The sequence below is a fragment of the Pseudomonas sp. 8(2025) genome, assembly GCF_052665325.1.
In genome coordinates this window covers 228058-285728 of record NZ_JBQOIE010000004.1, presented here as the reverse complement: position 1 = coordinate 285728, position 57671 = coordinate 228058, and the positions used below count along the sequence as shown (strand labels likewise).

Here is a 57671-nt window from a genome sequence, read left to right as displayed (position 1 = left end):
GCCGGTCATTCGGTGGATCGCTCCCTGTGGGACGATGGTGTTACCGCGCTCTTCACCGACTATCAGTTGAACTTCAACCGCAATATCAGCCAGGGCTACCACAACGACTACCGCTTCCTGGGGTTGCGCAACGGTTTCAACCTGGGTGCCTGGCGCTTGCGCAACGAGTCTTCAGTGTCGGGATACACCGGTGTGCGCGACACCTTCAGCAGCAACCGCAGCTACATCGAGCGGGATGTTGCCTCTCTGAACGGCCGGTTTGCAGCGGGAGAGTTGTACACCCAGGGCGAGGTCTTCGACAGCGTGCGTTTTCGCGGGGTGCAGCTCAGTTCCGAGCTGAGCATGTTGTCGGATGAGGAAATCGGTTACGCACCGGTGGTGCGTGGCATTGCCGAGACCAACGCCACGGTGGAGGTGATCCAGAACAACTACGTCATCTACTCCACCAGCGTCTCGCCGGGCGCCTTCGAGATCCAGGACATCTATCCCAGTGGCTCTAACGGTGACCTGGTGGTGAAGATCATCGAGGCTGACGGTCGCGAACGGCAGTATTCACAGGCCTATTCCTATCTGCCGGTCATGATCCGCAACGGCAGTGCTCGCTACAGTGTTGCCGCTGGCCAATATAAGAACCATGACCAGGCTGCGCCAGGATTCGGCCAAGGCACCCTGGTATATGGCATGAGCGACAACTTCACCGGTTACGGCGGCCTGCTGGCGGCCACGGGGTACAAGGCCCTGAACCTGGGGCTGGGCATCAACTCGCCCTGGGGCGGGGTGTCGTTCGACGTGACCCAATCCAGTTCCGAGAGCCTGCGGGGCCAGGTGAGCCGGGGGCAGAGTGCCCGCGCTCTGTACTCCAAGACCCTGGGCACCACCGATACCAGCTTCACCATGATTGGCTATCGCTACTCCACCGAGAACTACCGGACCTTCAGCCAGCATGTGGAGGAGTCCGGCGACGTCGGTGGGAGCCATTATGGACGGCAGAAAAGCCGCTTTGACCTGAACGTCAACCAACCCCTGGGGCAATCGGGTTCGCTGTTCGCCAGCATGGGGGAAACCAGCTATTGGAATCGTCAGGGCAGTACCCGGCGCTGGCAGTTCGGCTACAACGGTACCTATCTGGACGTCAGCTACAACCTGGCCCTGTCGCGTACAGAAGGCCAGGGCATGGAGCAGGGCGCCGATAACCAGCTCAGCGCATCGCTGAGCGTGCCATTCGGTGGCTCGGGCCGGCACCAGCGGGCCTATAGCAGTGTGACGTCGTCGTCCCAGGGGGATTCGTCGGTCCAGACTGGAGTCTCGGGCAATTTGGATCAGCGAAATGCCTGGAACTACTCGGTCCAGGGCAGCCAGAGCCGGCAGGGTGGACGTTCCGCCAACCTCGACCTGAGCTGGGATGGGCCCGCAGCGAAGGTCAGCGGCAATTACGGCCAAGGCTCCGCCAGCAAGCACATGAGCCTCGGCGCTGCGGGTTCGCTGGTGGCCCACGCAAATGGCATCACCTTGGGCCCCTCGGTGGGGGAAACCTTTGCCCTGGTCGAGGTATCCGGGGTCAAGGGGGTAGGGGTCGATAGCAGCGCTCTCACACGTACCGATGACAAGGGTTATGCCATCGTTCCCTATGTACAACCCTATCGCTACAACTGGATCAGCCTCGACAGCGACACCCTGGGCAGTGATGTAGAAATACAAGAAAGTTCGCGCATGGTGGTGCCCACCCGGGGTGCGGTAGTCAAGAGTCGCTTCGAGTCCACGTCCGGGCGCCGCCTGCAGTTCGACCTGCGCACAGTAGATGGCCAGCAAATACCATTTGGCGCTCAGGCCTATGACTCCCAGGGAAACTTGCTGGGTGTCGTCGACAACTTGTCCAGGCTGTTGCTGTTTGGTATCGGGGATAAAGGTGAGCTGGATGTTCGCTGGGGTACAAAGCACTGCAAGGTGAATTATGAGTTGCCCGCGGCGAACAAAGAAATGATTTACGAAAAGTTTGAGTTTTCCTGCAGTACTCCGAAGGCCTTGATGGCGAGCACTGAAGTAATTAGTTCAAGTAGCCAATGATGGCTTCGAGGTAAGTGGATGAAGCTGGTTTGTGTTTTTTTTGCAAAAATATGGCTGTGCATAGTTCTGGGGGGTGTCCCGTACGCCATTGCCGGATGTTCTCAGGTGCTCGGCCAGACGCTCCAACCGGCGATACCGGAAGTCTCGCAAGGAGCGACAGGAATGCTCTCCAGTTATTGGGCATCAGCAACGGTCTTGGTGTCCTGTAGCGGTCTGGTGGCATATGGGAAGTACTTTAACAACATCTATGCAACCGCGGGCGATTCGGGGAAGACCCTCTATTTCGAGGGCGCCAACTACAAGCTTTACAAGACTAGTTCCGCTGATGTGATGTTCATCGCCAAGGCTGCTGGTCCGGATAATATAGCTCGCCCTTTGGGCGACCTGAACCGCACGCCCGTATCTGTTAGCAGCACAGGAACTGCCGGCTTCGGGATGATCATTTATGTGCGGTATTACTCCCCGTCGCAGAAGCTGTTTCCGGGCTTGTACAGCATCACCGGGCAAGATCTGTTTGCCGGGCTGCTCAGTTACAACAATGGTGATCCTTCGGTTAATTTCGGTTATTGGGGAACCAAGGCGCTGGACTTTTCATTTCTGGTCATGGCGAGAACTTGCCAGCTTTATAATAATGCTCCAGTGAAACTGAAAAAAATCAGTTTGTCGGCGCTGCCAGTTCGAGGCTCAACGGTAGACGCGGGAACAGTCCGCCTGGATATAGGCTGCGAGAGCAGCATGAGCAGCAATAGAATCAGCGTCAATATGATTGATATGGCCACCCCCTGGAATAACTCGTCGAACCTGACATTTACTACTCACGCCACCCAACCTTCGGGAGTCGCCTTGCAACTGATGAATGCCGGGAAGCTCCTTAATCTAGGCGTCTCGTCCAGTAATGTTATTGGCTATACGCCGGCCGGCACCACAGACATCAGTAAAGTGCTTGACGTTCGTTATATCCGCACCGAAGACAAGGTAATCCCAGGAGCAGGCAATGCGGCAGTTTCAGTTACCGTCACTAGTGACTAGCCTGTTTTGCATAATCTTTTTCAAGCCATGCATTCACTATTATTCTCAAGTCGCCTACGGCATCATCCACCGAGTCAAGAAATCAGGAACAACCAAATCATGGGCAACATAGTCATAGTCGACGATCATCCACTGATGCGCATGGCCGTGCGTGTCATGCTCGAAAGTGAAGGGCATACCATCATGGCGGAAATCGACAACGGCGTGGATGCCCTGGAAATCATCCGCAAGTTGCTGCCTGACCTGATCGTGCTTGACCTGAGCATCCCCAAGATGGACGGTCTTTCGGTGATTGCGCACCTGACCTCCATCGGTATCTCCACCAAGGTGCTGATCCTCACCTCGGGCGACGCCCGCAACTTTGCCATGCGCTCGCTGCAAGCGGGAGCCGCAGGTTTCGTGTGCAAGGACGACAGCCTCGATGAACTGGCCGGGGCGGTGAAGGCGGTACTGGCCGGATACAGCTATTTTCCGGCGAACACGATTCACATGCTGCGGGACAACTCCCAGGCTGCGTCTCAGGAAAGCCTCAAGCTGGCACAGCTGTCCGATCGCGAGATTACCGTGCTCAAGCTGCTGGCCCGTGGCATGGGTAACCAGGATATAGCCCAGCAGTTGATGATCAGCCACAAGACGGTCAGTACGTACAAGGTGCGCCTGCAGAGGAAACTCAGCGTGGAAAACCTGATCGCCATGGTTGAACTGGCCAAGCGCAACGGCCTGGTGTGACCCCCGGCAGGGCCGGCGCAGGAGAACCTGCGCCGGCCTTTTTTTGCCTGGGCTTCAGTGCGGCAGGGCGAAAGCCTTTTCGATCCGCAGCAGCTCGGCTTCCAGCTCCGCGGTTCTGCCGGGCAAGGTGTCCGGATTGTGTTCCGTGCAAGCCTGCTCCAGGTCCTTGCACAGTTGTGTCAGCCGGGTATTGCGCATGATGGCTGCACTGCCGCGGATACGATGCGACAGGCGCACCAGGGCGTTGACATTCATCTCTTCGCACAACCACCGCAGCTCCTCGAGGTCCCGGCGATTGCTCTTGAGCAGTTCAAGGCGGAACTGTTCCTGAAGTGTCGGGTTGCTGCTCAGTTTGTTGAGGGATTGGCTGGCATCGCCATGGGCCTGGAGGATGGCGGCGGGCGGCGGAGATTCCTGGTAGGCCAGTGTCTGGGCCTGGTCCTGGGGCAGCAAGGTCGACAAGCGCTCCTCCAGGGTCGCGAGGCTCACCGGCTTGATCAGGCAGTCGCGCATGCCGGCATTGATGCAGCGCTCTATTTCCTCCTGCTGGGCATCGGCGGTCAGCCCGATAATCAGGGTGCGCGGGCGTTGCTGCTCATGCTCCTCGCGGCGAATGGCCAGGGCCAGTTCAACGCCATTCATCTGTGGCATGTGATAGTCGGTGATCAGCAGGTCGAACGCCTTCTGCTGCCATAGCTGCAAGGCCTGCACGCCGTTTTCGGCTTCCACCGCCTGGCAGCCGAGGAACTCCAACTGGGCCCGCAGCATCTGCCGGTTGGGGGTGTTGTCGTCAGCCACCAGAACCCGGGTGGCCCGCTGTGCTGCGAACCGCAGCTTGTTGATTGTCGGCGCGGGGGCCTCGGGCACCGGCTCCAGCACTTTCAGGCGCAGGGTGACGGTCACTGTGGTTCCCTTGCCTGGGGCGCTGAGCATCTCCAGGGCGCCGCCCATCATTTCGCACAGCGAGCGCGATACCACCAGACCCAGGCCGCTGCCGCCCTGGCCACCGAGGGAGGGCTGGGCCACTTGGGCAAAAGGCCGGAAGAGCAATTGGCGGTCCTCCACCGAGATGCCTCGGCCGGTGTCCTGTACTTGCAACTTGATGTCGAGCATCTGCTCGCCATCGAGTGCGCTTTCAAGGCGGATGCTCACCCGGCCCTGATCGGTGAACTTGATCGCATTGCTCACCAGGTTCGTCAGCACTTGCTTGAAACGCATGGGGTCGATCAGCACATCGAGATTGCTGCCCGCGTCCATTTCCAACAGCAGTTCCAGGTTCTTCTGTTGCGCCAGGCCTTCGAAGACCCGGGCTACGGGCTCCAGCAGTTCCTTGAGGCGGGTACGCCGGGGAAAGAAGCTCAGGCGCCCGGATTCGATACGCACGATGTCCAGGGTATTGCCCAGCAGTTCTAGCAGGTTCTTCGCCGCACTGTGGGCGACATCGATGTGGTAGCGGTCGAGCACCCCTTGATCGGCCCGTTTCAGGACCAGCTCCAGTGTGCCGATCACCGCGCTCATGGGAGTGCGTATTTCATGGCTGATGGTGGCCAGGAACTGGGTTTTCGCCTGGTTCGCTTCATCGGCCTGGCCCTTGGCCTGTTGCAGGTCGTGGACCAGGCGCTGGTGTTCGGAAATGTCCTGCCAGCCGCAGATCACTCCCTTGATAGTGCCCGAGGAGTCACGAAATGGCTGGATCCAGTGCTCGATGCACAGGCTGTTGCCGGCAATGACGATCTGATACTGGCGCTCGATGGTGATGCCGCTGTCCATGGCTTGCAGGTAGCTGTTGTGCAGGGCCAGGGCCACCTCGAAGTGCTCGATGGGCATCTCTAGGGCGGTCTTGCCCAGTACCTGGTCCTGACGCAGGTTCATCACCTGCATATAGCTGCGGCTGCAGGACAGCAGGCGGCCCTTGCGGTCGCGCACGTAGATGGGAATGGGCATGGAGTCGTCCAGGGTGCGCTGGAACTGCAACTGGTCGCTCAGGGCTTTCTCTGCCAGCAGGCGCCGGCGGATCTGCCGGCGCAGCTGGAAGATGCGGATCATGAACACTGTCATCACCAGTAGAGCGCAGCCGAGAATTTCCAGTATTACCCGCCCGTAGTCGCGCCAGCTCTGGCCACTCATCGCGGCATTGGCCCGCCAGCGAATGGTGATGGCGTTCAATTCATCGGGCGGGATGCTCAGGATCGCCTTGTCGAGGATCGACTGCAGCTGGGTGTCACCACGACGCATGGCGAAGCTGGCGGTGGCGGCATCGCCGTCGAGGATGGCGGCGATGCGCAGTTTCTTTTCGTACAGGCGCGCGGTGTAGTAGCGCGCCATGGACAGCGCCATGACGGCGGCGTCTGCCTGCCCGCTGGCCACCATGCTCATTGCCTCCAGGTTGTTGGAAGGGCGTAGCAGATGAATCTGCGGGTAATCGACGCCCAGGCTGGCGCTCAGCACATGTCCCCGGGCGATGGCCAGGCGTTTTCCGGACAGCGCAGCGAGGCTGGCGATGTCCTGCCGGCCCTGGGCAGTGACCAGGACAAAGGAGCTGGTGGCAAAGGGGTGAGTGAAACGGAAGGCTTCCTCGCGCTCGATGCTCGGTGTCAGCACCGCGAGGTCGGTTTCGCCGTTGCGCAAGGCTTTCTGGATGCCCTGGAAGCTGGAGGTGCGCTGCACCTCGAAGCGCAGGCCGGTGCGCTGGGTGATGATCTCGAACAGGTCGGAGATCACCCCGTTGAAGCGCCCGTCGGCATCGAAGAATGCGGAGGGGGCCATGTCGTCGTTGATCATCAGCCGGGCTACCGGGTGCCGAGCCAACCAGCGCCGCTCCTGATCGTCGAGGACCACCCGGTCTTCGGGCATGACGATGCCTCCACCGGTCCAGCGCTTGACGATAAAGCTCATGCGCAAGGCGCCCAGCGAGGTCAGGGTGCGGTTGAGGATGTGCATCAGGCGCTGGTCGTCGGCGCGCAGGAGAAAGCCGTAGCCCCCGGATTCCAGGTCGATGAAACGGCTGAATTTCAGGTAGTTGAAGAAGCTGTGGTTGATCAGATAGTGGGCGCTCAGGGAGTCGCCGATGTAGCCGTCAACGCCCTGGAAGGCCACCGCGGCCATGGCCTGGGCGGCGCTGCTGTAGCTGAGAATCTGCGCCTCGGGGAAGTGGCTGCGAAACAGCTCCGCGGGCAGGTAGTCCTGGACCACGGCGATGGTCATCCCCCGCAGGTCCTCGGGCAGGTTTCGCTCATCGCCCTGGCGTCGATAGAGCGAAGGCGCGTTCTGCGCATAGGGCAAGCTCAGGGCGGTGGCTGGAGTCTGGCGCTGGTAGTCGCTGGCGCGGCTGAGCAGGTCGACCTTGCCGGCCCGCAGGGCTCTCAGAGCGTCTTGGGCGTCATCGAAACCCAGTACCTGGATCTCGATGTTCAACTGCTGTTTCAGCAGGGCCACCACATCGGCGCTGACCCCTTCGTAGTCACCGTTGCTGTAGATGATATCCATGGGCAGGGAGGAAGGCCCGGCGACCCCCAACACCAGCCGTCGCTTCTCCCGCAACCAGGCCCAGTCCTCGGCGTCCAGCTGGAGTTTCTGCGGCTCGCTGGCCAGTTGGCTGGTGAGGTGCAGGTGGTCCGGCACGGGCGCTGCGTGGCTGCGGGTGGCGAGCAGCAGGGTCAGGCAAAACACGCAGGACGTGATCAGTGACTTGGTCATGAACATAGGACGACTACCAGGGATAAAGCGGTCGGTTAGGGGGGCGAGATGAAGGGGCGCGGGCTCCATGGATCGCAAGGCATGGGCAAGCAACTCAGGCAGAGGCTATGGAACGTCGCGAGCGGGCGTTGTGCAGGCAGTAGTTGATCAGGTGCTGCTCCGGCATCGGCCGGCCGATGGCGAAACCTTGGACGACGGGGCAACCCAGGGCCTTGAGCTGCTTCATCTGCCTTGGTGTCTCCACTCCCTCGACCACCAGTGACAGGCCCAGGGTGGCGGCCAGTCGCACAGTACTTTCCACCACGCTGCGGCAGGTGGGATGGGAGTCCAGCTTGCGCACGAACGAGGCGTCCAGCTTGATCTGGTTGAACGGCAGGTCGCACAGCCGCTGCAGCGAAGAGAAGCCGCTACCATAGTCGTCCATCGACAAGCCGCAGCCCAGCACCCGCAGTTGCAGCAGGTTCTTCAGGCTGACGGCGGGCAAGTGGATGGAGCCTGTCTCGGTCAGTTCGAACATGATGCCTTCGGCCGGGCAGCGGTACTCGCGCAACAGATCGCTGACACCCTTGCTGAACCCTGGGTTGCTCAATTGCTGGGGCTCCAGGTTGAACGCCAGCTCCATGGTCACACTCAGTTCGGCGAGGATCTGCTGCAATTGCAGCCCCTGCTCGAAGAGCTGGGCAAACAGCATGTGCACCAGGCCGGCCTGGCACATCACGGGCAGAAAATGCTCCGGTGCCAGTATCCCCGCCTCGGGGTGGTCCCAGCGCGCCAGGACTTCGGCTCCGGCCAGCCTGCCATCGAGCAGTGACAGCTTGGGCTGGTAATAGGCGACGAACTCGTGGCGCTTGAGGCCCTGGAGCACTTCATCGGCACTGGGGGCGGCCAGTGGTACAGGGCTGAAAGATCCGGCGTCGGATCTGGGCGTCCCGTGTTGCGCTCGCCGCGCCGCGGGCATAGGCGCGCGGTCAAGCAAGGCGGTGCGGTTGAGGAAGGAGTTTTTCATGGCGCTCGACGATCCAATACGGTCTACCCACATTGGCGTAGCTCGATCAGACTGTCAGTCGGCGTTTTCGATGACAAATGTAGGACCGCTCCTACAATGGCAACAAGTTCAGGTAGTGTGCGTGACCCTCGCGGGTGCGCGGTGATGTTGATGAAGGACCTTTGGGGAGCATGAGATGCAACAAACAGCAGGTTTCGCCGGTTCACCCTCCCATGGTCTATAGACAATCCAGGGTCAAGCGCCTGGAGCGTGTGTCGCTGCGATTGAACCTCGCCCTGGTGATTTCCTTCCTGCTACTGGTGTTTTTCGTGAGTGCCGGTTACTGGGCGACCTACAAGGTGATGCGAGGTGAACTGGTCAAGGTCAATTACCACTTCCTGCGCCTGGTGGCCCGGGCCAACGACCATGAGACCTTTTTGCTGCGTGCCATCAAGAGCAGCGGTTCCAGCACCTACCGGCCCGAGACCGACTACCAGGGCTATATCTTCACGGAAATGCCCAAGGGTGATGTGCGCATCTACGAGGGCCTGGCGTCGCAGTACCTGACCAAGGTGTCCGTGGTCCTGCCCGAACACACCGACCGCCTGGGCCCCAGGGTCATCAACCGGCAACTGGGGCTGGCCCGGGGCCTTGCCAATGTCTACAGCGACTTCTGGATCGGTTCGTCCTTTACCGCGCCACAGATGTTCCTGTTCGACCTGGACCGTCACTTCGACATCGCCATTCCCTGGATCGAAACCCAGCCGCAGCAGGTTGGCGCTACGCAGCCCGACCTGTTGCCGGTGCTGAGCCGGGTCAAGGCGGCGATCCGCCGCGACCCACCGAAAAACAGCGATCTGATCGTGCGCTGGAGCCCCGCCGAGCCGTTCATGATGAACGGGCGCCAGGCCCTGCTGGCCTATGTCCTCGATCAGACGGCGGACGAGTACCGGGTGGCGGGGCGTGCGCCACGTGAGGTGGTGGCAGCCACCCTGCTGGAACTGAGTGAGCTCAACGATTTCGGCGAGAGGATCGACAGGCAGTTCTATGAGCGGCCGGACTTCGAGTCCATCGACCTGCTGGCCCCCGACGGGCGCTTGCTGGTGGGCGCTGCCGACAGTGATATCCGGGACTATCAGAACGGCTTGCACCTGAGCGCATCGGGGCTGCTGATCAAGCGCAGCGCCGGTACCCAGGGCACCTGGCAGGCGCTGTACCGGATCAGCTACAAGAGCCTGCTGGAGAACGGATTCTGGCCGCTGCTGAGCCTGTTGGGGCTGCTGCTGACGTGCGTCTTCGGTGGCTGGGGAGTGATCGAGTGGTATCGGCGGCGGGTGGTGGAACCGGCCGGCAGCGATTTTCGGCAATTGCTGGTTACCCATGATTTCAACCACTCCATCCTGCAGACCGTACCGCTGGCGTTGTGTGTGGTCAGGGGGCCGACGCTGCAGCCGGTAACGCATAACAGTTTGTATGGAGCCTGGCTGGGAGAAGCCACGGACCTGCGTTTGCTGATGCAGCACTGGGAAATGTTCGACCAGGGCCGGCCGATTTCGGGAGAAGGCTGCCTGGAAGTCGGCCCGCGTTCCTTGTACGTGCGTTTTGCGCCCACCGACTACCAGGGTGAGGATGTGCTGCTGTGCACCTTTACCGACATCACGTCGCACCGCGAAGCCGCGGCCTCGCTGATCATGGCCCGGGACGCGGCGGATGCCGCCAACGAGCAGAAGAGCAACTTCGTCGCCACCGTCAGCCATGAGATCCGAACACCCTTGTATGGTGCCCTGGGGACCCTGGAGCTGTTGGCGATGACTGACCTGAGCGAGCGTCAGCGCGCCTACCTGCGCACCATCGACAGTTCATCGACGGTGCTGCTGCAACTGATCAGCGATGTGCTGGATGTGTCCAAGATCGAGGCCGGGCAAATGGTGCCTGAATCGGTCAGGTTCAACCCCCGGGAGCTGCTGGAAGAAACCCTGCGGGGCTTTTCGGCCATGGCCGCGAGCAAGGGCCTGGTGCTGTACGCCTGCATCGGCCAGCCGTTGCCGGTGGAGGTCCTGGGGGACAGCCTGCGCATCCGGCAGATCGTCGGTAACCTGATCAGCAACGCCATCAAGTTCACCGCTCACGGGCGGGTGGTGGTGCGCCTGAGCCAGGTGCAGTGCGCAACGGGCCGGGCTCGCTTGCAATGGCAGGTGGCCGATAGCGGGCCGGGCATACCCCAGGAGGTGCAGGCGCGCCTGTTCGAACGTTTCTACCAGCGGGACAACCGGCAGCCGAACATACGCGGTACCGGACTGGGCCTGCCGATCTGCGCCAGCCTCAGCCAGATGCTGGGGGGGCACCTGAGTTTCAGCAGCGAAGAGGGCCAGGGCAGCACATTCAGCTTCGCCCTCGACCTTGAACTGGCGGAGTCCGAGGAGGCCGCCCCGGTGGACCTGCGCCTGCAGGGCAAGCGCGTACACCTGCGTACCCCGTTCGCCGATCTGAGCGCCAGCCTCGGCGCCTGGTTGCAGCAGCACGGGGCGCGGGTGTCGACCCAGCCCGAGGCTCTGGGCGACATGCCCGATGTCATGCTGGAGGTGATGCCTGAAGCCCTGGCCGGCCTGGATTGGGCCGGAACCAAGGTCTTTGCCCAGCACGATTTCAATCTTCAGCCTCAGGTCATAGGTAAGGACATCCTGGTCAATCAGCACAGCCTGCCGGCCATCCTCCAGGCCTTGAACATGGCGCTGACGGGGGAGGTGTGCGAGCCCGACACCACGCCCGGTGTAGCGAGCAGACAACCGCTGGGCCTGAGCGTGCTGCTGGCCGAGGACAGTCCGGTGAACCAGTTGCTGATGAAGGAACAGCTGGAAACCATCGGCTGCCTGGTGGATGTGGCCAGCAATGGCATCGAAGGCTTGCACCTGCTTGACCAGCAGGCCTACGACCTGATCCTCACCGACGTCAACATGCCGCTCATGGACGGCTATGCCTTCGCCCAGAGCGTGCGCGAACGCAACCTGGACACGCCGATCATCGGTGTCACTGCCAACGCCTTGCGCGAGGAGGGGGAGCACTGCATCCGCGTCGGGATGAACAACTGGCTGACCAAGCCGATTGATATCCAGGGGCTTTACTTGTGTCTCAAGGCGGCCATCGAGATCCCGTTGCAGCACGTGGTTGCCGACGCGGTCCAGGCAACGGGCCTACCCCAGGACGATCCGTTGCGCGTGCCCGAGCGCATGCTGGAGCTGTTCCAGCTCACCATCGGCCAGGACCTGGAGGCGCTCAAGGCCGCGCTGGCAGGGGGCGACAAGGTGCAGCTGATGGATCAGTTGCACCGCATTCGCGGTGCCCTGGCAGTGGGCAAGGCCAAGAGCCTGATCCTGGTTTGCGCCAGCCTTGAAGCCTCGGTGGGCGGCCATGGTGCCAGGCTGGATGAGGGCCAGTTGCAGCGATTCATCGAACGGGTCGAGCGGCTGATCAGCCAGCTCTGAGCGGCTAACCCGCCGGGGGTAATGCAACGGGGTAATCGTCAGCGGTTGTGCGGATTCTTACACTTCGACCCCTTGATTGTTCGATAGTGGAGACCGCAACCATGCGTATACGCGACCTTGGCATCACCCTCGGCACCGGTACCCCCGGCATCTACAACGCTATTACCGATGTGCCGGGGGTGCGTGTCGGCCATCACACCCTCAACCTGGAAACCGCCGATGCGTCGATCCATACCGGCGTCACAGTGATCGAGCCGCGGGCCGGTTCGGCCCACCTGGAGCCGTGCTTCGCCGGGGTCCATGTGCTCAATGGCAACGGCGATGCCACGGGCCTGGAGTGGATCCGCGAGGCCGGCTTGCTGGCCACACCCATTGCCTACACCAACACCCATAGCGTTGGCGTGGTGCGTGACGCCCTGGTGGCGGCCGAGCGAGAAATGGCCAGGCAACATACTTACTGGTGCATGCCGGTGGTGCTGGAAACCTACGACGGCGTGCTCAGCGATATCTGGGGCCAGCACGTGACGGCCGAACACCTCCACGCGGCCCTGAGCCAGGCCAGTTCCGGGCCGGTGGCGGAGGGCAACGTCGGAGGAGGCACCGGCATGATCTGCCACGAATTCAAGGGCGGTATCGGCACTTCTTCGCGGGTCCTGAGCCAGGAGCAGGGTGGCTGGACCGTGGGCGTCCTGGTACAGGCCAACTATGGAGTGCGCGAAGCGTTGCGGGTGGCCGGCTACCCGGTGGGCACGGTACTGGGGGACGTGGCGTCACCGTTCAAGGGCCCGACTCCGGTCGGTGAGGCCGGCATGGGTTCGATCGTGATCACCATCGCCACCGATGCGCCCCTGCTGCCACACCAGTGCACGCGCCTGGCGCAGAGGGCCAGCATCGGCCTGGCGCGGGTCGGGGGAGGCACCGAGGATTCCAGCGGAGACATCTTCCTGGCGTTTTCGGTGGGCAATCGCAACCTGCCGGTGGCCAATCACGGCCACCCCGGTGCCCCGACCAGCGCCTTGCAGATGGTCAACAACGATTACATTTCAGCGCTGTTCGTGGCGGCAGCCGATGCGGTGGAAGAGGCCATTCTCAACGCCATGCTGGCCGCTCGCGATCTGTCGGGCTGTGGCAGCCAGGCCCGTGCGCTCACGCCCGAACGCTTGCTGGCTGCCCTGGAACAGGTCGGCTGGCGACCACGGGGCCAGTGACAGGAGCAGGCACACGGGGTTGAGACTGTGCACCGGATGCTCGATTTATCTGCACAGTCTTGACGATTATTCCTTGAGTCGCTGTCTCCCACTCTTATTCCGGGGCCGCAACATCCACTCTTAGACTTCGCCGCAATTGCCCTGACATGCCTCCAACCCTTATCGGACGGGGCTGCATTGTCATCCTGCGGAGAGACCTCAGTTGTCGAGATGGAAAGGCCCCTGGCCCTTGCGCGGCCTGATCGCCCTGGTGCTGCTTGCCCCTCTGGAACAGGGCCTGGGCGCGCCGGCTCTGGGCTCGCTGGGCAATGGCTCGCGGCATCAGGACCAGCAACTGGAAGCCTTGCAGGCCCAGGCCTTGGAACCGGTGGACATGCTTGCCGAACAGGTCCCGGTGGCCGGCAGCTCGCTGCGCCTGCCGGCCGAGTCGCCCTGTGTGCTGATCCGCTCGGTGCAGTGGCAGGGCGCCGAGGCCTTTACCTGGATGACCGCTACCTCGCCGATCATTGGCCAGTGCGTCGGCGGCAACGGCCTGGGCTTGCTGCGCCATTGGCTGGCGGAGCAACTGATACTGCGTGGCTACCTTACGACTCAAGTCGCCATTCCGGCCCAGGACCTGGCCGGCGGACGCCTGCTGATCCAAGTGATCGCCGGGCGGATCGGCACTATTGAACAGCAACCCCAGGGTATCGGTTGGGCCCGGCCGTTGTTTCCCGCCGGCCAGGGCCAACTGTTGAATGTGCGCGACCTGGACCAGGCCCTGGAAAACCTGCGGCGCCTGCCGGGGCAGGCCCTGAGTGCCTTTGACCTGATTCCGGGGACGGCCCTGGGCAGCACCGATATCGTCATCCGGCAACCCGAGGAGGTACGCCGGGTGATGGGCATGCTGACCCTGGACAACGCCGGCATCGACGCCACCGGGCGCAATCAGTTGGGGGCCATCCTGGCGATCGATTCGCCCCTGGCCCTGTATGACCAATTGCTGCTGACCGCCAGTTCGGACAGCGCATTCGCCGACCACAGCCTGGGTTCCTGGTCGAGGAGCCTGGCCTGGAACCTGCCTCTGGGCTACACCGCGCTGTCCTTGGGCGCCAGTGAGTGGGGCAGCCGCCAGCAACTGTTCAAAGACGCCGACCAGCGCCTGGGGTTCATCTCCAGGACCCGACGTCTGGATGCCGGCCTCAGCCTGGTGACTTACCGCTCGGCCCACAGCCGGGGCACCTTGCAGGGGCGGTTGGTGCGTCGCCAGGACCGGGCCTGGGTCGGCAACACCGAGTTGGGCCAGCTTTACCGGGACATCACCGGCTATGAACTGAGCATGGCCCACCGGGAAAAATGCAACGCCAGCACCCTGGATTTCGAACTCGGCCTGCGCGGCAGCCTGCCCGGGATGAGCGCAGCGCCGGGGGCGGTCTACGAGGAGCAGTACTGGAACGGTCGTTACCGGATCTTCACCGGCAAGGCCGCAGTGGCCGGCGCCCTTGGCGTGGGCGCCAGCGTGCTGGGCTACCAGAGCGGTTTGTTCGTGCAGTACGCGCCGGTGCCGGTGCCGCCCACCGAGTATCTGCAGATCGGTGGCCGCTACACGGTGCGCGGCTTCGATGGCAACAGCACCCTGGCCAGCCCGGGTGGCTGGACCTGGCGCAACGAGCTGGCCGTGGCGGCAGGCTGGGGCAGCCAGTTCTACACGGCCCTGGATGCCGGCCAGGTAGTGCCCAGCGCCAGCCTGCGGTCAGGGGAGCGCACCCTGATCGGTAGCGCCGTCGGCCTGCGCGGCAGCTTCAGCGCCCTGAGCTACGACATTGCCCTGGGCCTGCCGTTGAAAAAGCCCGACGACCTCAACAGCCGTACTCCCACCCTGGATTTCTCGTTGCGTAGCCGCTTCTAGGCCATAGCGTTTCGCCAAGCGGCCTGTCTTCCAGCCCTGAACCAGGAGGTGCCACCACCGCCGAACCTGTTACCCGCGTGCCCGCCGATTCAAGCGCACGCCTTATGCCAACAACACCACCGAGATCAATATGAAAACCAAGAATAAATCTACCCCGCACCTGCCACAGCCCGCTTTCGGGGCACAGCGCCTGGCGCTGGCCATCCTGCTGGCACTGCCGCTCCTGGAGCAGAGCGCCCTGGCCCAGCCCGGGCTGGTGGTGGACCCGTCCGCGGTGCTGCGACCGGTGCTCTCGACCAGCAACGGCACGCCGCTGGTGAACATCGTCGCTGCCAATGGTGCGGGCCTGTCCCACAACAAGTTCACCGAGTTCAACGTCGGCCAGGCCGGGCTGATCCTCAACAACAGCACCACGGGTGTGCAGACCAGCCTGGGCGGCGCCATAGCCGGCAACAGCCTGCTCAATGGCCAGTCGGCAAGCGTTATTCTCAACGAGGTAACCGGGAAAATGGCCTCCCAGCTCAACGGCGTGATTGAAGTCGCCGGTGCCAATGCGCGGGTGATCGTGGCCAACCCCAACGGCATTTCCACCCAGGGCGCGGGGTTCATCAATGCCAATCGAGTGACCCTGGTGGCCGGCAACGCTGTGCTGGACGGGCAGGGTGGAGTTGCGCGCCTGCATACCGAGAATGGCCAGATCCGTATCGACGGCGCGGGCCTGGATGGTTCCGGGGCCAATGAAGTGGACCTGGTAGCCCGTACCATTCAGTTGAATGCGGCGCTGCAGGCGCAGAAGCTCAACCTGTCCGCACTCAAGGGCGATGTGAGTGCCAGCAACACCTTGTCCCTGGCCAGCTCCGGCAGCGCTGGACAGTCCGCGGTGGGGGTGATCATCAACGGTAAGGAGCAGGGCTTTACCGGCAACCAGATCATCATCAATGGACAGGTGCAATCGGGTTCCGACTTTGCCGACAAACCCTTCAACAGCAGCCAGTTCGGCAAGGGCAACACCCAGGTGGTTTCCGGCCCGCCAGTGCCGGCGGCTGGCGTTTCAGTGCCAGAGGTGGTGGCTGAGACGGTTGTTCCCGAGGTCGCCATCGATGTGGCACGCCTGGGCAGCATGCACGCGGACTCGATCCGCATGCTGGGCCGATCCGCCGGTGTCGGGGTCAATGTGGCGGGGCAGGTCAAGGCCCTGACCGGCAACCTCACTGTCACCGCTGATGGCAAGGTGCAGGTGGCCGCTGGTGGGGCCCTGGAAGCCGGGCAGGCACTGTCGATCACCGGCGGCCTGGACAACCAGGGCCAGGTTTCGGGTGCCCGGGTCTCGATCAACGGCGATACGCTTCAGGGTCGACAGGGGTCGCTCGTGGCGCACGGCAGCCTGTCGCTGCAAGGCGCCCTGGAAAACCATGGCACCCTGCGCAGCGGGCAGGCGATGACTCTCAACGCCAGCAAGGTATTCAACGACAATCTGATTCACAGCGGCGCTTCGCTGACTGCCTACGGCGCCCTGGAGAATCACGGCACCATGCGCAGCGAGCAGTCCATGACCCTCAACAACAGCACGCTGTTCAACGACAAGGTGATTCACAGTGGCGCCTCCCTGACGCTCCTGGGCAGCCGCCTGGACAACACTGCCAGCGGCACCATCACCAGTCGCGGCAGGCTCACCAACTGGGTCGGCAGCCAGCGCAATCAAGGGGTACTGGGGGGCGGTCATGCCGAGCCTCCACGCCAGTCCGGCGCAGCGGCGACTCCCGTCTCCAGCGTGGCGCTCAAGCCAGCTCCTGCCGTGCTTTCGGCCTATGGCCATGGCTCCTACGGCTACGCACAGGTCCAGTGGACAGCTCCGAGCTACGTCTGGACCGGGCTCTCGGAAATGGCCTACCAGGCGCCGGGGCGAGGTAACTACCTGCGCTTCTAATGCCTGAAACTGCGGGGGGCGGGGCGCTGGCCGCTGCGCCCCCACGGCCTGGCATCAGGCGTCCTGGGCCTGGAGGAACAGGGCAAACAGCTCGGACTGGGACTTGATCCCCAGCTTGCTGTACATGTGCTTGCGGTGAACCTTGACCGTCTCGGCGGAAATCCCCAGCTTGCGCGCAATCTCCTTGTTCGAGCAGCCACTGAGCAACCACTGGCCCACATCCAACTCCCGCGCCGAAAGGGGCGAACTCAACTGGGCAGTGGCCTGTTCCAGGCGACTCTGCCAGTTGGGCGCGCTGGGCGTCGTGGCTTGGGGCTCGGACTCGAAATGCAGGCGCTGGCGCATCAGCGCCGCGATCCAGGGTTGCACCAGGCTCAGCAGGGCAGTCTGCTCAGGGCTGAAGCGCGACTGGCTGCCGAGCGACAGGCTGAGGGTACGCTCGCCGTCCAGCAGGATGTTGATGTGCACCTCGTCGGTCAGCACGTTCAGGCAGAAATAGCGCTGGTAGTAATCGGTCTGCTCGAAGCATTCCGGGGCCACGTCCTGCAGGCGAAACAGGCCACTGCGCGGATGTTCCCTGGCGTGGATGTAGAACGGATCCAGCAGGTACAGCCCCTTGAGATAGTCCTGGAACAGGGAGTCGGCTTCGCCGTCCGTTGCCGGGGATTCGGCCAGTAACCGGGGCCGGCCGCCGCTGAAGACCAGCACCACCCAATTGTCCACCGGCACATAGTGCTGCAGCAGGCGCACCAGGGCGCTCCAGAAATTGTCCCGGTCCAGGGTCTCGATAACGCGGCCCACGGCGTCGTGCCAGGCCACGTCCTGCAAGGTCAGGCGCGTTTCACTACCCATTGAGGGGTACCCCATCGAAGTGATTTTTTGCCGCGTCGCGGCGCTCCATACTCGGCCCGTCCCCGGCACCGCGGTCGCAAGCCCCGGGCGTCGCCAACGAGTGCAAGGATTAGAAATGAACATTGAACTGGTACAACTGGCCGGCCGTGACGGCGACACCGCTTATAACCTGGACCGGGTGCTCGAAGCCATTGCAACCTGCGCTGGCGACACCGATCTGCTGGTGTTCCCCGAAACTTGCCTGACCGGCTTCCTCAGCGCCGTGCAGTTGGCCGAGTGCGCTGAAACCCTGGACGGGCCCAGTGTCCAGGCGGTGCTGCAGCAGGTCCGTGAGCGTCAGGTCGCGGTGGTCATCGGCCTGGCCGAGCGGGCCGGGGAGCATTACTACAACAGCTCACTGCTGCTGACCCCCGAGGGCATCGCCTTGCATTACCGCAAGACCCACCTATGGCCCTCGGAGCGCGGTGCGTTCTGCCCCGGCGACCGGTTCACCACGGTGCTGTGGAAGGGGCTGCGGGTCGGCATCCTGATCTGCTACGACATCGAGTTGCCGGAAACGGCCCGGGCCCTGGCACAACTGGGGGCCGAACTGATCATCGTCACCAACGGCAACATGGACCCCTATGGCCCGGTGCACCGCACCGCGATCATGGCTCGAGCCCAGGAAAATCAGCTGTTCGCGGTCATGGTCAATCGAGTGGGCGAGGGCGATGACGGCCTGGTCTTCGCCGGGGGCAGCGCTGCCATCGACCCGTTCGGGCAGGTGCTGTGGGAAGCCGGGCGCGAGGCGTGCCAGCAGCGCGTGAGCCTCGACCTGCACCAGCTCAAGGCCTCGCGCCGCGACTACCACTACCTCAGCGACCGCCGTCTGCCCCTACCCGGTGAACAGGTGGAGCACCCGGACGGGCGCCGCGAGCTGCTGATTCCCTGATTCCTGCCCATTGCTCTGATTCCTGCCACAACAATCCCAAAAACAGCAGGCGCGGCCACCTTCCCCATGGAGCAGGGGCCGACGCTATGGAGCTTGACGATGAAAACCCTTCACTGCGTTCCCCTGGCCCTGGCCTTGAATTTCTGCCTGGCCTTTACCGCCAGCGCCGAACCCAAGGTGCACATCTACAACTGGTACGACTTCATTGCCCCCGAGACCACCAAGGACTTCCAGGCACAGACCTCCGTCGCCGTGACCTATGACGTGTTCGACAACGGTGACGTGATGCAGAGCAAGCTCATGGCCGGCCGCAGCGGCTACGACGTGGTAGTGGCCACCGGCGACCTGCTGCCGAACCTGATCAAGGCAGGGGTGCTCAAGGAACTGGACCGCAGCCAGTTGCCCAACTGGTCCAACCTGGACCCGCAGATCCTGGCCAAGGTGCAGGGCAACGACCCGGGCAATCGCTATGCCGTACCCTACCTGTGGGGCACCACGGGCATTGGCTACGACGCAGACAAGGTCCGGGCGATCCTCGGGCCGGACGCCCCGGTGGATTCCTGGGACCTGATCTTCAAGGAGCAGAACCTCGCCCGGCTCAGCCAGTGCGGTGTGGCCATGCTCGATGCCCCAGGCGAGATCGTCCCCATTGCCCTGCATTACCTGGGGTTGCCCTACAACAGCCAGAACCCCGAGGACTACCGCAAGGCCGAGGCCCTGCTGCTGAAGCTGCGCCCCTATGTGCGCTACTTCGATTCCTCGAAGTTCATCACCGACCTGGCCAATGGCAATATCTGCGTGGTAGTGGGCTGGGCCGGCGGTGTGCTTGACGCCAAGAGCGCATCGGAGGCCGCCGGCAACGGCCGCCAGATCGAGTACCGGATTCCCCGCGAGGGTGCCCCGATCTGGGTGGAGAGCCTGGTGTTGCTCAACGACGCACCCAACCCGCAGCAGGGCTTGCAGTTCATCGACTACATGCTGCGCCCCCAGGTGATCGCCGCGACCACCCGCTACCTGAAGTACCCCAATGGCAACCTGGCGGCCAAGGCGCTGGTGGAGCAGCAGATCCGTGACAACCCCAGCGTCTACCCGAGCGCTGCGGTGCTCGACACTCTGTTCCCTCTGGAACCGCTGCCGTTGAAACTGGAGCGGGTGCGTACCCGGGTCTGGAGCAAGGTCAAGAGCGGTAGCTAGTCCCGAGTGGCAACAGCGGCGGCGCTGGTTGTCTCTGGCGCTCGCCAGCCGCCCCCCAGCGCCTTGTACAGCGCCACCACATTCACATAGGACGCGGTATCCGCCTGGGCCAGGGCATCCTCGGCCTGCAGCCGGCTGGCCTGGGCCTGCAGCGCCAGCAGGTAGGGCGCCGCACCTGCTGTGTAGCGCACCTGGGCCAGGGTGGCGGCCCGGCTACTTTGCCGGGCGGCTTCCAGCAGATCCCCCAGGCGTTGCTGGGACTGGCTGTAGGTGGTCAGGGCGCTCTCGGCTTCCGCCACCGCCAGCAGCACCACCTGCTCGTAACGAGCCTGGGCACCTTGGCTGCGCGCCTCGGCCTGGCGTTGCCGGGCCTTGACACTAGCCAGGTGCAGGGCCGGCCAGCTGATGCCGGGGGTGAAGCTGAAGGCCCGGCTGCTGCCGGCGCCCAGGTCCGCGCCGCGGATGGCCACGAAGCCGAGGAAGCCCCCCAGGTCCACCCGGGGATACAACTCGGCGGTCACCGCACCGATGTCGGCGCTGGAGGCGGCAAAGTCGCGCTCGGCACTGGCGATGTCCGGGCGCTGACGCAGCAGATCGGCGAGGTTGCCGATCGGCAGGCGGGTCGCAAGCGGTACCAGGGCATCCTGACGATCCAGGGCTTTCAGCTCGCCGGGCTGGGCGGCCACCAGCACCGCCAGGCGATAGCGGGCCAGTTGGCTGCGGGTGTACAGGGGCGCCAGGGAGGCCTGCTGGCGTGCCCGCTCGGCCCGTGCACTGGCCAACTCGTCTTCGGCGCCACGCCCGGCTGCGACCATGGCGGCCACCACCTGCTCCATGTGCGTCTGGTTATCCAGGGCTGCCCGGGCCACCTCCAGCTGGCGTTGCGCACCGCGCATCTCGAAGTAATTGCGCGCTACTTCGGCCGCTACCACTATCCGCGCCTGGGCCAGATCGGCCACGGCGGCTTGATCACGGGCGGCCGCAGCTTGGGACAGGCGCTGCAAGCGGCCGAACAGGTCTATCTCCCATTGGGCGTCAAACCCCGCCCGGTAGCTCTTGGCCAGGTTGCGTTCGCCGGCGGGCCCTGGATTGTCCTGGGCCAGGCTGCGGGAGTAACCACCGCCGGCGGTCACGGTCGGCAAGCGGTCGAGCTGGCGCTGGTCCAGCTCGGCGCGCGCTTCCAGCAACCGGGCCTGGGCCTGGTGAATGTCCCGGTTGCGACTCAGGGCCTGGTCCATCAACTGGTCCAGTTGCGGGTCCTGGAATTGCCGCCACCAGTCGCGCTGCAATTGCTCGCTGGAGTACAGCGCCGGGTCCGGTTGCTGGGACAGATGCAGCGGCGTCGCAACCTGTGGCTGATAATCGGGGCCCAGGGTGCAGCCACCCAGCCCCAGTGACAGCAGCAGCCAGTACAGTGGCTGCCGCGGGTTGATTGCAAAGTGACGCATGAGTTGCTCCTTAGACCCGAGGGGCCATGGCGGGGGCTGCGGCATCCAGGGATGCCAGTTCGCGCGCCCGGGGAGTGTTAGCCGCGCTGCGATGGTCCACGGCAATGATCGAGTACATGGTGGGCAGCACCAGCAGGGTGAACAGCGTGCCCACCAGCATGCCCACCACAATCACCAGCCCCAGGTCATGGCGGCTGTGGGCGCCAGCACCGCTGGCGAACAGCAGGGGGACCAGCCCGGCGACCATGGCCGCGGTGGTCATCAGGATCGGCCGCAGGCGCATCTTCGCCGACTTCACTATCGCCTCATGGCGGTCCAGGCCTTCCTTGACCTGCAGCTCATTGGCGAACTCCACCATGAGGATCCCATGCTTGCTGATCAGGCCCACCAAGGTGACCAGCCCGATCTGGGTGTAGATGTTGATGGTGGACAGCCCCAGCGCCAGGGGAATCAGGGCGCCGAAGATCGACAGCGGAACACTGATCAGGATGATCAGCGGGTCCCGCAGGCTTTCGTATTGGGCTGCCAATACCAGGTAGATGACGATGATCGCGAACACGAAGGCCATGATCAGCGCCCCCCCTTCCTGCTGATACTGGCGGGCGTCCGAGAGCCAGTCATAGGTGAAGCCCGGCGGCAGGTTGCGTGCCTGCTGTTCGAGGAAGCCCACGGCATCGCCCATGGCCACTCCCGGTGCGGGAATCGCCTGGAAGACCGCCGAGTTGAGCTGGTCGAACTGAGTCAACTGGTTGGGTTCCACCCCGGTGGACAGGGTTACCAGATTGCCCAGCGGAACCTGGCCGCCGCTGGCGCTGGTGACGTAGAAACGCGCCAGGGCCTCGGGAGACAGGCGCTCATTGCGCAGGCTCTGGGGGATTACATCGTAGGAGCGGCCCTGCATGCCGAAGCGGTTGACGTAGTTTTCGCCCACCAGCACCGCCAGGGTGTCGCCGATGTCCTTCATGGTGACCCCGAGGCTGTTGGCCTTGGCCCGGTCGATGCGGATCCTGATCACCGAGTTGTTGTAGTCCAGGTCGCTGTCCACCACCATGAATAGGCCGCTTTTGCGCGCGGCGTCCTTCAGCTCCTGCATGGCCTCGTAGACCAGCCGGTAGTCGCCGGCACTCTTGATTACCATCTGCACCGGCAGGCCGCCGGTGGAGCCGGGCAGCGAGGGCAACTGGAAGGCGAAGACATTGCTGCCCTCGATGTCATTGGCGCGATTCTGCATGTCCACCTGGATCTGGTCGGCGTTGCGCTGGCGTTGCTCCCAGTCGACGAAGTTGACCCCGCCAATACTGTTGGAGACACCGTTGATGCCGTTGATCAGCCACAGGTTGCTCTGCTCGGGCAGGGTCACCATCACCTGGTTCCACTTCTCGCCGAATTTCTCTACATAGTCGATGTTGGCGTTCTGCGGCGACTTGATGGCCGTCAGCACCGTGGACTGGTCTTCCACCGGTGCCAGTTCGCGCCGGGCCTGGTTGTACAGCAACGGCACGCTGACCAGGACCAGCAGGGCAATGACGCAGATCACCCGGCGATATTCCAGGGACATGCTCAGCACCCGGCCATAGGCCGCCCCCAGGCGTGCGAAGCCGCGTTCGGCCTGGCGCGCCATCCAGCCTTCGTTCATCTGGCTATCGAGCAGGAACGAGCTCATGACCGGGGACAGCGTCAAGGCGATGATCCCGGAGACCACCACGGAACCGGCGAGGGTGAAGGCGAACTCCTTGAACAGCGACCCGGTAAGGCCGCCCATCAGGCCGATGGGGGCATAGACCGCGGCCAGGGTCAGGGTCATGGCGATCACCGGCGCGGCGACCTCCCGGGCGCCGATCAGGGCGGCGAGGGCCGGGGACTTGCCTTCTTCGATATGCCGGTGGACGTTCTCCACCACGATGATCGCGTCATCGACCACCAGGCCGATGGCCAGAACCATGGCCAGCAGGGTCAGCAAGTTGATACTGAAGCCAAATAGCGCCATGAAGGCCGCGGCGCCGAGCATCGACAGCGGGATGGTGATGACCGGGATGAGCACCGCCCGCACCGAACCCAGGCTGAGGAAGATGACCAGCACCACGATCACTATCGCTTCGATCAGGGTACCGGAGACTTCATCGATGGAGGCGCTGATGAAGCGGGCCAGCTCGAAGGGCACCGCTACCTTCACGTCCGGTGGCAGATTGGCGCGGATCCCCGGCAGCAGCTCGTTGAGCTTGTCGACTATCACCAAAGGGTTGGCATTGGGGGCGGCATTCAAACCGAAGTACACCGCATTGACCCCATCCATGAGGGCACTGGTATCCGTCGCGGCCGCGCCCAGTTCCACCGTGGCAACGTCTTCCAGGCGCACCAGGCCGGCAGGGGTGCTCTTGACCACCAACTGGCGAAACTCGGCGACGTTCACCAGGTCGGTATCGACCTGGATGTCGGACACCACATACAGCCCCTTGGCCTGGCCCGGCGCGGCCTGCACGTTGTTGTCGCGCAGGGCCCGGGCCACCTCGCCGGCGGACACACCGTGGGCGGCCAGGCGGCTGGCGTCGAGCCAGATGCGCATGGCCATTTTCTGCCCGCCGTTTAAGTCGATGCTGCCCACACCCTCGATGGACGACAGCTGTGGCTGCACCACCCGGGTCACGTAGTCGGACAGCGCCGCGGTGGACAGGGTCGGGCTGGAAAAGCCGACATAGGCCACGGCCGTGGCTTCCCCGGAGGACTTCACGATCACCGGGTCGTAGGCCTCGGCGGGCAGCCGGTACTTGACCTCGTTGACCTTGGCCATCACCTGGGTCATGGCCTTGTTCGAGTCGGCATTGAGCTTCATGCGCACTGCGATCACGCTGCGGCCTTGGGTCGAGGTGGAGGTCATGTAGTCGACGTCCTCCACCGTGGCCACCGACTGGGCGATGGCCTGGGTGACAAAGCCCTGCATCAATTGCGGCGAGGCGCCGGGATACTGGGTGGTGATGGTCAGGGTCGAGCTTTCGGTCAGCGGGTACTGGCGGATCGGCAGCTTGTCGATGGCCAGCCACCCCATCAGCAGAATCAGGGTGCTGACCACCAGCGCCAGTACCGGGCGCCGGACGAATAAATCAGTGAAGGTCATGATGGGATCCTTGGTGTTTCACTGGGCCCGGGCGGCGGTAGCCGGGGCATCGAGGGCCAGGCTGTCCTGGTTGGCTATCTGCACGGGGGCGCCGTTCTGCAGGCGCAACTGGCCCGAGGTCACTACCCGGTCTCCCGGCTGGACGCCTTCTTGCAGGACGACGCGGCCATCCAGGCGCTCGCCGGTCTTGACGTACGCCTGGCGCACGCTGAGGGCGCTGTCATCAGTGCCTTGCACCACGTAGACAAAGTCGCCGTAGGCGCTGTAGCTGACGGCTGTTTCCGGGACACTCATGCGCGGCGGGCCCGGCGGCAGTGCCACCTGGCCATGGACATACATGCCCGGGGTCAGCAGGTGGTCGGGGTTGGCCACTACGGCCTGCACCAGTACGGTCCGGGTGCCAGGATCGATGCGCGGCTCCAGGGTGCCGACCCGGCCCTTGAACGAGCGCTGGGGATAGGCGTCCACCGCCACGGCCATGTCCTGCCCTGTGGCCAGTGCGGCCAGGGAGCGCTCGGGCAGGGTGATGTTGGCGTACAGGGTGCGTGCGTCGGTCAGGGACACCACAGGTTCACCGGCTTGCAGGTATTGGCCGAGGTTGACCTTGCGCACGCCGAGTACGCCGTCGAACGGCGCCTTTATGCGCTTTTGCTCGATCAGGGCCTTGACCCGGCGGATGTCCCCCAGCACCTGCTGATAGGCCCAGTGAGCCTGGTCCAACTGCTCCTGGGTGGCGGCCTGTTGCGGCAGCAGCGTGCGGGTACGCTGCAATTGTGCCTGGGCATTGCTGGCCTGGGCCTGGAGCCGCGCCAGTTCGCCCAGTTGCGGCTCGGCGTTCAATTGCACCAGCACCTGGCCGGCGTGCACCCGGTCTCCGGGGGCGAAGGCGATGGCGCTGATCAGGCCGCTGGTCTCGGCGCTGACCATGACTTGCCGGGTGGCTTCCAGCTCGCCGATACCGCTCAGTACGTTGGGCACATTGCCGAGCATTACCTGGGCAACGGCCACTTTGGTGGCCGGGCGCGAGCTATTGCCGGCGTCCGAACCTGAGGGAGCGGGGGCATACAGCACCTTGCAGGCGACCGCGAGCATTGCCAGCGCTACGGCAGCGCCAGCGGAGAATTTGAGTTTTCTATTCATGATCCTGACTACTGATAAGTGAATGACAGGGGGCGACGGACGATGGGCTCGTGCGTCGGTGTTAAAGCCTTGCTGGGGAAAACCTGATTCGGTACGCCATCAGCAACAGACCGGTCCCCAGAAGCAGAAACAGCATCAGGGCACCGTGCACGGCCGGGGCCATGCCCGTTGCGTCCACCAGCAGCCCCAGGGGCACGGGGACGGCGTTGAACAGGTAGACCGTCATGTAGAAGTAGGCGATGAGCTTGCCGTGGCCCTTGCCCTTGGCCAGCTGATTGATCAGCCGCGCGCTGCCGACGAATATCGCGCCATAGGCATAGCCGCCGATGATCAGGGCCGGCACCGCCAGCAGCAGCGACGCCTGGAAAAAGGCCAGTAGCAACACCGCGAAGGCCAGGCATTGGCTCAGCAGGCCGCTCAGAAGGGCACGCCGGGCGTCCAGGCGCTGGCAGAACAACTGGCTGGCCCCGGCGATCAGCAGGTAAGCCGAAATGCTGTAGCCGAATACCCCGCGATCACCCAGGCCCAGTAGCTGCTCGGCGGCCCCGGGGCCGATGACGAACACGCAGGCGGCAAACGACCAACTGAAGAACACCGACCAGGCGCAAAGATGGAAGGGCATGCCAATGCCCTTGAGGCTTTGCAGCAATCCCGGGGCCTTGGCCTGCATAGCATCCGGTGTGGCGTTGGCGACCTGTACCGATGTGGGCCAGCCGCCCAGTACGCCGCAGGTGGCGACGAGGGTCAGGCCCATGATCAGCCAGAAGGGCAGTGCCATGGGGTAGAGGTCCAGTTGCAGGGCGGCACCGCTGAGCAACGGGCCCAGGGCCAGGCCCATGACCATCGCCAGGGTGGCCAGCAGCGCCGCCAGCTTGCCGTGGTCGGCGGGGCCGAAGCGCACCAGCGCGACGTTGACTCCGGCGGTCATGGCTCCCGAGCCGATACCGGCAATCAGGCGCCCGGCACCCAGTTGCCAGGGCGCCTCGCCCCGGGAAAACAACCAGGCACCGCAGAACACCAGGGCTGCCGCGGGCACCAGCAACTTGCGCAGATCTTGCAGGCGGCCGGCAAGCCCGCCCAGGGTCAGCAGCGACAGCAGTACACCGACGCCATAGACGCCGAAGATCAGCGTCAACTGCACCGAGCTCAATTGCAGTTGCTGCTTGTAGAAGGGGTAGAGCGGCGTCGGCACGCTGCTGTTGATCAGGGACACCATCAATGACAGCGCCAGAAACAGCAGGAGCAGCCGCGATGGAGCTTTATTGCAGGCGTGCGGATTCGCGGACATGACTTATCCAGGCCAATGACTGTGGGGGCATGGCAGTTGAGGTTGTTGGAAGGGGCGAAGAGAGCACCGGCGCCCTACAGCGCAGTGACAGGCACGTTGTCGCGCAGGCAGTCACTCAAGGGGGTTGCAGGGGCTCTCGGGCTTTGTGAATCGAGTGGCGCCGGCAGTACCGGCGTCGCTCAAATCCTGAAGCAAATGATAGCGATTGAGCCGATCACTACCATGCTTGAAACCCCAGAGTTCATCTTGCTGCGTCCAATGGGGGGGACGGCGCAGGGGCCAGGCAGGAGGGCAGACGTGCAGCGCGGTGAGCCGCCCGCTCAGCCCGGCGGCAGCAAGCGCAGCGGATCCACCGGCACGCCGTTGGCGCGGATCTCGAAGTAAAGCTGGGCGCGGTCGGTGTCCTGGGAACCGGCTTCGGCGATCTTCTGGCCCTTGATCACCATCTGCCCTTCCTTGACCAGCAGCCGGCTGTTGTAGGCGTAGGTGCTGGTGTAGGAGGGGCCGTGCTGGAGAATCATCAGGTTGCCGTAACCGCGCATGTAGCCGGCGAACGCCACCTTGCCGCCCAGGGTGGCGTGGATCGGCTGGCCCTGGGTGGTGGCGATGCGGATGCCCTGGTTGAGCTTGCCGGTGGGGGAGAAGCGCCCGATCAGCACTCCGCGCAACGGCCAGCTCCAGCCCTTGAGAGTGACCTTGGGCATGGGGGCAGGGGCCGGGGGCGCTGTTCGGCCCTTGCTGGCGGTGGTTCGCGACTTGCTGCTGACCACCCGGGTGGTCCTGGCCGCGCCGCCTACCCGCAGCACCTGGCCGACCTCCACGGTATAAGGCGCCTTGAGGCCGTTGAGCCGCGCCACCTCCTTCCAGTTGGTGCCGTTGCGGCTGGCAATGGAATACAGCGTGTCGCCGCGCTTGACCCGGTACTCGCCGGCCTTGAGGGGGCCGGAGTTGGAAGGGCTGGAGCTGCAGGCTGACAGGGTCAGGAGCAATGCGATGAAAAGCAATCTTGCGAACACGCGACATCCACTATGTCTTGACGGGGCCAAGGGGCCCGAAACTTCGGCGTTAGCCAGGCCGATAAAGCCGGCAACTATACCTGTTTGCCGATGAAGAGGCGCGTTATAGACCGCTGCCACAGCGGTTAAATTCAATCCGGATGTCACAGGACGCTGATCTTTCCTGCGCCATGAACGCCCACGGCAATCTTTGTGAACCCTCGTCGCCTGCACCGCACTAAGGCAGTACAGACCGGGAGGAATCTTATGCAAGTGCAATACCTGTTGATCGTACTGGCCGTGATCGTGCTGCTGGCCGAGATCTGGGCCATCAGAAGCCTGCTGCGCAGCGGTGCGCGGGCAGAAAACAAGGGGCTGTGGATCGTGGTGATCATCTTCGTGCCGCTGCTGGGGCTGTTGCTCTGGCTGATGGTCGGCCCCAAGGCCCTGAACCGGGACGCGCCGGCCGAGCGCGGCAAAAGCTGAAAACGGGGGGCAAACCCGCTGAAGGGTTGATCACGACATGCCAAGAATTCTTACATCCCATGTGGACGAAGCCGAGCTCACCGAGCACAACGCCAAGATGTTCGGCTCGCCCAAGGAACGGCTGGACTTCTATCGCCGGGAGATCCAATACGAAACCAGCATCCTGGCCAACCGCACCGATGCCTACCTGACGGCCCAGGCATTCCTGGTAATCGCCTTCGCTTCGTGCATGGCCAACCTCAATCCGGAATGGGGCAAGCTGTTTACCCTGTCCGTGCCGCCTTTCCTGGCGTTGCTGGGGATCCTCAGCTCTCTCAATGCCTGGCCTGGCATCAGGGCCGCCTACGAGATCATCGATCACTGGCATTTCAAGCAGAGTCACCTGCTGCACAGCGAACCGGTGATGGGCCTGGCCTATGACGAATCGCCGCTGTTCTGCGAAAGCGAGTCGAGCCACAAGGGCTATCGCAAGTCGTTGCTGTTTTCCATGCGTTCGCCCTGGTTGTTCGCGGCGTTCTGGCTGCTGCTGGGGATTTGGGCGGTGTATATCCAGGTGACCAATCCGGGCTCCTGAGGGCGCAGGCTCGCTGCCTGCGCTGCGGGACGCAACGCTACCGGCCTATGGGCGCCAGCTGGCCGGTGTGCCGCGCACGCGAACGCGGCACCTGGGTGCCACGCTCGCCGGTCACTCAGTGCGGAGCGCGGGGAATGGTCTTGAGCAGGTCTTCGGGGCTGATATGGCCGACCACGGCCTCGGCGGCGCTGCCCGGTAGCGGCAGGTCGAGGATATGACCCTTGATCTTGCCCACCACATGCATTTCGCACGGCTTGCAGTCGAATTTCAGGGTCAGCACTTCATCGCCGTGTACCAGTTGCATCGGTGCCACCTTGGTGCGCACGCCGGTCACGCCCTTGGCCTGCTTGGGGCACAGGTTGAAGGAGAAGCGCAGGCAGTGCTTGGTGATCATCACCGGCACGTCGCCGTGCTCTTCATGGGCCTCGAAGGCCGCGTCGATCAGTTGCACCCCGTGACGGTGGTAGAAATCCCGGGCCTTCTGGTTGTAGACGTTGGCCAGGAATGACAGGTGCGATTCCGGGTAGACCGGCGGCGGGCTGCTTTCGGCCTTGCGCGAGCCCCGTGGGTGGGCAGCGATGCGTGCGGCGTCCAGGGCTTCGATGACCTCCCGGCGCAGGGCCTTGAGCTGGGAGTTGGGGATGAAGTAAGCCTGGGGCGCGTCCAGCTTGATGCTGGTGGCGTGGTAATGGGTGGTGCCCAGCTGGCCCAGCAGATCCTGCAGTTGCCCCAGGGCCTGTTCCGGCTTGTTGGCCACGCCGAACGGGCCATCCAGGGCGACGCTGGCGCTGATGCCTTCCTCGCTGGTGGCGGTCAGTTCCAGCCGTGCTTCGCTCAGGCGTGCCAGCCAGGACAGGCCGATGCGCCGCTCGGCGGAAGTGCGGGTCAAGGCTTGCTGCCAGTTGTGGTCGAGGTTGCGGCTCAGCGGGTGGTTGGGCCGCAGACGGCTCAGGGCTTCGGGCATCTCGTTGGGTTCGACCCGATAGCGGTAGCGTTTCTCGCCATCTTCTTCGAACTCGCCACGGGCCTCGGCGATGTTGGCGCGGAAACCCACCACCTCACGCTTGACCAGCAGGTTCAGGCCATCGCCATTGGACAACGGCTCGAAGGTCACCACCTGCAGGTCGCGCTTGCCGACCTTTTCCACGGTGCCTACCGGCAGCCCGGTGAAAGTCGGCGAGTCGAAGGCGCCGATGTCGATCTTGCGCTCGCTGACAAAGTAGTCGGTGCTGCCGCGGTGGAACGTCTTGTCCGGGTCGGGCACGAAGAAATGCGCGGTACGGCCGCTGGAGGCGCGGGCCAGGTCGGGGCGATCTTCCAGAACCGCGTCCAGGCGCTGGCGGTAGTAGGCCGTGATGTTCTTCACATAGGCCATGTCCTTGTAGCGCCCCTCGATCTTGAACGAGCGCACGCCGGCTTCGACCAGGGCGCGGATGTTGGCGCTCTGGTTGTTGTCCTTCATCGACAGCAGGTGCTTTTCATAGGCGATCACGCCGCCGTGCTCGTCCTTGAGGGTGTAGGGCAGGCGGCAGGCCTGGGAGCAGTCGCCACGGTTGGCGCTGCGGCCGGTCTGGGCGTGGGAAATGTTGCATTGGCCGGAGAAGGCCACGCACAAAGCGCCGTGAATGAAGAACTCGATGGCGGCATCGGTTTCGGCGGCGATGGCACTGATTTCCTTGAGGTTCAGCTCGCGGGCCAGGACCAGCTGGGAGAAACCGGCCTGGTCGAGGAACTTCGCCCGCTCCAGGGTGCGGATGTCGGTCTGGGTGCTGGCGTGCAGCTCGATGGGCGGAATATCCAGCTCCATCACTCCCAGGTCCTGGACGATCAGCGCATCGACCCCCGCGTCATACAGCTGGTGGATCAGCTTGCGCGCCGGTTCCAGCTCGTTGTCGTGGAGGATGGTGTTGAGGGTGGTGAACACCCGGGCGTGATAGCGGCGGGCGAACTCCACCAACTGGGCGATCTCGCCCACCTCGTTGCTGGCGTTGTGGCGGGCGCCGAAGCTCGGGCCGCCGATGTACACCGCATCGGCGCCATGCAGGATGGCTTCGCGGGCGATGCTCACATCGCGGGCAGGGCTGAGCAGTTCCAGGTGATGTTTGGGCAAGGACATGTTTTTTTAGTCAGGCTTATCAGGGTCAAGGCGCGCATTGTAGCGGCGAAACGCTTGCCCGGCACCCGTGTGCTGCCAGGTGGCGGCCACGCCTTGCGCGTAGCCGCCGATTGAAGCGCTGCCTCAGGCCTTTGCGGCCATTGCCGTGACTTCCACGCGCATGCCTTCCACCGCCAGGGCGGCCACGCCAACCGCGGCACGTACCGGCCAGGGCTTGGCGAAGAAACGCTGGTAGACCGCATTGAATGCCGCACGATCGGCCATGTCGGTGAGGTAGATGGTCAGGTGCATGACCCGGTCCATGGAACTGCCGGCGCGCTCCAGGGCCACTTTCAGCGCCTGCAGCGTGCATTCGCTCTGCAGGGTGATGTCCCCCAGTTCCAGGCTGCCGTCGGCGCGGGTAGGGATCTGGGTGGAGACCAGGATGCCGTTGAAACCGACCACGTCGGAGGAAATGGAATCGGCGTCCGGGTCGGGGGTGAAGCTCAGGTCTTGGTTGGCCATGGGGGTCTCTTGTTCGAGGGGAAAAAGGTTCGCAAGGATGAGTGGGTGTCGACTGAAGTTCAAGTTGTGAGGGGCTTTTTGCGGTCCTCATTCCATGCATCGTCCAGGTCTCGCTTCCAGGCGGCAATTCGTCGTGGGTCACACAAGGCCTTGGCCAAGGCCTGGTGCACTTCATAGTTGGGCTCGGTTTGACTGAGCCCATTGGTCCAGTCCTTCACCTGTTGATAGAGACTTTGGGTCGTCGTTGGGGCATCGTTTTTTCGCTGCCGGGTCAGGATGGACTTGTACAGCTTGCGGTTCTCGCCCTTGAGCTCTCGGGTCCAGCGATCTTCCAGGTGCAGGAGCCTGTTCAAGTTGTGGACCCGTTGCGCATCGGCTGCGCGGGTGCTCTTGAGCATGACGCTGAGCTTGGTGTCGTTGAACTCCAGCTTGAGCGTGCCGGCGGGGTTACGCCTGTAGGGGTGGAACCACTCCTCAAAGGAGCCGCCGCTGTGCACGGGATGTGCAGCCTTGTTCTGTGGACCATTGCACTCGCCGCAGATGGGGACCAGATTCTCCGCACACACCGCCAGCAAGGGGTAGGCACTCTTGGGTATCCAATGGTCGACTTCGACATTGCGCAGCTCACCTCCACACATCACACAGACATGCCGGGCGTCCTGGTCCTTGTCACCCTTGTGAAGCGCAAGAAAGCTGTCGCAAAAGTGCTGGTATTTCAGGAGCGAGCTGCGCTCACCGGTAGGCGTACCGTCGGCAAGGTAGGGCAGTCCGTCTTTAAGCCCCTTGTTGTAGAACGCCTCCATCAGGTCCTGGAGGTTTTTTTGGTGGGCTTTGGCATACGGGTCGCCAGCGAAGGGGTAACCCACTGGCATCGCAGGAGCGATGGGCGCGGCCTCGAAGTATCGGCCAATCCGGCTGGTTGCATTGATCCAGTCACGCAGGCGGTCCTTCTGCGTGTCATTGAGTTCGGCCAGGTGGGCGGCCCGCTCCAGAAGCTTGTGGCGATTGAGCTTCTTGTTCAGAAAGCCCCACAGCCAACGGCTTTCTTCCAGGCTCAGGGGCAGCGTCTGCAAGTCGGCAGCCGTCAATTGCGCTGCCCGGGTCGAAGGCTGGCACAACCACAGGGCAAACACATGCATCATGTTCTGGCATGCCCTCAAGGCGGCGGAGCAGCCGACTGGCTCTATGGGCTTAAGCATCGGCATCACCCCGGCCTTTGTTGGCGGCCTGGAGCTTGTCGATCAAGCCATGCAGATCGGCTTTCAAGTCATCCGACTTCACATGTTCGATCAAGGCATTGAGGGTTCGAGCGTCCTCGGTCTGCTCCCAGTGATTTAGCCGGGCGCGCAGTTCGGAGCGATAAAAACCGGTGCCAAGCCGATTGACCACTGCCCTGAGTTGCTTTATTTGCTCGGCGGTGGGTACCTGCACTTGCTCCACATGGTCGAGAAAGGTTTCGATACGCCGCTGCGCACGGCTACCGATACTGTCTTGCGTGTGAAACAGATTCATCATCAGCGCCCCGGGATCCGTGGCGAAGGTGCGGGTGCTGACCTGATTGGCCGAAGAGCTGCCATCCTCTCCTTTCTTGATAAAGATGATTTCCTCATCGAACACATCCGACAGCACGATGGCCGAATGGCTGGCAATCAGTACGCTGCTGGCATCCTCGCCCATGGCTTGCTCGATATTGCTGACAATCTCGCGCTTCCAGGCGTCGTTGAAGTGGGTTTCCGGCTCATCGAGCAGCAGCAGGGCATCCTGCTGGCCCGCCAGCAGATGGAACAGCGCCCAGCGTCGCAGCACCATCTGCTCGCCATCGGAAAGGTCGGAGTAGCTCATGACCCCACTGTCGTTGGCGAACTCGTCCTCAGGCTTTTCATTGCGCCGCAACGACATTTCGATGCCGTCGATCAGGCCAACGGCCAACCACCGGGACAACTCGTTGAAACGGCTGAACGCACTCTGGTTTGCCTCTCCCAGCATCAGGGTCAGGGCCTGATCCTGAGTGGCCGCCTGCGACAGTTGCGGGTTCAGGTACTGGCTTTTATCTACGGCTGGAACCGGGGCGTCCACATCAAAGTGCAATACCCGCAGGCGATCGCCGGGATCGGGTAGGGCAAGCACCTCGCCGGCCACCAGCAGCAGGTCGTGCATTTTGCTTTGCAAGGCCCGCGGTGCCGCCAGGGCCCGGTGCAGGTCCAATCGCAAGCGCACACTGACGAGCCGATGCCAGCCGGCCTTGGCGAATAACCCGCTTAGCCCGCGATCGTCACCTTCCTGCGGGCGTTGCTGCATTAGGTCCTGCAGGACCACGGCCAGCAGCGCGGCATCCGGACGGCCGTCGCTCAGCAGGATCGGACGATCGAGCTGGTCACTGGCCTCGTCCTTGCCATGGGGCAGGGGAGACTGATCCTGCGGGGCAGGCTCGGTGCCATTCAATGACGCCTCATCCTGGTAGGTCCAGCCAACAGGACGTTCCAGTTCGAAGGGGTATTGCTCATCGGGCTTGAAGCGCAAGGCGCTAGCCACCTGCTCCAGCGGCGGGCGCCAGATGTCCTGCCACGGCCTCCAGGAGCCGGAGGTGTAGGCCAGCACCTTGGGCAGCAGGTCCGTCACGGTTTGCGGATAATCCCCTTCCTTGATTCGTGGCGTGAACAGTGGCAACCGCTCTGTACCCAGTTGTTCGATGAGTGCCTCGAAATCGGCGCTGCCCGCGTTTTTTGCAATGGGCTCGCCCTCTGCCTGCCACAGGCTGGTGGACGCAGCAGTTCCTGAGCTCTTGAAAATGACGCTGCGCAGCTTGCCGCTGGCGACCGTGCCCAGTTCATAGACCAAGGTGAAGGCGAAGCCAGGCAGCCGGCCATCGGCCAGGGCGATATAGATCGAGGCGATGGCGCGCAGCAGATGGCTTTTGCCACTGCCATTGAGGCCCACCACGAAATGGATGGCGCAAGGTTGTGGCTGATCCTGGACCAGGGCTTCCCAGGGCGCATCCTGAGCGAAACACACCTTGAGCTGGCCCAGGGGGGCGTAGAGGTTCAGATTCAAATAACGCAAACGCATTTATTGTCCCTTGTTCGAACGGCTGACGCTGTCGCGAAAGCGCTTTGCATCCTGCATGGCGCTGTCTTCCTCGACGCGCCCCGAGTCGTTGATCCGATAGCTCCTGAATGCCGTCATGAACTCACCCTCGGTGCCTGTACCTGATCCCGGAATGCTCATTTTGCGGATCAGCCCCAGCGCTGCGATCTGTTCCAGGGTTCGGTGCAGGGACACCGTCGATAACCCTGATTGATGTTGTGCAGACACTAGGCTGTGGCAAAAGGCTTCGACCGCATCCTGATCATCTATCACCAAGGGGAACGGCAGTTCACTCAGTTCTTTCCAGACCTGGGACTGGAAGCTCGAGAGCTGGGCGGCGACTGTCGTACGTGCGCTGCGCGAGACACTTCTGACGGGCTCGGGAACCTCGGGCCGCACAGGAAGCACGAGGCGTGGTGGCGATGGCTCCGCAATGCCCCGGGTTTGCTGTTGAGCTCGCCATTTAGCCGAAAGACTGGAGGAAAAGGCCTCCGTCAGCATGGCCTCGCCAAGCCGCCGCGCCGTTTCCAGGGCATCGTTGATCCGCTCGATCGGGACTTTACGTAACAGGTTGACGATCGGCTTTTGCTGGTCGAGAGGGGGTAATGGCAGCTCAAGGCGCTCAAAGAAAGAGCGGTAGATCCGTCCGGGGATGCTTCTTAGTACTGATGCCGGCACATGCTGACGCAGCCACGACAACCTTATGAAGCAGGCCAGATAGTCCGGCAGTAGAACCTTGGTATCAGGGCGTAGCACCTGGAAGGCCGCCGAGGCGAGGGGCGTTGCGTATTCATCAGGGGTGACAGCGAAGGCAATGCCCCGTGACCTGAAGCTCTGATTGAGTGTAAACAGCACGTCATCAGCCTGGACTTCGGCGCAGGTAGGGGGCAGTTCTTCGAGCTTGAGCCTTTGCGGCTCTACCTGACCGGTTATGTGGTCAAAGCTTCGCGGGGAAAACAGCTCTGTCCTGGAAGGCCCCTGGTACTTCTTGGGATGGGCTCCCGCAGGGCTGAACTCGCAGATTGAAGATAACTTGACCCTGGGCCAGGCCTGAGCCTTCTCTCCAGAAACCAACAGTTGCAAGGCCAGAGCATCGGATAGGTCAATGACTTTGTTCAGTGCGTCCTGATAAGGCTCCAGCGAGGCCTTCTGCAGCAGTTGGATAAGGTAGTCCTGCTCTTGCAGCGGTGGCACTGGAATGGACAGGTTTTTGAAAAAACTGAGCGGAATGCTCAGTTGGCTTTGCGTGCCTCTATTGGTGTTCAACGCTGCCTTCTGGACCCAAGGCTGCTGGATGAAGTGCAGCAAGAAAGCAGGGCGTATCTGCGGACCGGCGCGCAGGGCCAGGAAGTATTGAGCAAGGCCAAGTTCGGTGACCAGCCCCGAGACTATTGTCGCTTGCATGGCGTCTCGGCCACGGGTGGCGATCAACACATCCCCATTTTTGAACAGCACGCCCTGGCGGGAAGTCTCGCCATAGGCCTGAATGCTGGAGTTCAGGCTGGGACCCGTCAACTCGGTGATGAGTGACTTGGGAAAGAAGGTCACCGGGGTCTCTGGCTCCGGGCGCTGTATGCGCGGATTCAGCTCGCAAACGTCCAGTAGCCCGACTTCTTTCCAGGAGGGGGGCAGGGTCATTGCACCTCTCCGATCTCGTCTCGCAGCTGGCGCAGTTGTTCAATGACTTTGAGTTCCAACTGCTCTAGCTCATCGATCAACTGCAAGGCTGTGTTCTCACCGGCGGATTTGGGTTGTTCAATGACCTTGTACTCATCAATGTCCAGGCTCCAGTCCTTGGCCTCGATGCAGTCTGGGTCCAGCGAGTCGGGAAATAGAGCTTCGGAACCTCTTAACTTGCGACGTACAGGAACCAGCCATTGTTTGACTTGGGTGCTGCTGCGCTCGATTACGTTATGGAGGGACGTCCAATAAGGACCTTCTTCGGCACCGGCCTGGAAATATAGATCCCTTCCGCGCTCCCAGAGCTCTGCACTCAGTTGACGTCTTCGGAAATGCACGAAGGCATCGAACAAGTCATTGTCCGCGTCAGCGGGCAGCTCCTTGCGCTTGTGGTCCATCGAGAGCCCATCTTGAGTCACCTCGTAAAACCAGACAGCGTCGGTTTGTGGTGGTGCAACGTGTGGCGAGGCCGGCGCTTGATGGTCGGTTACCTTGCGCACCACCAGTATCGCCGCCTTGATCCCGGTGTAAGGATTGAAAATCGCTCCCGGCAACAGAATCACGGCTTCCACTGAATGCCTGGAAAGCAGTTCGCGCCGCAGGTCGATCTGGGCTTGCGAACGGCCAACCAACAGGTTCTGAGGAATGATCAGCGCCGCGCTGCCGCCAACCTGCAACAGGTTCAAGGCGCGCCAGACAAACAGCAGCTCAACCTTATCGGAACGGTTGCCCTGATCATCCCGGGCATAGAAGGGCAGGTAGTTTGCGCCAGCAGCTTCCTGCGGGTCGATCCGGCCGCCAAATGGCAGGTCGCTCAGGACAAAGTCGTAACTCTCTTTCAGCCAGCGGCCCGCAGCCCCTTGAGAGTCACCGGTGACCAGGCTGTTACCTTGCATGCATTGTGGCGACTCGATGTCATGCAGCAGGAGATTGACCCAGCCAATCCGGGCCAGGGTATGGCTGAGGTCGATGCCCACCAGGGAATGGCCGTTATGGATCTGTTTTTTGGTAGCGGCCGACAACCTGGCATGCCTGGATAGCATGTATTGCTGAGCGCTAACCATAAAACCGCCCGTGCCGGCAGCAGGGTCGATGATCCGTTGCCCGGGCAGGGGGGCCAGCAGGGCCACCATGAATCGGGTTATATGTCGCGCGGTGACAAGAGGACCGATGTTGCTGCTGGTCGAGCCTTGGGTAAACAGATACTCGAACACTTCCCCGGGTGAAAACCCTTCCTGGCGCTTCTGCCCGGGGTAGGGAAACAGCTCGTCAATGGCGTGCACCAAGCCCGTGAGAGCCTGGCTTTTGCTCGGGTCGAGCTGAAAGTAGGCGTCACTCAGCATGCCATTCAGGCCCAGACGCTTGACCAGGGATGGATAGTTGCCGATTCGCATTTCCAGGCTGCGCAGCCACGGAAAAATCTGGTCATTCAAGTAAGTGCCAGGGTCTCGATGCATCAGCAATTTCTTCCAGAACGAGTGATGCTTGTTCGGGGGGTGGACCTCATCAGGCATGAGCACTTGAAAGACCGACGGCAGTCCCTCTTCATCGTCCGCAGAGGCAATGTCATCCAGGCGTTTGAGAAATATCAGGCAGGCAATCTGTTCAAGCGTCACGTAGGGCGAGGAGGCCAATCCAGCACCGGAAACCAGGTCCCAGAGCGAAGCAACTTTGTTCTTGATCTCAAGAGGCAGCATCGTAGTCCTTTGCGATAGGGGCTGCTGTGCAGCGAAACGGCGGCAAGTATAAGTGGGCAATGCAATGAGCTGCCGGCAGTCATGGGTGTTTCGAACCAGGCACCGGGCAGTCTATGTCCCTTTTTCGACCTGGAACAGTTGCAGCAAGCCTTGCAGGGTGCTGTCGACGAAGCGCTGGTCGGTGGTGCCGGCGGGAAAAATCAGGACGCGATGGATCACCAGCGACGCCAGGCCGTGGGTATAGGACCAGCCGGCGAGGGCGGCTCGGCGAACCTCGGGTTGCTCCATGTCCAGCTCTAGGACTTCGGCGACGATCCGCCGCAGTTCGCTGAAAGCCTGGTCACGAGCGCCATGCAGTTCAAGGGGCATCTGGCCGTCGGCAAACTCGGGGCCGAACATCAGCTGGTACAGCGCCGGGTTGGCGCGGGCGAAGCTGAAATAGGCCAGGCAGGCGTTGCGCAATGCCTGCAAGCCGTTCTGGGAGCCGTGCGTGGGCAGCTCTTGGGCCAGCTCGCGAAAGCCTTGAGCCGCCAGGTGACCGATGAGCTCCGCGCGATTGGCGTAGTGGTGGTAGGCCGCCGTGGCGCTGACCCCGACCCGTTCGGAAACCGCCCGCAGCGACAGCTTTGTCGGACCCACTTGCTCAAGCATGTGTCGGGCCGCTTTGAGCAACTGTGGTGCCAGATTGCCCACGTGGTAGGCGTCCCGCGACCGCGGGGAGTGCTTGGTCATGTCAGGAGGGCCCCGAATGGCTTCGACTGGAAGGCGGAAAAACGCCGGAATCCTATCATGGGCAACAATCTTGACGATGCTAAGATTGGCTCGTAGCCTGGGCACCACTACAACAAGACAACCCCAGGATCAATCCCATGTCCGAACTCAAGCTTCAGCCTCAGGCCCACGCATCCTTGCAACGCTGGCACGCCATGGTCGCCGAGCAAGACCTGCGTGACTTGCCCGAACTGCTGGACCCCAAGGTGGTGTTTCGCTCGCCCATGGCTCATACCGCCTACCCGGGAGCCCAGGTCGTGGCGACCATCCTTGGCACGGTGCTCAATGTCTTCGAGGCATTCGCCTATCACCGTGAGCTGGCCACCGCCGATGGCCTGAACGTGGTGCTGGAGTTCAGTGCTCGAGTCGGCGACAAACAGGTCAAGGGCATCGACATGATCCGCTTTGACGAGGGCGGCAAGATTGTCGAGTTCGAAGTCATGGTGCGCCCCATGAGCGGATTGCAGGCCCTGGGAGAGGAAATGGGCAAGCGTTTGTCCAGCTATCTTGCTGCCAGCAAGGGCGCGCTGCCGGCGCCCTGATACTGCGGGTTATTCGAGTGTTTCACCGGCGTCCGGGGTCAGCCATGTCTCCAGCACCCGCCGGTCCAGCTCTTCCCAGTCGGCCATGCCCAGGACCCGGGTGGTGTTCAGGCCACGCAGGTAGCCACGCAATTGATAGGCGGCGATCCGCAGGCTTTGCGGGTCGGCGCTGCTGTCACCCAGCACCTGTTCGTACTCCACCAGGTAGTCCGCCACCCGCTCACGGAATTCCGGGAGGACGGCGTCGCGAATCAAGTCAAAGGTGCGCATGGGGAATTCCTTTTTTTAGTTGTAGTCGGGCTGCCAGGCAGTCTGCCCGGGGGGCAACTATCGGTTCAAGTAATAGTGACAATCAAGCAACGCAAGTTCTGCTTTGGGCGCCAACCATGGACAATCGCCCCCGACCCAAAACCATGACCGCAACGGCAGCGCCCGTGACGCTGAACCGTTGCGCACCGAACCAGGCTGTACATTTTCAGGACTTACCGATGCGCCCTCTATTTGCTCCCGCCATGACCCTGGCCACCTTGCTGCTGGCCGGTTGCGCCACCGCGCCCAACGACCCGACCCTGGTCATGCAGACCCGGAAAACCCCGGCCGAATATGCCGAGTGCGTGGTGCCCAAGCTGCAAGGCAACGCCCAGAGCCCGACGGTTTCCCAGACCCAGCGCGGTTTTCGCATTGTCGTTGCCAGCAAGGTGGCGGCAGACAACGTACTGGAAGCCTACAAGGCGCCCAATGGCGGCAAGGTGTTCCTCTACGAGCGGCACTTGCTGGCCTCCAGCTTCGCCCCGTCGAGCTTCGAACGCGCGGCCCAGGAATGCCTGTAGCCAGCCGTGTTAAACCGCCTCTTTCAGTAACTTCTCGATCTGCGCCAGCTCCCAGGTACTGAGCAGGCTCACCGGGTCGGTGCCGAAGCGTTGCCGCGTATCGAGCTGCCAGACATCGCCTTCGGCGCTGCGGCAGCTCTGGCAGTGATGCAGATGCCGGCCATCGAAATCCAGCAGCAACTGCCAACCCTCGATATCCACCTGCACCTGGCCAGCGCCCGAATGGCTGGCGCTGGGCCGTAGGGGGTAAACGCCAAGGGCGGCATCGCGCAGGCGCTGGCAGACATCTCGGGCATTCAGGCAGGGCATGGGGCTCTCGCGGGCAGTGCAGGGACAAAGGCGCTCAGCATATCCATCGACTGCGTGGGTGCAAGTGCCGATTGGTCGCTGTCCGACGCTGGCCCGGGCCAGTGGCTGGCGAACTCACTGCACGCCTGAAATGGCGCCGCAAAGCCCTGGGCCTTGCGGCAACCCCTTGATCAGAAGCTGTAGTCGGCGGTGACGAACAACGAGCGCGGTTCACCCATCAGCCATTGCTGGCCGCTGTTCTGTTGCGCCGCGGCATAACGCCGGTCCAGCAGGTTGTTCACCTGCAGGCCCAGGCGCACATCGGGCAGGGCCTGCCAGCCGAGGTTGGCATCCAGCACCGTGTAGCCGGGTACATCGACGCTATTGGCGGTGTTGGCATAACGCGCATCGACGTAGCGCAGGCCCATGCCGGCTTCCAGGCTCGGGGCCAGGGCCTTGTTCAGCCACAGGTTGGCGGTGCGTCGCGGCACGTTGGTAGGGCGATTGCCGGCCCGGGACACCGCTTTGCCAGAGACCACCTCATCGAAGTCATCGTACTCGGCGCGCACCACCGAGGCGTTGGCCGAGACTTGCCAGCCGTGATCCAGGGCCAGCTCCAGCGAGGCTTCCAGGCCGTCGGCGGATTGCTGGCCGACCTGCTGCGCCAGGCGGGTCACCGGATCGGTGGTCAAGAGCTTTTTCTTGACGATGTGGTAGGCCGCCAGGGTCCATTCGCCACGGCCGTTCCAGAACTGCTGCTTGAGCCCGAACTCGGTCTGCTTGGCTTCGGTCAGGTCCATCTGCAACTGGCTCGGGTTGAGGCTGATCAGGTTGCTGACCCCGTCTTCACTGGTGGAGTACTGGCCGTACAGCGACAGTTGATCGGTGACCGCGAACACCAGGCCGGCGCGCCAGTTGCCGCCGGTGAGGCTGCGATCGGTGCGGGTGCCGGCGCGCAGATCACTGCGATCGATATGGTTCTGGTCGCGGCGGATGCCGGTCACCAGCGACCAGCGCTCCGACAGTTGCAGGCGGTTTTCCGCAAACAGGGCGAAAGTGCGGGTGCTGCTGTCGGTCTGGGGCGAGAAGGGCGAGCGGCTCTGGAAGTAGCCCGGTGCCGGGTTCCACGGGTCGATGTAGTCGCTACCGATATCCTTGTAGGGCGAGTTGTTGGCCACGCCGAAGCGAATCCTGTTGTACTCCAGGCCGATCACGGTCCTGCTGTCCAGGCCGAACAGCGAGTGGTTGAAGGTGAAGCTCTGGCGATCGCCGATCTGCTCCTGATCGTGCTTGATCTCCAGGTAGTCGCCGCGCAGCAACTGCTCCCGGGAGCTGACCCAGTTGTAGGCTTCGGCGTTGCGCCAGTGGCGGCGGCTCTTGATGTAGTAGAGCTGGTTGTTGGCGCTGAGGTTGTCGCTCAGGGTCCAGTCGGTGTTGAGCCGGGTCCATTCGTCGTTGTAGCGCTGCACGGCGTTGCGCAGGTTGTAGTTCTTGTCCCGCAGGCTGTCGCGGTATTGGCCGGCAATCAGCGGCGTGCCGAAATAGCTGGCGGGTTCGCTTTCACCGCGTTCATGGGCCAGGGTGAAACCGAGGTCGTCGGTGGCTTGCCAGCGTAACGCCGCGCTGAGTGCCAGGCTGCGTGACTGGCCCTGGTCGACCCAGCCATTGCTCTGTTGCTGGTTCAGGGTCAGGCGGTAGCTCAGGGTATCGGTCAGCGAGCCGCCGCTGTCCAGGCCCAGTTGCTGGCGATCATGGGAGCCATAGCCCAGGCGCAGGTGGTTGTGGATCTCACCGTCGAAGGGCTTCTTGGCAATCACGTTGATCACCGCGCCGGTGGCGCCTTCCCCGTACAGCACCGAGGCCGGGCCGCGGATCACGTCGATGCGCTCGACCATCCACGGGTCCACCGGGAAGGTCTGGCTGCCGGCGCCGGTGTACAGGCGCGCGCCGTCGAACAGGGTCATCACCGAGGAGTGCCCGGTAAAGCCGCGGGCCGACAGTGCGGTATTGCCGTTGCCCGGGGTGGCGATGCTGGTGATGCCGGGGGAGCGGGTAACGGCATCCTGCACCGTGAGGTTGTTGCGGTTGCTGATGGCGTCGTTGCCCAGGCTGCTGGTGCTGGCCGGAGTCTCCAGGGCCGTGAGGTTCAGCCGCGAGCCGGCGGGCAGGGGCGTGTCCAGAGAGGTTTGCGGGGCGCTGGAGACTCCGTTCACTTGGGTCTCGGGCAAGACCAGGGAGGTTTTCTGTTCAGCCAAGGCCAGCGCCGGGTAGGCCATGCAAGGCAGGAGGGTGAAACACAGCGAGGGGCTCGCCAGGTGTTGCAGCAAGGAGGTGCGGGACATGCGATTCCTACTACTTGTAAGGAATGAATGAATCCCGGAGGGAACAACGCATAGGGAATCGCGGGCAGCCGCGCCCACGAAAACCGGACTGCGCCCGCCCACCGCGGGGTTGTCAAACGAAGTTGCAGGCCGGTCTCCGGGCTTGCGAGGGTCATGAGGCATTCACCTTCCCATGCCTTGGCACAGTGGTCTGTCGAATGCTTCGCTCGCTTACCGTTGCGGGGGCAGCGCCGGACTGATCATCGAAATGACGCACCGGCTTCCCGTTTAACCCCATGCACGGCGGCATGGGACACCTGAAACTGGCGCGCATATGAGCACTGCCGAGCCCTTGCGTCAATGGCATGTGGCCAGCTACGGCGGCGGTTTCAGCGCTTTATGTTGGGAAAGTCAATATATTGACCTATTTTTCCTGGCGCTTAAATAATCGACAAATATCGACGCATTATTGACGATTTTGCTTTTCTGACCCAGTATGTCGGCGCTGAGCGATTGATTATCTTGAGTTTTTTTTTGACGCCAAAGCTCTGAACTCTGCTCCGAAAAAAGGCGAAACAGCCTATGGGGCAGAGCAGCCAAACAAAACATGATGGCCAGGATGGCAAGTAGCCAGGGCTGATCCGTTGGCTGTGCTAGCTTCAGACGGCGTAGCCGCGGTTTTTCTCTTTGGAATGATCTATGTCTGCCGAACGGATACTGGTTACTGGGGGCGCTGGTTTTATCGGTTCTCACCTCGTGGATGCACTGCTGGCCAAGGGTTATGCGGTGCGGGTTCTGGACGACCTTTCCACGGGCAAGGTCGGCAATCTGCCCATGGGCGATGCTGGCCTGGAACTGCTGGTGGGGGATGCCGCCGATGCGGCACTCCTGGCGGATGCCGTTCAGGGCTGCGATGCCGTGGTGCATCTGGCTGCTGTGGCGTCGGTCCAGGCTTCGGTCGAAGACCCGGTGGCCACCCACCAGAGCAATTTCATCGCCACCCTGCGCCTGTGCGAGGCGATGACCGCGGCCGGTATCCGCCGCGTGGTGTTCGCCTCCAGTGCTGCGGTCTATGGCAATAACGGCGAGGGCACGCCGATTGCCGAAGACACCCCTAAATCTCCCCTCACGCCCTACGCGGCGGACAAGCTCGCCAGCGAGTACTACCTGGACTTCTACCGCCGCCAGCATGGGCTGGAACCGGTGATCCTGCGCTTTTTCAATATCTTCGGCCCGCGCCAGGACCCTTCATCGCCGTATTCCGGGGTGATCAGCATTTTCAGCGAGCGGGCCAAGGCCGGGCGGCCCATCACCCTGTTCGGCGATGGCGGGCAGACCCGCGACTTCGTCTATGTCGCGGACCTGGTGAAGATCCTGGTGCAGGGCCTGGAATGCCCCGCGCCGGCAGCCGATGCCACCAATGTCGGGCTCGGCGGGGTGACCACCCTCAACGATCTGATTGGCGCCCTGCAGCAGATCAGCGGCAAGCCGCTGCAGGTGAGCCACGGCGCGACCCGCTCCGGGGATATCCGCCATTCCAAGGCCGACAACCGCCGCTTGCGCGAGCGCTTCGACCTGGGCACGCCCAGCAGCCTGGCCGAGGGCCTGGAACGGCTTTACCGCAGCCTTTAGTTCGTTGCCTTAGGGGCGCGCCATGGCGGCTGCCCTAGAGCCTGATGTTGTGCAGATTGATCTACTGAAGAGTGAGTTATGGATATCGAGTTTCGCAGGGGGCATGTCTGCAAAGTGGTTCGACGCCTGTTTACCGCATTGGCCTTGTGTGCCACCAACACCCTGGTGCAGGCCGCGCCCGCGGCGCCCGCCAGTGTCGGGTTCTGGTACGCCGAGCAGCCACCCTTGCAGGAGCTGGCGCAGTTCGAATGGGCAGTGGTCGAGCCCGGCCATATGGCCAGCGCCGATGTCGCCACCTTGCGCAAGCTCGGCAGCCAGCCGTTCGCCTACCTGTCGGTAGGGGAGTTCGACGGCAACCGCGCTGCCCTGGCCAAGCAGGCCCTGGCCCAGGGCGCGAGCCCCGTGCGCAACAAGGCCTGGGATAGCCAGGTGATGGACATCGCCACCCCGGCCTGGCGCGAACACCTGTTCAAGCGTGCCAAGGCGCTGCAGGACCAGGGCTACGCCGGCCTGTTCCTGGACACCCTGGACAGTTTCCAGTTGCTCCCCGAGGCCGATCGCGAACCGCAACGCAAGGCCCTGGCCTCGTTCCTGCGGGAACTGCACAGCCGGCTGCCCAACCTCAAGCTGTTCTTCAACCGGGGCTTCGAGGTACTGGGCGAGCTCGATGGCGTCGCCTCGGCCGTGGCGGTGGAATCCATCCACGCCGGCTGGGATGCCTCGGCCAAGCGTTACCGCCCGGTTTCCGAAGCCGACCGCACCTGGCTTGAAGGCGAACTCAAGCCGCTGCGCGCACGCAACATCCCGCTGGTGGCCATCGATTACCTGCCGGCCAACCGTCGGGAAGAGGCACGCAAGCTGGTCCGGCAATTGAGCCAGGAAGGCTTTATACCGGTGGTCACCACCCCGGACCTCAACGCCCTGAGCATGAGCACCGTGGAAGTCCAGCCGCGGCGCATCGCCATGCTCTATGACCCGCGCGAAGGGGAACTCTACGATCACGCCGGGCACCGCATGCTCGGTGGCCTGCTGGAATACCTGGGTTACCGGGTGGACTACTTCCCGGTGGACGACAGCCTGCCTGCCTACAGCTTCGCCGGCCTTTACGCCGGGGTGGTGCTGTGGATGACCAGCGGCCCGCCCGAGGACAGCCGTGCCTTCTATAGCTGGGTCGGCCAGCGCCTGGATGAGCAGGTGCCCCTGGCGATCATGGCCGGCCTGCCGATCGAGGACCGGGCGCTGCTCAAGCGCCTGGGGCTGAACCTGGCGGCGCCGGGGGCTCGCGATGCCCTGCATGTGCTGAGCCAGGACAAGAGCCTGATCGGCGCCTTCGAGGCCCCGGTGGTGGCGCGCAGCCGTGAACTGACCCGCGTGAGCCTGCTGCCCGACGGGCCGAAACCAGCCCTGGTGCTGGGCGATGACAAGGGCGGCAAGTACGTCCCGGTGGCCACCGCCGCCTGGGGCGGCATGGCCCTGGCCCCCTATGTGGTGGAGGCCAATGTGGAGCGCAGCCGCTGGATCCTCGACCCGTTCGCCTTTATCCAGAAGGCCCTGCGCCTGCCGTCCCAGCCACGACCGGACACCACCACCGAGAACGGTCGGCGGATCGCCACGGTGCATATCGACGGTGACGGTTTCCCGTCCCATGCCGAAGTGCGTGGCACCCCGTATTCCGGGCGCCAGGTGCTGGACGACTACATTCGTCCCAACCCGTTCCTGACCTCGGTCTCGATCATCGAAGGCGAAGTCGGGCCCAAGGGCATGTCGCCGTTCCTGGCGCGGGAGCTGGAGCCCATCGCCCAGGAGATCTTCGCCGACCCCAAGGTCGAAGTGGCCACCCACACCTACAGCCACCCGTTCTACATGCAGCCGGAGAAGGCCAAGAAGGACGAGGATTTCCACGCCGAATACGGCCTGCGCCTGAATATCCCGGGGTACAAGACCCTGGATTACAAGCGCGAGATCCTCGGCTCGCGGGACTACATCAACAGCCGCCTGACCACCGCGCAGAAACCGGTGAAGCTGGTCTTCTGGCCGGGGGATGCGCTGCCCAGCGCCGAGACCATCAAGCTGGCCTACGACGCCGGGCTGAAAAACGTCAACGGCGGGCAGACCATCCTGACCAAGGCCAACTCATCGCTCACCGGCCTGTACCCGCTGTTGCGGCCGACCTCGGGCGGCTTGCAGTACTACGCTCCGGTGATCAACGAGAACATGTACACCAACCTCTGGAAAGGCCCGTACTACGGCTTTCGCGATGTGATCGACACCTTCGAGCTGACCGACAGCCCACGGCGCCTGCGCGGCATCCACCTGTACTACCACTTCTATTCGGGCACCAAGCAGGCGTCGATCAAGGCCATGACCGACATCTACCAGTTCATGCGTGGCCAGCAGCCGCTGTCATTGTGGATGAGTGACTACCTGGACCGGGTCCACGGCCTGTACCAGGCAAGCCTGGCGCGGACCGCCAATGGCGACTGGCAGGTACGCGGCATGGACGGCCTGCGCACCTTGCGCCTGGACCCGGCGCTGGGTTGGCCGGACCTCGGCCGCTCGGTGGGGGTGGCCGGGGTGCGCGACTTGCCCCAGGGGCGCTATGTAGCCTTGAGCAGCGATCATGCGCTGTTGGCCCTGCGCCCCGAGCGCGATCCGCGCCCGGCACTGGAGCTGGCCAATATTCCCCTGCGCGACTGGCGCTATGTCAATGACCGGCAGGTGAGCTTCTCCTTTGCCGGCCAGTTCAACCTGGAATTCTCGGTGCGTTCGGCCAGCGCCTGTCGGGTCGAGGTCCAGGGCCAACGCTACGCCGGCAAGTCCGAACAGGGCCTGTGGCATTTCCAACTTCCCATGAAGCAGGTGAGTGATGCCCAACTCCTCTGCAACTAAGGCCAAGGCGCCCAGCGCGCGGCTGCTCAACCCCTGGGCCTTGCTGCTGGTGGCGATCGCCGTCGGCGTGCTGCTGTGGGCAACCTTTCGCAATGAAGAGGCGTTCCGCCCCAAGGGCGGGCAGCCGGACGAAGTGTCGGCCAGCTACGCCGAGGTGCTGCTGGCCGCACACCCGGAAAACAATGAGCTGCGCACCCAGCTGCTCGACCTGCTGATTCAGCTGGGGGACTACCCCAAGGCGGAAAAACACCTGGCCCAGTGGCAGCGGCCCGATCCGGCGCTCAAGGCCTACTACCGCTTGCAGCTCGACGCCCTGGCGCTGAACAACAGCACCGACAGCGCGGCCCTGCAGGCCCTGGCCGAACGTTTCAAGGCCTTTGACTACAAGCCGCTGCCATCGCCGCAACTGGAGCGCCTGGCCACTTTGGCCCTGAGCGCCCAGGCCCCGGGGCTGGCGGCGGATGCCTATGCCGAGCTGGCGCGGCGCGACCCGACACGGCGCGAACAGTGGCTGCCTGAAGCCGCCAAGTGGTACCAGGCCAGCGAACAGCCGGGGCGCGCGGCCGATCTCTATGTGCAGTTGCTCGATGCCAGCCAGACCCCCGAGGCGCGTCGGCAGTTTCTGCAACAGGCCTTCACCACCCTGGTGGCGGCCGATCGCGGCGATCAGGCAGTGGAGCTGCTGGCCCGAGAGCTGGCCGCACAGCCGGACGTGGAATTCGAGCCGGCGCTGCTGGACCGCGGCGTGGATGTGGCCGTGGCGCACAACCGCGTGGACCTGGCGGAACAGTTCTTCAGTGCCTGGCGCAAGGTGCAGCCCGACAGCCCGGAAATCCTCGCCAAGGAATTCAAGCAGCGCCTGGCCTTCGGTGACCTGGCCGGCGCCCATGCGGTGGGCCTGCAACTGCTCGAACAGCGGCCGGATGACCCGCAGTTGCTGGAGCAGATGGCCCATCTCGCCGAATGGCAGGGCGACTCCGCCGCCGCCCTGGGCTACTGGATCAGCCTGAGCACGCTAAGCAAGGACCCGGCGCAGTTCGAGCACACCTGGCGCCTGGCGATGCAGACCTACGACTTCGACCGGGGCATCCCACTGCTGGCGGGGATCATGGACAGCCGCGCCCTGACCAACGTCGAGCTCGATGCCCTGGTCTATGCGCAAGAGTCCAGGGGGACGCCCGAGGAGGCAGAAAAGTGGCTGCGCCGCTATGTCGCCAAATACCCGAAACAGCGTCTGGCCTGGGTGCGCCTGTTGCAGAACCTGGAAAACACCGAGCAGTACCCGCAGCGCCTGGTGGTCTGGAACCAGTTCGCCAAGCGCTATCCGCTCACCAGCACCGAACGTGTGGACTGGGCCAACAACCACCTCAAGCTGTTCGATAGCCGGGGGGCCTGGAAAGTCATCACCGCGGTGGATGGCAACAAGATCAAGGACTTCAACTACTGGCAGTCCCGCGCCGCCCTGGCCTGGGACCTGGAGCTGGACGACGAGCTGCAGCTGGCGCTGGAGAAGATGTTGGCGATCAAGGGCTCGCTCAATACAGGCGACGAAAGCGAGCTGATTGCCCTGTATCGCACCCGCGATCCGCGCAAGGCCCTGCAATTGACCGTCGACAGCTGGCGCCAGGGCCACAGCCCGCAGCGCCTGGTGGCCGCCCTGCAACTGGCCCAGGAGCTCCAGGACTGGCCTCTGGTGGTCGATTTGCTCAAGGAGGCCGAGCAGTACCCGGGGGCCAGCGACCAGTCCCAGGTGCTGGCCGCCCGCGCCGCGCTGGCGGTGCAGCAGGGCCAGACCGATCTGGCCCTGCGCCTGTATCAACAGGGCTTGAGCCGCTTCCCGGACGACAACACCTTCCGTGAGCGGCTGCTGTGGCTGTATGTCGATCTGGGCCGCACGGGCGAGATCAAGCCGCTGTTGCAGCAATGGCGCTCCCTGGCCCGCAGTGACAGCAGCCTGTGGCTGCCGTTCGCCGCCGCCAGCCAGTTGCTCGGGCGCAATACCGAGGCCCTGGCCTGGTATCGCCTGTACTTGCAGGCCAACCCCCGGGACTGGATGGTCCAGGCCGCCTATGCCGATGCCCTGGAGGGCGCCGGTTATGCCGATTCGGCCCAGCGCTTGCGCCTGCGGCTCGATCGCCAGGTCAGCCCGGAGCAGATCCGCGCCACGCCCCAGGGCTATGCCACCTGGCTGCGCCTGCTGGCCAGCAGCTATTCGTCACGCAAGGCGCAGAACAAGGCCATGCAATGGCAGGACGGCTCCAAGCCGATGCTGCAGCTGTGGTTCGATCAGTTCCTCGCGCGCCTGGATGACCTCAATCAGTCGGCGCAAAAGGATGAGTGGCTGGCCTGGGCCCGCAGCCGCGGCCTGAAGGTCAGCCGCTACGAGCAGATCCAGGAAGCCCTGCGCGGCAGCAATCGCCAGGCCCTGGAGCGCCTGGTGGCCAGCGGCGACCTGGACCCGGCGCAGCAGGTCGAGGCCTTGAACAGCCTGGGTCGCAGCGGCGAAGCGCTGGCGGTGGGCCTTTCGGCACTGGGTGACGAGCAACCGGCGGCGCTGCGCGAGCAACTGCGCCGCCAGGCCATCGAGATGACCGAGCGCACGCCCCAGGGTATGCAAATCGCCTGGGAGCGCCAGGACTACGGCGGCCTGGTGTTCAACGGCCCGCGCCTGACCGCCGCGCGCTATCTGAACGACAACTGGTACGCCAAGCTGGTCCTGGAGCAGGGCCGCTACAGCGGCGATGTACTGGATGAGTCGCGCCTGGGCAATGAGACCAACACCGAACTGACCTTGCAGCGCCAGCTGGAGAACGGCAACTACAAGCTGATCTTCGACAGCAGCCTGCGCAAGGACGATGACCGCAACGGCTTGGGTGCCAGCCGCACCTGGCAACTGGACAGCGGCAACGAGCTGGACGTCGGTGCCGACTGGCACCGCAAGAACGAGGACAGCGGATACATGCGCACCTTCGGCCAGCAGGATGATGTCTGGGTGGGCGGCCGGCATCGCTATTCGGCCCGTGACCAGTTGTCCTGGAACCTGGCCCAGCGCTGGTTCTCGACCCGCGGCGGCGATGACCTGGGCAGCGGCCAGGCGTTGAAGATCGAGTTCGACCACACCTTGCAGTTCGAAGGGCCGAACTGGGAATTGCGCAGCGGTATCGACTACCAGCAGAACAGCCTGAACAACCGTTCGCTGCCCGACCTGGCCAATACCCTGGGCGGAGGCATCGATCTGGCCGGGGCCGATCTCGACAATCCGGAGCAGATCACCAGCCAGACCCTGCTGCAGAAGCGCTACGGCCAGCTGTTCTTCGGCAGTTCCTGGCGGCGCGGTTTCCCGGGGGCGCTGAACCGCACGCGGGGGCAATACACCTGGCTGGTGGATGTCAGCACCGGCTGGCAGTGGACCGACAACACCATCAACTACGCCATCAGTACCGGTGTCGGCACCGAGGTGATAGGGGATGACGAATTGGCAGTGACTTTTGGCTACCAGTCCGCGCCGCAAGGCGGGGCAGGCAAGTCCGGGGGCACTGCAGGTGTCAGCTACAGCGTGCGTTTCGGACGCTGATCATGGAATTCAAAGAGGAGTAAACCTTATGCAATCCATTCGTTGCGTGAGTCTGGCAATGGTCGCCTTGCTGATGGCCGGGTGCAGCAGCTTCACCGGGCAAAGCAGCCCCGAGTTGTCCAAGAGTGCGCGCTGGGGCGTGCTGCCGCTGGTCAATTATTCCCAGACACCCCAGGCCGGCGAGCGCAGTGAGCAGATTCTGCTCAGCGTGCTGAGCAGCCGCGGCCTGCAACCCCAGGTCTACACCGGTACGGCGGGGCAGGGCGAACAGGCCCTGCTCGACGACAACGAGCGCCTGGCCGGGGCCATGGACTGGGCCCGGGAGCAGAAGCTCGACTATGTGGTGTCCGGCAGCGTCGAGGAGTGGCAGTACAAGAACGGCCTGGATGGCGAACCGGCGGTGGGCATCAGCCTGCGGGTGGTCGAGGCCGGTACCGGCAAGGTGCTGTGGAGCAATAGCGGGGCCCGCGCCGGCTGGTCCCGGGAAAGCCTGGCCGGGGCCGCCCAGAAGGTGCTCGACAAGCTTGTCGGTGGCCTTCGGATCGAGTGACTGCCATGAACTCTCCACACATGGACTATGCGCTGGCGCCCCGCGCCAGCGGTCCGGCGTCCTGGCTGGAAACCTTTCTGGTGACCGCCCTGGTCATCGGCGTCGGCCTGTGGCTGGCCCCCGAGGACCCCTTGCAGGTGCAGGGCGAGTTTCCCTGGTCGGTGCTGGCGCCGCTGCTGCTGGGGGTGCGCTACGGGTTTGTCCGCGGCCTGATCAGCGCCAGCCTGCTGGTAGCGGCGTTCTTTGCCCTGCGTCATTCGGGGCTGGCGAGCTACGCCCAGGTCGCGCCGTCCTACATTGTCGGCGTACTGGTCTGCGGCATGCTGGTGGGCGAGGTGCGCGACCTCTGGGAGCGGCGTTTGCTGCGCTTGCAGATGGCCAACGAGTACCGCCAGTACCGGCTCGATGATTTCACCCGGGCGCACCAGATTCTGCGGGTCTCCCATGACCGCCTGGAGCAGCGCCTGGCGGGCAGCGACCAGAGCTTGCGCAGTTCCCTGCTGGGCCTGCGTGATCGGCTGCGCGCGGCGCCCAATGGCGGCGACCCGCTGAGCCTGCTGGCCGAGCCGGTGCTGACCCTGCTCGGCCAGTACGGCTCGCTGCGGGTGGCCGGGCTGTACCGGGTGGAGCAGGGCGCCAGTGCGGCGCCACAGCTGAGCCTCTTGGCCTCGATCGGCACCATGGGGCCCCTGGACAGCCAGGACCTGCTGGTGCGTATGTGCCTGGAGCGCGAGGAGCTGGTGAGTGTGCGTGAGGAGCTGCTGGATAGCGGCGCCCAGGCCTCGGTGTCGTCCTTGCAGGCCTGTGTTCCGCTGGTGGACACCCAGGGCCAGGTGCTGGCGATTCTGGCGGTGCGGCAGATGCCGTTCTTTGCCTTCCAGGAACGCACCCTCAGCCTGCTGGCCCTGCTGGCCGGACATATCGCCGACCTGTTGCACCCGGACCCGCAGGTTTTGCAACTGCAGAGCGCCGATGCCCAGCACTTCACCCGCCAACTCAAGCGTTCACTGGTGGATGTCGAGCGCCACGGCCTGTCCGGTTGCCTCTATGCCTTCGAGCTGACCCAGCCCAATGATGAACTGGCGCGGCTGTTCGAGCGTAGCCAGCGTGGCCTGGACCTGCACCTGAGCCTGGCCAATGCACGCGGGCACGAACTGTTGCTGGTGCTGTTGCCGCTGACCAGCGCCGAGGGCGCCCAGGGCTACCTGGCACGCCTGGGCAAGCTGGTCCACGAACACTTCGGCATGAGCGTGGAGCTGGCCGGCCTGGGGGTCAAGGTACTGCCCTACGACCTGGAGTCGGCCCGGCAACGCGATGGGCTGCGTAACTTCCTGTACAACGAGTGTGGCCTGAATGATCAGCAAGTGGCTGTTTAGCGGAGCGCTGTTTTTCGAGATCGGCAGCTGGGCCAGCCTGACGGCGCAGTTGCCCGACCTGCAGACCGCGCTGCTGTATGCAATGACCCATGGCATCGCCTGTGGCCTGCTGACCGCGGCGGTCTGGCTGCTGCTGCCGGCGCGTTATCGCCGGCCGTTGCCATGGAGCCCGCTGTTCATCTTCAGCCTGGCGTTCTTTGTGCCGCTGATCGGGGCCGTCGGGGTGATTGCCGCGATCTTTCCGGCGCTGTACCTGCCGCGCAAGCGCGAGGCGCAGACGTGGCAGGCGGTGGGCATTCCCGACCTGCCGTTTCGCGCTCAGACTCAACTGCATTCGCCCACCTTCGGTGACAGCGGGCTGCAGGATGTCTTGCGTCATGCGCCGGACCCCGACCAGCGCCTGGCGGCCTTGCTCGCCACCCGGCGGATGCCGGGCAAGGAAGCGGTGCCGATCCTCAAGCTGGCCCTGGGTGACCCGAGCGACGATGTGCGGCTGTTGGCGTATTCGATGCTCGACAAGCAGGAAACCGACATCAACCAGCGGATCCAGTCCTCTCTGGAACAGCTGCCCGGCGCGGCGCCGCAGAAGGCCGGAGCCTTGCACGCGACGCTGGCCCGCTGGTACTGGGAACTGGCTTACCTGGGCCTGGCCCAGGGCAGTGTGCAGCAGCACGTGCTGGGCCAGGCCGGCGAACATGCCGAACAGGCGCTGAAGCTGGGGGAGGGCGGCGAGCTGCTGTTGCTGGCCGGGCGCATCGCCCTTGAACGCGGTGACGTCGGCAAGGCGCGCCTGCACATGCACCAGGCCGAGGAGGCGGGCATGGACTCGGCCAAGGTCCTGCCGTTCCGCGCCGAAATCGCCTTTGAAACCGGCCGCTATGCCGAGATTCCCGGGCTGCTGCGAAGCCTGCCGGCGCAAATGCAGCAACGTCCGCCCTTTGCCGGGCTGGTAAGGACCTGGACATGAAGAAAACCCCCGACTCAACCCCCATCGCCGATGTCTGCCTGCTGCTCGAGGGCACCTGGCCCTATGTACGTGGTGGCGTGTCCAGCTGGATCCACCAGATGATCCTCGGCCTGCCGCAGCTGCAGTTTTCGGTGCTGTTCATTGGCGGTCAGCGCGAGGCCTATGGGCAGCGCCGCTATGAGATTCCGGCCAACGTCGTGCATATCGAAGAGGTGTACCTGGAAGAGGCCTGGCGCAACCCCAGGCACAAGCGCGAGGCCCACAGCGCGTCCCTGGAGGAACTGAGCAACCTGTACCGCTACCTGCACAACCCGCAGAAGCCCGCCGCCGAGCTGGGCATCGAAGTGCTGGCATCCCTGGCCCAGGGGCGCATCACCCTGGACGACGTGCTCTACAGCCGGCCCAGCTGGGAAGCGCTGACCGAAGGCTACGAGCAGCACTGCGCCGATCCGTCCTTCGTCAACTACTTCTGGACCCTGCGCACCATGCAGTCGCCCTTGCTGATGCTGGCCAATGCCGCCCGGCACATGCCGCGGGCCCGGGTGCTGCACTCGATTTCCACCGGCTACGCCGGGCTGGTGGGCTGCATTCTCAAGCAGTTGTGGGGCTGCCAGTTCCTGCTCAGCGAGCACGGGATCTACACCAAGGAGCGCAAGATCGACCTGGCCCAGGCCAGCTGGATCGCCGAAAGCAGCAACCAGGCGCTGAACGACAGCATGGATTCCGGCTCTGGCTATATCCGCATGCTCTGGGTGCGTTTCTTCGAACGCATCGGGCATCTGGTCTATGAAAGCGCCGACCAGATCATTGCCCTGTACGACGGCAACCGCCAACGCCAGATCAAGGACGGCGCGCCCCCCGAGCGCACCCAGGTGATCCCCAACGGCATCGACCTGCAGCTCTGGACCCAGGCCCTGGAGGCCCGGGCCGAAGGCATTGCGCCGGTGGTCGGGCTGATCGGCCGGGTGGTGCCGATCAAGGACGTCAAGACCTTCCTGCGGGCCATGCGCGGGGTGGTCAGCGTGATGCCCGAGGTCGAAGGCTGGATCGTCGGGCCGGAAGAGGAAGACCCGGAGTACGTCGCCGAGTGCCGCAGCCTGGTGGCGAGCCTGGGGCTGGAGCAGAAGGTACTGTTCCTGGGCTTCCAGAAAATCCAGGACATCCTGCCGCAACTGGGCCTGATGGTGCTGACCTCCATCAGCGAGGCCCAGCCCCTGGTGATTCTCGAAGCCTGGGCTGCCGGCACGCCGGTGGTCAGCAGTGACGTGGGCTCCTGCCGCGAGCTGATCGAGGGCGGCGAGGCGGCCGACCGGGACCTGGGGCGGGCCGGGGAAGTGGTGGCGATCGCCGATCCGCAGGCCACCTCCCAGGCGATCATCGACCTGCTGCGCAGCCCCGCACGCTGGCAAGCGGCCCAGGCGGCGGGCCTGTTGCGGGTACATCGCTACTACAGCGAGCGCTTGATGCTCGACCGCTATCGCACGCTCTATCACACGGCCATCGGCACCCCACACAAGGAGGCTGTGTAAATGGCCGGCATCGGTTTCGAACTGCGCAAGATTCTCTCCCGCGACTCCTACACGGCGACCCTGCACGCCTATGTCTATGCCGGCCTGATCAGTTCCGGGCCCTGGGTGCTGTCGATCCTCAGCGTGATGCTGGTGGGGGTGATCAGCCTCGGGCTGGTGGTGCCGGAGGTCCTGATCCGCCAGTTCCTGATCACCGTCACCTACCTGATGGCCACGTCGCTGATCCTGACCGGCGGCCTGCAGCTGTTTTTCACCCGTTTCGTTTCCGACCGCCTGTTCGAGCGCAAGTACGAGCAGATCCTGCCGAACCTGGTGGGCGTACTCTTGCTGGTGACCCTGGGCTCCGGGGCGCTGGGCATCCTGCTGCTGGTGACCCTGTTCGACCAGGCGCTGATCTACCGCCTTCTGACCCTGGCCAACTTCGTGGTGCTGTGCAACCTGTGGCTGGTGATCATCTTCCTCTCGGGGATGAAGGCCTATAACCGCATCCTTCTGGTGATGCTGGTGGGGTATGGCTTGATGGTCGGCAGCGCCTTCTACCTGCGCTACATGGGCATGGAAGGGCTGTTGCTGGCGCTGCTGCTGGGGCACAGCACGCTGCTGTTCCTGTTTCTCTACGACATCCTGCGTGAGTACCGGGCCGAGAAGCTGGTGGCCTTCGACTTTCTCGACCGCCGCCAGGTGTTTGTCAGCCTGCTGCTGACCGGGCTTTGCTACAACCTGGGGATCTGGATCGACAAGTTCATCTTCTGGTTCAACCCGGAAACTTCGAGCCAGGTGATCGGGCCGATGCGCGCGTCAATTCTCTACGACCTGCCGATCTTCCTCGCTTACCTGGCGATCATTCCCGGGATGGCGGTGTTCCTGGTGCGCATCGAAACCGATTTCGCCGAATGGTACGACCGCCTGTTCCGTGCCGTGCGCGATGGCGAGACCTTGCAGCACATCGGTTCGCTGAAGGCCGAGATGACCTTCTCGATCCGCCAGGGCCTGCTGGAAATCTGCAAGGTCCAGGGGCTGACGGTGGTCCTGCTGTTCCTCTTCGGCCCGCGCCTGCTGGAGTGGCTGGGGATGTCCAGCTACTACCTGCCGCTGTTCTACATCGACCTGATCGGGGTGAGCATCCAGGTGGTGTTCATGGCGATTCTCAACGTGTTCTTCTACCTCGACAAACGCGCCATCGTGCTGGAGCTGTGTCTGCTGTTCGTGGCCCTCAATGCCGCCCTGACCCTGCTCAGCCTGCACCTGGGGCCGAGCTTCTTCGGCTATGGCTTTACCCTGTCGCTGCTGATCTGCGTGCTGCTGGGGCTGACGCGGCTGTCGACGGCGCTGGATGACCTGGAGTACGAGACGTTCATGCTGTCGCGTTGAGGCGTGCACGGGCCCCCTCCAGGCTCGCGTTCATGACGCCAGCGCAAGCCTGGTACAGGGCCGAACGGATCACGGCTCTTTCAGGTAGGCGTTTTTTATCCGCTCCAGCGTGCCGTCCTTGCGCAGTGTCTCGACTGCCGCCTGCAAGTGGCGTACGAGCACCGCATCGCACTGTCTGGAGCAGGCCAGATACAGATCGGTCTTCATCAAGGACGGACTGACCTGCAACGTCCTGTTTGACAGCTTGCGCCAGATAGCTTGCGTTTCGGGAATGCCATTGAACCAGGCATCGACGCGCCCCATCAGCAGCAATTGCGCCGGATTCTCACCAATCTCAAACGGATAAATCTGAGTATCGCTAAAGCCCTCTGCCCGCAGTTTTTGCTCTTGGGCGCTGCCTCGGCCAACGGCGATACGGGCAAAGGTTTCCCGTGCCTGCTGCATGCTCTGGACGCGTTTGTCGAGGCTGAAAAACGCTCTGTCCATGGTCATGATGGGCGCGATCCAGGTGTAATCAGCCTCTCTTTCTGGCGTGCGCGACAGGGGAATGATCAGCTTGTCGACGCCTTTGCGTACGCTTTGCTGGGCTCGTGCCCAAGGCACTTCTATAAAGTGCAGCGTATATCCGGCTCGGGTCGCCGCTTCCAGCGTCGCGTCGCCGAGGATGCCATGCAGGCCGGACGGGTCCAGCATCGATAAAGGCGGCGCTTCGGCGATGTACAGGTCGAAGCTACGGGACTCGGCGCCAGACACTGAGGGCACCCAGGCCGTCAGAACGAGCAGCGTCGTCAGGATCAGCGCCCCCCGCTGGCGCAACGATTGGATCATATGAGTCATGGCAGTAACTCAACAAACAGTGGCATTTCATGCTCTCGGATTAACCCTGCGTATTCGACACGTGCAGAGACCGCCCCGCAACGAC

Annotated in this window: 40 protein-coding genes and 1 riboswitch (1 of these 41 running past the window's edge); of the genes, 21 read left to right on the top strand and 19 right to left on the bottom strand. The window is 63.5% G+C overall.

Translation table 11 applies throughout. The features are described from left to right. The 3 genes from ACUXVH_RS10875 to ACUXVH_RS10865 all read left to right on the top strand — a co-directional run. Positions 1-2064: the 3' portion of a fimbria/pilus outer membrane usher protein gene (locus ACUXVH_RS10875; protein ID WP_445494812.1), read on the top strand. 468 nt of this gene lie to the left of the window's left edge; the window shows 2064 of its 2532 coding nt (coding positions 469-2532); the start codon falls outside the window, past its left edge; the stop codon is at positions 2062-2064. A gap of 162 nt (positions 2065-2226) precedes the next feature. After that, on the top strand, positions 2227-3093 hold the full coding sequence (locus tag ACUXVH_RS10870) for a fimbrial protein (RefSeq protein ID WP_065364026.1): 867 nt from the start codon (positions 2227-2229) through the stop codon (positions 3091-3093). 99 nt (positions 3094-3192) lie between these two features. After that, entirely contained in the window at positions 3193-3822 is a 630-nt protein-coding gene (locus ACUXVH_RS10865; RefSeq protein ID WP_065364027.1) for a response regulator transcription factor, read from the top strand. Positions 3823-3876: 54 nt separating this feature from the next. Here the strand turns inward: ACUXVH_RS10865 and ACUXVH_RS10860 are convergent, their stop codons facing one another. Together ACUXVH_RS10860 and ACUXVH_RS10855 are read right to left on the bottom strand one after the other, a co-directional pair. Further along, positions 3877-7518, bottom strand: a complete 3642-nt coding sequence (locus tag ACUXVH_RS10860; protein WP_176707101.1) for a transporter substrate-binding domain-containing protein — start codon at positions 7516-7518, stop codon at positions 3877-3879. 94 nt (positions 7519-7612) lie between these two features. Next, positions 7613-8524 (bottom strand): EAL domain-containing protein, encoded by a 912-nt coding sequence (locus ACUXVH_RS10855; RefSeq protein WP_176707100.1) that lies wholly within the window; start codon positions 8522-8524, stop codon positions 7613-7615. 212 nt (positions 8525-8736) lie between these two features. Here ACUXVH_RS10855 and ACUXVH_RS10850 point away from each other — a divergent pair, with 212 nt between their 5' ends. The 4 genes from ACUXVH_RS10850 to ACUXVH_RS10835 all read left to right on the top strand — a co-directional run bounded on the left by ACUXVH_RS10850 (position 8737) and on the right by ACUXVH_RS10835 (position 17008). After that, the gene (locus ACUXVH_RS10850) at positions 8737-11985 is read left to right on the top strand and encodes an ATP-binding protein (RefSeq protein ID WP_065364030.1); all 3249 of its coding nucleotides are present in this window, start codon (positions 8737-8739) and stop codon (positions 11983-11985) included. 101 nt (positions 11986-12086) lie between these two features. Beyond that, entirely contained in the window at positions 12087-13193 is a 1107-nt protein-coding gene (locus ACUXVH_RS10845; protein ID WP_065364031.1) for a DmpA family aminopeptidase, read from the top strand. 202 nt (positions 13194-13395) lie between these two features. Beyond that, positions 13396-15081 carry a ShlB/FhaC/HecB family hemolysin secretion/activation protein gene (locus ACUXVH_RS10840; RefSeq protein WP_445494807.1) on the top strand — a complete coding sequence of 562 codons (1686 nt, stop codon included), beginning with the start codon at positions 13396-13398 and terminating at the stop codon, positions 15079-15081. A gap of 130 nt (positions 15082-15211) precedes the next feature. Then, the gene (locus ACUXVH_RS10835; RefSeq protein WP_065364033.1) at positions 15212-17008 is read left to right on the top strand and encodes a filamentous hemagglutinin N-terminal domain-containing protein; all 1797 of its coding nucleotides are present in this window, start codon (positions 15212-15214) and stop codon (positions 17006-17008) included. 54 nt (positions 17009-17062) lie between these two features. On the opposite strand, the gene ACUXVH_RS10830 is transcribed toward ACUXVH_RS10835, so the two are convergent. After that, a complete protein-coding gene (locus ACUXVH_RS10830) occupies positions 17063-17860 on the bottom strand; it encodes a LuxR C-terminal-related transcriptional regulator (protein ID WP_065364034.1) in 798 nt (265 codons plus the stop codon). Positions 17861-17975: 115 nt separating this feature from the next. On the opposite strand from ACUXVH_RS10830, the gene ACUXVH_RS10825 reads away from it, so the two are divergent. Both ACUXVH_RS10825 and ACUXVH_RS10820 read left to right on the top strand, forming a co-directional pair. Then, positions 17976-18791 carry a carbon-nitrogen hydrolase family protein gene (locus tag ACUXVH_RS10825; protein ID WP_065364035.1) on the top strand — a complete coding sequence of 272 codons (816 nt, stop codon included), beginning with the start codon at positions 17976-17978 and terminating at the stop codon, positions 18789-18791. Between the two features lie 99 nt (positions 18792-18890). Beyond that, positions 18891-19985, top strand: coding sequence for a polyamine ABC transporter substrate-binding protein (locus ACUXVH_RS10820; protein WP_065364036.1), 1095 nt, complete (start codon positions 18891-18893; stop codon positions 19983-19985). Here ACUXVH_RS10820 and ACUXVH_RS10815 read toward each other — a convergent pair. The 5 genes from ACUXVH_RS10815 to ACUXVH_RS10795 all read right to left on the bottom strand — a co-directional run bounded on the left by ACUXVH_RS10815 (position 19982) and on the right by ACUXVH_RS10795 (position 27989). Next, positions 19982-21433, bottom strand: a complete 1452-nt coding sequence (locus tag ACUXVH_RS10815; RefSeq protein ID WP_065364037.1) for an efflux transporter outer membrane subunit — start codon at positions 21431-21433, stop codon at positions 19982-19984. The genes ACUXVH_RS10820 and ACUXVH_RS10815 overlap by 4 nt on opposite strands. Before the next feature lie 10 nt (positions 21434-21443). Next, on the bottom strand, positions 21444-24545 hold the full coding sequence (locus tag ACUXVH_RS10810) for a MexW/MexI family multidrug efflux RND transporter permease subunit (protein ID WP_065364038.1): 3102 nt from the start codon (positions 24543-24545) through the stop codon (positions 21444-21446). Between the two features lie 18 nt (positions 24546-24563). Continuing rightward, complete coding sequence (locus ACUXVH_RS10805; protein WP_065364039.1) at positions 24564-25685, bottom strand: efflux RND transporter periplasmic adaptor subunit; 1122 nt, start codon at positions 25683-25685, stop codon at positions 24564-24566. Positions 25686-25746: 61 nt separating this feature from the next. Beyond that, on the bottom strand, positions 25747-26973 hold the full coding sequence (locus ACUXVH_RS10800; RefSeq protein ID WP_065364040.1) for an MFS transporter: 1227 nt from the start codon (positions 26971-26973) through the stop codon (positions 25747-25749). A gap of 320 nt (positions 26974-27293) precedes the next feature. Then, complete coding sequence (locus ACUXVH_RS10795) at positions 27294-27989, bottom strand: peptidoglycan DD-metalloendopeptidase family protein (RefSeq protein ID WP_026020258.1); 696 nt, start codon at positions 27987-27989, stop codon at positions 27294-27296. A gap of 246 nt (positions 27990-28235) precedes the next feature. Between ACUXVH_RS10795 and ACUXVH_RS10790 the strand changes: the two genes are divergently transcribed. Together ACUXVH_RS10790 and ACUXVH_RS10785 are read left to right on the top strand one after the other, a co-directional pair. After that, complete coding sequence (locus tag ACUXVH_RS10790) at positions 28236-28454, top strand: PLDc N-terminal domain-containing protein (RefSeq protein ID WP_065364042.1); 219 nt, start codon at positions 28236-28238, stop codon at positions 28452-28454. A gap of 37 nt (positions 28455-28491) precedes the next feature. Next, positions 28492-29028, top strand: a complete 537-nt coding sequence (locus tag ACUXVH_RS10785; RefSeq protein WP_011061248.1) for a hypothetical protein — start codon at positions 28492-28494, stop codon at positions 29026-29028. A gap of 115 nt (positions 29029-29143) precedes the next feature. On the opposite strand, the gene ACUXVH_RS10780 is transcribed toward ACUXVH_RS10785, so the two are convergent. The 7 genes from ACUXVH_RS10780 to ACUXVH_RS10750 form a co-directional block, all read right to left on the bottom strand. Then, the gene (locus ACUXVH_RS10780) at positions 29144-31144 is read right to left on the bottom strand and encodes a peptidase U32 family protein (protein WP_011061249.1); all 2001 of its coding nucleotides are present in this window, start codon (positions 31142-31144) and stop codon (positions 29144-29146) included. Between the two features lie 123 nt (positions 31145-31267). Next, positions 31268-31648, bottom strand: a complete 381-nt coding sequence (locus tag ACUXVH_RS10775; RefSeq protein WP_015635583.1) for a RidA family protein — start codon at positions 31646-31648, stop codon at positions 31268-31270. Positions 31649-31707: 59 nt separating this feature from the next. After that, a complete protein-coding gene (locus ACUXVH_RS10770) occupies positions 31708-32853 on the bottom strand; it encodes an HNH endonuclease (RefSeq protein ID WP_081305200.1) in 1146 nt (381 codons plus the stop codon). Further along, a complete protein-coding gene (locus ACUXVH_RS10765; protein WP_445494799.1) occupies positions 32840-34714 on the bottom strand; it encodes an AAA family ATPase in 1875 nt (624 codons plus the stop codon). The genes ACUXVH_RS10770 and ACUXVH_RS10765 overlap by 14 nt, the downstream gene beginning before the upstream one ends. Continuing rightward, positions 34715-36370: a restriction endonuclease subunit S gene (locus ACUXVH_RS10760; RefSeq protein ID WP_065364043.1), complete on the bottom strand. Its 1656-nt coding sequence runs from the start codon at positions 36368-36370 to the stop codon at positions 34715-34717. Then, positions 36367-38109 (bottom strand): class I SAM-dependent DNA methyltransferase, encoded by a 1743-nt coding sequence (locus ACUXVH_RS10755; RefSeq protein ID WP_065364044.1) that lies wholly within the window; start codon positions 38107-38109, stop codon positions 36367-36369. Before ACUXVH_RS10755 ends, ACUXVH_RS10760 begins: the two co-directional genes overlap by 4 nt. A 111-nt stretch (positions 38110-38220) precedes the next feature. Then, positions 38221-38841, bottom strand: coding sequence for a TetR/AcrR family transcriptional regulator (locus ACUXVH_RS10750; protein WP_445494796.1), 621 nt, complete (start codon positions 38839-38841; stop codon positions 38221-38223). Between the two features lie 137 nt (positions 38842-38978). Here ACUXVH_RS10750 and ACUXVH_RS10745 point away from each other — a divergent pair, with 137 nt between their 5' ends. Further along, positions 38979-39422: a nuclear transport factor 2 family protein gene (locus ACUXVH_RS10745; protein WP_011061255.1), complete on the top strand. Its 444-nt coding sequence runs from the start codon at positions 38979-38981 to the stop codon at positions 39420-39422. A gap of 9 nt (positions 39423-39431) precedes the next feature. On the opposite strand, the gene ACUXVH_RS10740 is transcribed toward ACUXVH_RS10745, so the two are convergent. Next, positions 39432-39692, bottom strand: coding sequence for a hypothetical protein (locus tag ACUXVH_RS10740; protein ID WP_053151631.1), 261 nt, complete (start codon positions 39690-39692; stop codon positions 39432-39434). 218 nt (positions 39693-39910) lie between these two features. Here ACUXVH_RS10740 and ACUXVH_RS10735 point away from each other — a divergent pair, with 218 nt between their 5' ends. Continuing rightward, positions 39911-40252, top strand: a complete 342-nt coding sequence (locus tag ACUXVH_RS10735; protein ID WP_015635586.1) for a lipoprotein — start codon at positions 39911-39913, stop codon at positions 40250-40252. Between the two features lie 9 nt (positions 40253-40261). Here the strand turns inward: ACUXVH_RS10735 and ACUXVH_RS10730 are convergent, their stop codons facing one another. Both ACUXVH_RS10730 and ACUXVH_RS10725 read right to left on the bottom strand, forming a co-directional pair. Further along, positions 40262-40561 carry a DUF7693 family protein gene (locus ACUXVH_RS10730; RefSeq protein WP_065364046.1) on the bottom strand — a complete coding sequence of 100 codons (300 nt, stop codon included), beginning with the start codon at positions 40559-40561 and terminating at the stop codon, positions 40262-40264. A gap of 170 nt (positions 40562-40731) precedes the next feature. Further along, positions 40732-42882: a TonB-dependent receptor gene (locus ACUXVH_RS10725; protein WP_065364047.1), complete on the bottom strand. Its 2151-nt coding sequence runs from the start codon at positions 42880-42882 to the stop codon at positions 40732-40734. 110 nt (positions 42883-42992) lie between these two features. Beyond that, positions 42993-43197: riboswitch (cobalamin riboswitch) on the bottom strand. 363 nt (positions 43198-43560) lie between these two features. On the opposite strand from ACUXVH_RS10725, the gene ACUXVH_RS10720 reads away from it, so the two are divergent. The 8 genes from ACUXVH_RS10720 (at position 43561) to pelG (ending at position 56749) form a co-directional block, all read left to right on the top strand. Continuing rightward, positions 43561-44493: an NAD-dependent epimerase/dehydratase family protein gene (locus tag ACUXVH_RS10720; RefSeq protein ID WP_011061259.1), complete on the top strand. Its 933-nt coding sequence runs from the start codon at positions 43561-43563 to the stop codon at positions 44491-44493. A gap of 78 nt (positions 44494-44571) precedes the next feature. Beyond that, complete coding sequence (locus ACUXVH_RS10715) at positions 44572-47382, top strand: bifunctional glycoside hydrolase 114/ polysaccharide deacetylase family protein (protein WP_015635589.1); 2811 nt, start codon at positions 44572-44574, stop codon at positions 47380-47382. Then, positions 47360-50956 (top strand): tetratricopeptide repeat protein, encoded by a 3597-nt coding sequence (locus ACUXVH_RS10710; protein WP_065364048.1) that lies wholly within the window; start codon positions 47360-47362, stop codon positions 50954-50956. Before ACUXVH_RS10715 ends, ACUXVH_RS10710 begins: the two co-directional genes overlap by 23 nt. A 28-nt stretch (positions 50957-50984) precedes the next feature. Then, complete coding sequence (locus ACUXVH_RS10705) at positions 50985-51506, top strand: transporter (protein WP_011061262.1); 522 nt, start codon at positions 50985-50987, stop codon at positions 51504-51506. 5 nt (positions 51507-51511) lie between these two features. Beyond that, positions 51512-52882: a PelD GGDEF domain-containing protein gene (locus tag ACUXVH_RS10700; RefSeq protein WP_015635591.1), complete on the top strand. Its 1371-nt coding sequence runs from the start codon at positions 51512-51514 to the stop codon at positions 52880-52882. Further along, complete coding sequence (locus tag ACUXVH_RS10695) at positions 52860-53849, top strand: HEAT repeat domain-containing protein (RefSeq protein WP_041752244.1); 990 nt, start codon at positions 52860-52862, stop codon at positions 53847-53849. The genes ACUXVH_RS10700 and ACUXVH_RS10695 overlap by 23 nt, the downstream gene beginning before the upstream one ends. Further along, entirely contained in the window at positions 53846-55378 is a 1533-nt protein-coding gene (gene pelF, locus ACUXVH_RS10690) for a GT4 family glycosyltransferase PelF (protein ID WP_011061265.1), read from the top strand. Before ACUXVH_RS10695 ends, pelF begins: the two co-directional genes overlap by 4 nt. Further along, a complete protein-coding gene (pelG, locus tag ACUXVH_RS10685; RefSeq protein WP_011061266.1) occupies positions 55379-56749 on the top strand; it encodes an exopolysaccharide Pel transporter PelG in 1371 nt (456 codons plus the stop codon). 69 nt (positions 56750-56818) lie between these two features. Here pelG and ACUXVH_RS10680 read toward each other — a convergent pair whose 3' ends face one another. Beyond that, positions 56819-57586 carry a substrate-binding periplasmic protein gene (locus ACUXVH_RS10680; protein ID WP_065364049.1) on the bottom strand — a complete coding sequence of 256 codons (768 nt, stop codon included), beginning with the start codon at positions 57584-57586 and terminating at the stop codon, positions 56819-56821. Positions 57587-57671: the final 85 nt, after the last annotated feature.

What these genes read in the sequence shown, in the direction of transcription:
- ACUXVH_RS10850 (WP_065364030.1), top strand. Translation starts at nt 8,737, where the DNA reads ATGGTCTATAGACAATCCAGGGTCAAGCGCCTGGAGCGTGTGTCGCTG.
- pelG (WP_011061266.1), top strand. Translation starts at nt 55,379, where the DNA reads ATGGCCGGCATCGGTTTCGAACTGCGCAAGATTCTCTCCCGCGACTCC.
- ACUXVH_RS10860 (WP_176707101.1), bottom strand. Translation starts at nt 7,518, where the DNA reads ATGACCAAGTCACTGATCACGTCCTGCGTGTTTTGCCTGACCCTGCTG.
- ACUXVH_RS10730 (WP_065364046.1), bottom strand. Translation starts at nt 40,561, where the DNA reads ATGCCCTGCCTGAATGCCCGAGATGTCTGCCAGCGCCTGCGCGATGCC.
- ACUXVH_RS10765 (WP_445494799.1), bottom strand. Translation starts at nt 34,714, where the DNA reads ATGCGTTTGCGTTATTTGAATCTGAACCTCTACGCCCCCCTGGGCCAG.
- ACUXVH_RS10705 (WP_011061262.1), top strand. Translation starts at nt 50,985, where the DNA reads ATGCAATCCATTCGTTGCGTGAGTCTGGCAATGGTCGCCTTGCTGATG.
- ACUXVH_RS10740 (WP_053151631.1), bottom strand. Translation starts at nt 39,692, where the DNA reads ATGCGCACCTTTGACTTGATTCGCGACGCCGTCCTCCCGGAATTCCGT.
- ACUXVH_RS10735 (WP_015635586.1), top strand. Translation starts at nt 39,911, where the DNA reads ATGCGCCCTCTATTTGCTCCCGCCATGACCCTGGCCACCTTGCTGCTG.
- ACUXVH_RS10700 (WP_015635591.1), top strand. Translation starts at nt 51,512, where the DNA reads ATGAACTCTCCACACATGGACTATGCGCTGGCGCCCCGCGCCAGCGGT.
- ACUXVH_RS10810 (WP_065364038.1), bottom strand. Translation starts at nt 24,545, where the DNA reads ATGACCTTCACTGATTTATTCGTCCGGCGCCCGGTACTGGCGCTGGTG.
- ACUXVH_RS10770 (WP_081305200.1), bottom strand. Translation starts at nt 32,853, where the DNA reads ATGCCGATGCTTAAGCCCATAGAGCCAGTCGGCTGCTCCGCCGCCTTG.
- ACUXVH_RS10845 (WP_065364031.1), top strand. Translation starts at nt 12,087, where the DNA reads ATGCGTATACGCGACCTTGGCATCACCCTCGGCACCGGTACCCCCGGC.
- ACUXVH_RS10830 (WP_065364034.1), bottom strand. Translation starts at nt 17,860, where the DNA reads ATGGGTAGTGAAACGCGCCTGACCTTGCAGGACGTGGCCTGGCACGAC.
- ACUXVH_RS10745 (WP_011061255.1), top strand. Translation starts at nt 38,979, where the DNA reads ATGTCCGAACTCAAGCTTCAGCCTCAGGCCCACGCATCCTTGCAACGC.
- ACUXVH_RS10680 (WP_065364049.1), bottom strand. Translation starts at nt 57,586, where the DNA reads ATGACTCATATGATCCAATCGTTGCGCCAGCGGGGGGCGCTGATCCTG.
- ACUXVH_RS10790 (WP_065364042.1), top strand. Translation starts at nt 28,236, where the DNA reads ATGCAAGTGCAATACCTGTTGATCGTACTGGCCGTGATCGTGCTGCTG.
- ACUXVH_RS10870 (WP_065364026.1), top strand. Translation starts at nt 2,227, where the DNA reads ATGCTCTCCAGTTATTGGGCATCAGCAACGGTCTTGGTGTCCTGTAGC.
- ACUXVH_RS10695 (WP_041752244.1), top strand. Translation starts at nt 52,860, where the DNA reads ATGATCAGCAAGTGGCTGTTTAGCGGAGCGCTGTTTTTCGAGATCGGC.
- ACUXVH_RS10785 (WP_011061248.1), top strand. Translation starts at nt 28,492, where the DNA reads ATGCCAAGAATTCTTACATCCCATGTGGACGAAGCCGAGCTCACCGAG.
- pelF (WP_011061265.1), top strand. Translation starts at nt 53,846, where the DNA reads ATGAAGAAAACCCCCGACTCAACCCCCATCGCCGATGTCTGCCTGCTG.
- ACUXVH_RS10720 (WP_011061259.1), top strand. Translation starts at nt 43,561, where the DNA reads ATGTCTGCCGAACGGATACTGGTTACTGGGGGCGCTGGTTTTATCGGT.
- ACUXVH_RS10820 (WP_065364036.1), top strand. Translation starts at nt 18,891, where the DNA reads ATGAAAACCCTTCACTGCGTTCCCCTGGCCCTGGCCTTGAATTTCTGC.
- ACUXVH_RS10775 (WP_015635583.1), bottom strand. Translation starts at nt 31,648, where the DNA reads ATGGCCAACCAAGACCTGAGCTTCACCCCCGACCCGGACGCCGATTCC.
- ACUXVH_RS10815 (WP_065364037.1), bottom strand. Translation starts at nt 21,433, where the DNA reads ATGCGTCACTTTGCAATCAACCCGCGGCAGCCACTGTACTGGCTGCTG.
- ACUXVH_RS10855 (WP_176707100.1), bottom strand. Translation starts at nt 8,524, where the DNA reads ATGAAAAACTCCTTCCTCAACCGCACCGCCTTGCTTGACCGCGCGCCT.
- ACUXVH_RS10760 (WP_065364043.1), bottom strand. Translation starts at nt 36,370, where the DNA reads ATGACCCTGCCCCCCTCCTGGAAAGAAGTCGGGCTACTGGACGTTTGC.
- ACUXVH_RS10800 (WP_065364040.1), bottom strand. Translation starts at nt 26,973, where the DNA reads ATGTCCGCGAATCCGCACGCCTGCAATAAAGCTCCATCGCGGCTGCTC.
- ACUXVH_RS10780 (WP_011061249.1), bottom strand. Translation starts at nt 31,144, where the DNA reads ATGTCCTTGCCCAAACATCACCTGGAACTGCTCAGCCCTGCCCGCGAT.
- ACUXVH_RS10715 (WP_015635589.1), top strand. Translation starts at nt 44,572, where the DNA reads ATGGATATCGAGTTTCGCAGGGGGCATGTCTGCAAAGTGGTTCGACGC.
- ACUXVH_RS10725 (WP_065364047.1), bottom strand. Translation starts at nt 42,882, where the DNA reads ATGTCCCGCACCTCCTTGCTGCAACACCTGGCGAGCCCCTCGCTGTGT.
- ACUXVH_RS10750 (WP_445494796.1), bottom strand. Translation starts at nt 38,841, where the DNA reads ATGACCAAGCACTCCCCGCGGTCGCGGGACGCCTACCACGTGGGCAAT.
- ACUXVH_RS10835 (WP_065364033.1), top strand. Translation starts at nt 15,212, where the DNA reads ATGAAAACCAAGAATAAATCTACCCCGCACCTGCCACAGCCCGCTTTC.
- ACUXVH_RS10710 (WP_065364048.1), top strand. Translation starts at nt 47,360, where the DNA reads ATGCCCAACTCCTCTGCAACTAAGGCCAAGGCGCCCAGCGCGCGGCTG.
- ACUXVH_RS10805 (WP_065364039.1), bottom strand. Translation starts at nt 25,685, where the DNA reads ATGAATAGAAAACTCAAATTCTCCGCTGGCGCTGCCGTAGCGCTGGCA.
- ACUXVH_RS10825 (WP_065364035.1), top strand. Translation starts at nt 17,976, where the DNA reads ATGAACATTGAACTGGTACAACTGGCCGGCCGTGACGGCGACACCGCT.
- ACUXVH_RS10755 (WP_065364044.1), bottom strand. Translation starts at nt 38,109, where the DNA reads ATGCTGCCTCTTGAGATCAAGAACAAAGTTGCTTCGCTCTGGGACCTG.
- ACUXVH_RS10865 (WP_065364027.1), top strand. Translation starts at nt 3,193, where the DNA reads ATGGGCAACATAGTCATAGTCGACGATCATCCACTGATGCGCATGGCC.